The 57,671-nt window shown below is 74.9% G+C and carries 56 protein-coding genes (2 of these 56 running past the window's edge); 47 read left to right on the plus strand and 9 right to left on the minus strand.

Translation table 11 applies throughout. The features are described from left to right. From ASG41_RS20095 to nusB, 15 genes are all read left to right on the plus strand, one after another. Positions 1–832, plus strand: the 3' portion of a protein-coding gene (locus ASG41_RS20095; protein ID WP_056299560.1) for a replication-associated recombination protein A. 515 nt of this gene lie to the left of the window's left edge; 832 of the gene's 1,347 nt are visible here — the last part of the coding sequence; its start codon lies beyond the left edge, outside the window; its stop codon occupies positions 830–832. A gap of 95 nt (positions 833–927) precedes the next feature. Beyond that, entirely contained in the window at positions 928–1,353 is a 426-nt protein-coding gene (locus ASG41_RS20100; RefSeq protein ID WP_056299564.1) for a DUF948 domain-containing protein, read from the plus strand. Continuing rightward, positions 1,353–1,658, plus strand: coding sequence for a hypothetical protein (locus tag ASG41_RS20105; RefSeq protein WP_056299567.1), 306 nt, complete (start codon positions 1,353–1,355; stop codon positions 1,656–1,658). Before ASG41_RS20100 ends, ASG41_RS20105 begins: the two co-directional genes overlap by 1 nt. Positions 1,659–1,718: 60 nt before the next feature. Next, positions 1,719–4,388 carry an alanine--tRNA ligase gene (gene alaS, locus ASG41_RS20110; RefSeq protein WP_056299571.1) on the plus strand — a complete coding sequence of 890 codons (2,670 nt, stop codon included), beginning with the start codon at positions 1,719–1,721 and terminating at the stop codon, positions 4,386–4,388. A 7-nt stretch (positions 4,389–4,395) separates the two neighbouring features. Next, complete coding sequence (ruvX, locus tag ASG41_RS20115) at positions 4,396–4,860, plus strand: Holliday junction resolvase RuvX (RefSeq protein WP_200939146.1); 465 nt, start codon at positions 4,396–4,398, stop codon at positions 4,858–4,860. Continuing rightward, positions 4,857–6,818 carry an endolytic transglycosylase MltG gene (gene mltG / locus ASG41_RS20120; protein ID WP_056299576.1) on the plus strand — a complete coding sequence of 654 codons (1,962 nt, stop codon included), beginning with the start codon at positions 4,857–4,859 and terminating at the stop codon, positions 6,816–6,818. The genes ruvX and mltG overlap by 4 nt, the downstream gene beginning before the upstream one ends. After that, on the plus strand, positions 6,815–7,621 hold the full coding sequence (locus tag ASG41_RS20125; RefSeq protein ID WP_082557154.1) for a shikimate dehydrogenase: 807 nt from the start codon (positions 6,815–6,817) through the stop codon (positions 7,619–7,621). The genes mltG and ASG41_RS20125 overlap by 4 nt, the downstream gene beginning before the upstream one ends. 35 nt (positions 7,622–7,656) lie before the next feature. Beyond that, a complete protein-coding gene (locus ASG41_RS20130; RefSeq protein WP_235564942.1) occupies positions 7,657–8,310 on the plus strand; it encodes an A24 family peptidase in 654 nt (217 codons plus the stop codon). Between the two features lie 36 nt (positions 8,311–8,346). After that, complete coding sequence (aroC, locus tag ASG41_RS20135) at positions 8,347–9,528, plus strand: chorismate synthase (protein ID WP_056299582.1); 1,182 nt, start codon at positions 8,347–8,349, stop codon at positions 9,526–9,528. Continuing rightward, positions 9,525–10,076, plus strand: a complete 552-nt coding sequence (locus ASG41_RS20140) for a shikimate kinase (protein ID WP_056299585.1) — start codon at positions 9,525–9,527, stop codon at positions 10,074–10,076. The genes aroC and ASG41_RS20140 overlap by 4 nt, the downstream gene beginning before the upstream one ends. Further along, positions 10,073–11,149 (plus strand): 3-dehydroquinate synthase, encoded by a 1,077-nt coding sequence (gene aroB, locus ASG41_RS20145; RefSeq protein ID WP_056299588.1) that lies wholly within the window; start codon positions 10,073–10,075, stop codon positions 11,147–11,149. The genes ASG41_RS20140 and aroB overlap by 4 nt, the downstream gene beginning before the upstream one ends. Then, positions 11,146–11,580 carry a type II 3-dehydroquinate dehydratase gene (aroQ, locus tag ASG41_RS20150; protein ID WP_056299591.1) on the plus strand — a complete coding sequence of 145 codons (435 nt, stop codon included), beginning with the start codon at positions 11,146–11,148 and terminating at the stop codon, positions 11,578–11,580. Before aroB ends, aroQ begins: the two co-directional genes overlap by 4 nt. Further along, entirely contained in the window at positions 11,577–12,671 is a 1,095-nt protein-coding gene (locus tag ASG41_RS20155; RefSeq protein ID WP_235564943.1) for a Xaa-Pro peptidase family protein, read from the plus strand. Before aroQ ends, ASG41_RS20155 begins: the two co-directional genes overlap by 4 nt. After that, entirely contained in the window at positions 12,672–13,232 is a 561-nt protein-coding gene (gene efp, locus ASG41_RS20160) for an elongation factor P (RefSeq protein WP_056299594.1), read from the plus strand. It abuts the gene before it with no gap. A gap of 15 nt (positions 13,233–13,247) precedes the next feature. Further along, positions 13,248–13,655: a transcription antitermination factor NusB gene (gene nusB, locus ASG41_RS20165; RefSeq protein ID WP_056299596.1), complete on the plus strand. Its 408-nt coding sequence runs from the start codon at positions 13,248–13,250 to the stop codon at positions 13,653–13,655. A gap of 55 nt (positions 13,656–13,710) precedes the next feature. Here the strand turns inward: nusB and ASG41_RS20170 are convergent, their stop codons facing one another. After that, positions 13,711–14,253: a transcriptional regulator gene (locus ASG41_RS20170; protein WP_056299599.1), complete on the minus strand. Its 543-nt coding sequence runs from the start codon at positions 14,251–14,253 to the stop codon at positions 13,711–13,713. 202 nt (positions 14,254–14,455) lie between these two features. On the opposite strand from ASG41_RS20170, the gene pyrR reads away from it, so the two are divergent. From pyrR to pyrF, 8 genes are read left to right on the plus strand one after another with little or no spacing between them, the layout of a single operon-like run. Next, complete coding sequence (pyrR, locus tag ASG41_RS20175) at positions 14,456–15,091, plus strand: bifunctional pyr operon transcriptional regulator/uracil phosphoribosyltransferase PyrR (protein WP_056299602.1); 636 nt, start codon at positions 14,456–14,458, stop codon at positions 15,089–15,091. Further along, positions 15,084–16,001 carry an aspartate carbamoyltransferase catalytic subunit gene (locus ASG41_RS20180; protein WP_056299605.1) on the plus strand — a complete coding sequence of 306 codons (918 nt, stop codon included), beginning with the start codon at positions 15,084–15,086 and terminating at the stop codon, positions 15,999–16,001. The genes pyrR and ASG41_RS20180 overlap by 8 nt, the downstream gene beginning before the upstream one ends. After that, entirely contained in the window at positions 15,998–17,284 is a 1,287-nt protein-coding gene (locus tag ASG41_RS20185; RefSeq protein WP_056299608.1) for a dihydroorotase, read from the plus strand. Before ASG41_RS20180 ends, ASG41_RS20185 begins: the two co-directional genes overlap by 4 nt. After that, positions 17,281–18,396: a glutamine-hydrolyzing carbamoyl-phosphate synthase small subunit gene (gene carA / locus ASG41_RS20190; protein ID WP_056299613.1), complete on the plus strand. Its 1,116-nt coding sequence runs from the start codon at positions 17,281–17,283 to the stop codon at positions 18,394–18,396. Before ASG41_RS20185 ends, carA begins: the two co-directional genes overlap by 4 nt. Beyond that, positions 18,383–21,712, plus strand: a complete 3,330-nt coding sequence (gene carB / locus ASG41_RS20195) for a carbamoyl-phosphate synthase large subunit (protein ID WP_056299616.1) — start codon at positions 18,383–18,385, stop codon at positions 21,710–21,712. The genes carA and carB overlap by 14 nt, the downstream gene beginning before the upstream one ends. Beyond that, positions 21,709–22,719, plus strand: a complete 1,011-nt coding sequence (locus ASG41_RS20200; RefSeq protein WP_235564944.1) for a dihydroorotate dehydrogenase electron transfer subunit — start codon at positions 21,709–21,711, stop codon at positions 22,717–22,719. Before carB ends, ASG41_RS20200 begins: the two co-directional genes overlap by 4 nt. Then, positions 22,716–23,699, plus strand: a complete 984-nt coding sequence (locus ASG41_RS20205) for a dihydroorotate dehydrogenase (protein WP_235564945.1) — start codon at positions 22,716–22,718, stop codon at positions 23,697–23,699. The genes ASG41_RS20200 and ASG41_RS20205 overlap by 4 nt, the downstream gene beginning before the upstream one ends. After that, positions 23,696–24,538 carry an orotidine-5'-phosphate decarboxylase gene (gene pyrF / locus ASG41_RS20210; protein WP_235564946.1) on the plus strand — a complete coding sequence of 281 codons (843 nt, stop codon included), beginning with the start codon at positions 23,696–23,698 and terminating at the stop codon, positions 24,536–24,538. Before ASG41_RS20205 ends, pyrF begins: the two co-directional genes overlap by 4 nt. Positions 24,539–24,547: 9 nt before the next feature. Here pyrF and ASG41_RS23810 read toward each other — a convergent pair whose 3' ends face one another. Then, on the minus strand, positions 24,548–24,697 hold the full coding sequence (locus ASG41_RS23810; protein WP_157519563.1) for a hypothetical protein: 150 nt from the start codon (positions 24,695–24,697) through the stop codon (positions 24,548–24,550). A gap of 187 nt (positions 24,698–24,884) precedes the next feature. Here ASG41_RS23810 and mihF point away from each other — a divergent pair, with 187 nt between their 5' ends. The 11 genes from mihF (at position 24,885) to acs (ending at position 37,741) form a co-directional block, all read left to right on the plus strand. Then, positions 24,885–25,214, plus strand: coding sequence for an integration host factor, actinobacterial type (gene mihF / locus ASG41_RS20215; RefSeq protein WP_056299620.1), 330 nt, complete (start codon positions 24,885–24,887; stop codon positions 25,212–25,214). A gap of 42 nt (positions 25,215–25,256) precedes the next feature. After that, a complete protein-coding gene (gene gmk, locus ASG41_RS20220; protein ID WP_056299623.1) occupies positions 25,257–25,826 on the plus strand; it encodes a guanylate kinase in 570 nt (189 codons plus the stop codon). 153 nt (positions 25,827–25,979) lie between these two features. Continuing rightward, positions 25,980–26,243, plus strand: a complete 264-nt coding sequence (gene rpoZ / locus ASG41_RS20225) for a DNA-directed RNA polymerase subunit omega (protein ID WP_014741310.1) — start codon at positions 25,980–25,982, stop codon at positions 26,241–26,243. Positions 26,244–26,409: 166 nt separating this feature from the next. Further along, positions 26,410–27,624 carry a bifunctional phosphopantothenoylcysteine decarboxylase/phosphopantothenate--cysteine ligase CoaBC gene (gene coaBC / locus ASG41_RS20230; protein WP_056299626.1) on the plus strand — a complete coding sequence of 405 codons (1,215 nt, stop codon included), beginning with the start codon at positions 26,410–26,412 and terminating at the stop codon, positions 27,622–27,624. A 106-nt stretch (positions 27,625–27,730) separates the two neighbouring features. Next, the gene (metK, locus tag ASG41_RS20235; RefSeq protein ID WP_056299629.1) at positions 27,731–28,945 is read left to right on the plus strand and encodes a methionine adenosyltransferase; all 1,215 of its coding nucleotides are present in this window, start codon (positions 27,731–27,733) and stop codon (positions 28,943–28,945) included. Between the two features lie 41 nt (positions 28,946–28,986). Next, positions 28,987–30,939, plus strand: coding sequence for a primosomal protein N' (locus tag ASG41_RS25325; RefSeq protein ID WP_056299634.1), 1,953 nt, complete (start codon positions 28,987–28,989; stop codon positions 30,937–30,939). Between the two features lie 25 nt (positions 30,940–30,964). Further along, entirely contained in the window at positions 30,965–31,522 is a 558-nt protein-coding gene (gene def, locus ASG41_RS20245; protein WP_056299851.1) for a peptide deformylase, read from the plus strand. Beyond that, on the plus strand, positions 31,465–32,457 hold the full coding sequence (gene fmt, locus ASG41_RS20250; RefSeq protein WP_235564947.1) for a methionyl-tRNA formyltransferase: 993 nt from the start codon (positions 31,465–31,467) through the stop codon (positions 32,455–32,457). Before def ends, fmt begins: the two co-directional genes overlap by 58 nt. Beyond that, entirely contained in the window at positions 32,454–33,872 is a 1,419-nt protein-coding gene (locus ASG41_RS20255) for an RsmB/NOP family class I SAM-dependent RNA methyltransferase (protein ID WP_056299640.1), read from the plus strand. The genes fmt and ASG41_RS20255 overlap by 4 nt, the downstream gene beginning before the upstream one ends. 170 nt (positions 33,873–34,042) lie before the next feature. After that, complete coding sequence (locus ASG41_RS20260; protein ID WP_157519565.1) at positions 34,043–35,773, plus strand: alpha/beta-hydrolase family protein; 1,731 nt, start codon at positions 34,043–34,045, stop codon at positions 35,771–35,773. An 18-nt stretch (positions 35,774–35,791) separates the two neighbouring features. Continuing rightward, positions 35,792–37,741 (plus strand): acetate--CoA ligase, encoded by a 1,950-nt coding sequence (gene acs / locus ASG41_RS20265; RefSeq protein WP_056299643.1) that lies wholly within the window; start codon positions 35,792–35,794, stop codon positions 37,739–37,741. A gap of 15 nt (positions 37,742–37,756) precedes the next feature. Here the strand turns inward: acs and ASG41_RS20270 are convergent, their stop codons facing one another. The 3 genes from ASG41_RS20270 to ASG41_RS20280 all read right to left on the minus strand — a co-directional run bounded on the left by ASG41_RS20270 (position 37,757) and on the right by ASG41_RS20280 (position 39,281). Beyond that, positions 37,757–38,362 (minus strand): hypothetical protein, encoded by a 606-nt coding sequence (locus ASG41_RS20270; RefSeq protein WP_162245589.1) that lies wholly within the window; start codon positions 38,360–38,362, stop codon positions 37,757–37,759. Between the two features lie 41 nt (positions 38,363–38,403). After that, positions 38,404–38,970 carry a hypothetical protein gene (locus ASG41_RS20275; protein WP_056299649.1) on the minus strand — a complete coding sequence of 189 codons (567 nt, stop codon included), beginning with the start codon at positions 38,968–38,970 and terminating at the stop codon, positions 38,404–38,406. A gap of 104 nt (positions 38,971–39,074) precedes the next feature. Further along, the gene (locus tag ASG41_RS20280) at positions 39,075–39,281 is read right to left on the minus strand and encodes a hypothetical protein (protein ID WP_056299655.1); all 207 of its coding nucleotides are present in this window, start codon (positions 39,279–39,281) and stop codon (positions 39,075–39,077) included. A gap of 267 nt (positions 39,282–39,548) precedes the next feature. Between ASG41_RS20280 and rpe the strand changes: the two genes are divergently transcribed. From rpe to hisG, 7 genes are all read left to right on the plus strand, one after another. After that, the gene (gene rpe / locus ASG41_RS20285; RefSeq protein WP_235564948.1) at positions 39,549–40,226 is read left to right on the plus strand and encodes a ribulose-phosphate 3-epimerase; all 678 of its coding nucleotides are present in this window, start codon (positions 39,549–39,551) and stop codon (positions 40,224–40,226) included. A 35-nt stretch (positions 40,227–40,261) separates the two neighbouring features. Next, entirely contained in the window at positions 40,262–41,293 is a 1,032-nt protein-coding gene (gene ribD / locus ASG41_RS20290; RefSeq protein WP_056299657.1) for a bifunctional diaminohydroxyphosphoribosylaminopyrimidine deaminase/5-amino-6-(5-phosphoribosylamino)uracil reductase RibD, read from the plus strand. A 1-nt stretch (position 41,294) separates the two neighbouring features. Continuing rightward, on the plus strand, positions 41,295–41,903 hold the full coding sequence (locus ASG41_RS20295; RefSeq protein ID WP_056299661.1) for a riboflavin synthase: 609 nt from the start codon (positions 41,295–41,297) through the stop codon (positions 41,901–41,903). Continuing rightward, positions 41,900–43,189 carry a bifunctional 3,4-dihydroxy-2-butanone-4-phosphate synthase/GTP cyclohydrolase II gene (locus ASG41_RS20300; protein ID WP_056299664.1) on the plus strand — a complete coding sequence of 430 codons (1,290 nt, stop codon included), beginning with the start codon at positions 41,900–41,902 and terminating at the stop codon, positions 43,187–43,189. The genes ASG41_RS20295 and ASG41_RS20300 overlap by 4 nt, the downstream gene beginning before the upstream one ends. A gap of 43 nt (positions 43,190–43,232) precedes the next feature. Next, complete coding sequence (ribH, locus tag ASG41_RS20305; RefSeq protein ID WP_056299670.1) at positions 43,233–43,745, plus strand: 6,7-dimethyl-8-ribityllumazine synthase; 513 nt, start codon at positions 43,233–43,235, stop codon at positions 43,743–43,745. Continuing rightward, complete coding sequence (locus ASG41_RS20310; protein WP_056299673.1) at positions 43,742–44,026, plus strand: phosphoribosyl-ATP diphosphatase; 285 nt, start codon at positions 43,742–43,744, stop codon at positions 44,024–44,026. The genes ribH and ASG41_RS20310 overlap by 4 nt, the downstream gene beginning before the upstream one ends. Before the next feature lie 70 nt (positions 44,027–44,096). Next, positions 44,097–44,972, plus strand: a complete 876-nt coding sequence (gene hisG / locus ASG41_RS20315) for an ATP phosphoribosyltransferase (RefSeq protein WP_255353013.1) — start codon at positions 44,097–44,099, stop codon at positions 44,970–44,972. Positions 44,973–45,024: 52 nt separating this feature from the next. Here hisG and ASG41_RS20320 read toward each other — a convergent pair whose 3' ends face one another. Both ASG41_RS20320 and ASG41_RS20325 read right to left on the minus strand, forming a co-directional pair. Beyond that, complete coding sequence (locus ASG41_RS20320; protein WP_056299865.1) at positions 45,025–46,257, minus strand: MFS transporter; 1,233 nt, start codon at positions 46,255–46,257, stop codon at positions 45,025–45,027. Positions 46,258–46,395: 138 nt separating this feature from the next. Further along, positions 46,396–47,316, minus strand: a complete 921-nt coding sequence (locus tag ASG41_RS20325) for a LysR family transcriptional regulator (RefSeq protein ID WP_056299680.1) — start codon at positions 47,314–47,316, stop codon at positions 46,396–46,398. A gap of 123 nt (positions 47,317–47,439) precedes the next feature. Between ASG41_RS20325 and ASG41_RS20330 the strand changes: the two genes are divergently transcribed. From ASG41_RS20330 to ASG41_RS20350, 5 genes are read left to right on the plus strand one after another with little or no spacing between them, the layout of a single operon-like run. Beyond that, positions 47,440–48,450 carry a cyclase family protein gene (locus ASG41_RS20330; RefSeq protein WP_056299682.1) on the plus strand — a complete coding sequence of 337 codons (1,011 nt, stop codon included), beginning with the start codon at positions 47,440–47,442 and terminating at the stop codon, positions 48,448–48,450. A 10-nt stretch (positions 48,451–48,460) separates the two neighbouring features. Further along, the gene (locus ASG41_RS20335) at positions 48,461–49,591 is read left to right on the plus strand and encodes an FAD-dependent monooxygenase (RefSeq protein WP_056299686.1); all 1,131 of its coding nucleotides are present in this window, start codon (positions 48,461–48,463) and stop codon (positions 49,589–49,591) included. 14 nt (positions 49,592–49,605) lie between these two features. Then, positions 49,606–50,556 carry a VOC family protein gene (locus ASG41_RS20340; protein ID WP_056299689.1) on the plus strand — a complete coding sequence of 317 codons (951 nt, stop codon included), beginning with the start codon at positions 49,606–49,608 and terminating at the stop codon, positions 50,554–50,556. After that, complete coding sequence (locus ASG41_RS20345; RefSeq protein ID WP_056299694.1) at positions 50,556–51,518, plus strand: fumarylacetoacetate hydrolase family protein; 963 nt, start codon at positions 50,556–50,558, stop codon at positions 51,516–51,518. The genes ASG41_RS20340 and ASG41_RS20345 overlap by 1 nt, the downstream gene beginning before the upstream one ends. Positions 51,519–51,549: 31 nt before the next feature. Next, the gene (locus ASG41_RS20350; RefSeq protein WP_056299868.1) at positions 51,550–52,722 is read left to right on the plus strand and encodes a S9 family peptidase; all 1,173 of its coding nucleotides are present in this window, start codon (positions 51,550–51,552) and stop codon (positions 52,720–52,722) included. A 21-nt stretch (positions 52,723–52,743) separates the two neighbouring features. On the opposite strand, the gene ASG41_RS20355 is transcribed toward ASG41_RS20350, so the two are convergent. Continuing rightward, the gene (locus tag ASG41_RS20355) at positions 52,744–54,573 is read right to left on the minus strand and encodes a hypothetical protein (RefSeq protein ID WP_056299695.1); all 1,830 of its coding nucleotides are present in this window, start codon (positions 54,571–54,573) and stop codon (positions 52,744–52,746) included. Between the two features lie 61 nt (positions 54,574–54,634). After that, positions 54,635–55,645 (minus strand): DUF2877 domain-containing protein, encoded by a 1,011-nt coding sequence (locus ASG41_RS20360; protein WP_056299698.1) that lies wholly within the window; start codon positions 55,643–55,645, stop codon positions 54,635–54,637. Positions 55,646–55,951: 306 nt separating this feature from the next. Here ASG41_RS20360 and ASG41_RS20365 point away from each other — a divergent pair, with 306 nt between their 5' ends. Next, on the plus strand, positions 55,952–57,671 hold the 5' portion of the coding sequence (locus tag ASG41_RS20365; RefSeq protein ID WP_082557156.1) for a helix-turn-helix domain-containing protein. 188 nt of this gene lie beyond the right edge of the window; 1,720 of the gene's 1,908 nt are visible here — the first part of the coding sequence; its start codon is at positions 55,952–55,954; the stop codon falls past the right edge of the window.

A 57,671-nucleotide genomic window follows, 5' to 3' on the forward strand; every position in this document is an offset into this window, starting at 1 on the left:
GTCCGACGAGGACGTCCGCGAGGTGCTGCACCGGGCGATCGCCTCCGACCGGGGCCTGGACGGCGCCGTCACCCTCACCGACGAGGCCGAGGAGCACCTGCTCCGGGTCGCCGGGGGCGATGCCCGCAAGGCCCTCACCGCGTTGGAGTCCGGCGCCGGTGCCGCCATGGCCGTCTCGGGGCGAGCCGGGACGGCGACCCTGGACCTCGCGACCCTGGAGACCGCTGTCGCGCAGGCCGCGGTGCGCTACGACCGGCAGGGCGACCAGCACTACGACGTGGCCAGCGCGCTGATCAAGAGCGTCCGGGGTTCCGACGTCGACGCCGCGCTGCACTACCTGGCCCGGATGGTGGAGGCGGGGGAGGACCCCCGGTTCATCGCCCGTCGGCTGGTGATCAGCGCCAGCGAGGACATCGGCATGGCCGACCCCACCGCGCTGCAGGTCGCCGTGGCCGCCGCCGACGCGGTGGCCTTCATCGGGATGCCCGAGGGCCACTTCGCCCTCGCCCAGGCCACCGTCCACCTGGCGACGGCGCCGAAGTCCAACGCGCTCACCGTGGCCATCGGGGAGTCCGTGGGCGACGTCCGGGCGGGGCTGGCGGGGCCGGTGCCCCCGGGGCTGCGGGACGCGCACTACGCCGGGGCGAAGAAGCTCGGGCACGGCGCGACCTACAGCTACCCGCACGACCACCCCGACGGCGTGCTGGCCCAGCAGTACCCGCCGGACGCGCTGGTGGGGCGGGACTACTACCGCCCGACCGGCCGCGGGGCCGAGGCCGGCATCGGCGCGCGGCTGGCGCGGCTGCGCGCGATCGTCCGCCGTCCCCGCTGAACCGCGCACACTCTGTCGCACCCCGCGGTTAGGGTGACCCGAGCCTGGAGCAACCCGGGCGGCAGTCAGAGATCCACGACCAGGGGAGTCCACGCGTGTCCGCAGGAGAGATCGCCGGGCTCATCGCCGCCGGCGCGTTGGTGGTGTTGGTGCTGCTGCTCAGCGTGCCCGTGCTCAAGCTCGGGCGGACGCTCGACGAGACCACGCTGACCATCCGCCAGGTCCGTGAGCAGAGCCAGCCCATCCTGAGCCAGGCCTCGACGACGGTCACCCACGTCAACGCCAACCTCGAGCGCGTCGACGACATCACCGGCAACGCCGCGAACGTCTCCTCCAACGTGGCCGCGCTGACCAGCGTCTTCGCCGCCACCCTCGGCAGCCCGCTGATCAAGGCCGCCGCCTTCAGCTACGGCGTCCGCAGCGCGGTGACCAAGAAGCGCGAGGGCCAGGCCGCCGCCACCGCCCAGCGCAGCGCCAAGGACCAGCGCCGCGCCGCCCGCGCCAGCCGGCGGGCCGGCTGATGCGCCGGCTGTTCTGGCTGACCATGGGCATCACCATCGGGGTGCTCGTCGTCCGCAAGATGAGCCAGGCCGCGGAGAAGCTCACGCCGCAGTCGATCGCCGGTCAGCTGGCCGACGGCCTGCGCGACCTGGGCGACGCCATCGCCGACTTCGGCGCCGACGTGCGCGCGGCGGCCGCCTCGCGTGAGGACGAACTGCGCTCGGGCACCGGGCTGGACGCCCCGCTGCCCACCCGCGACGAGGCCAGCGCCGGCGGCCAGGCGGCCCTCGCCGCCCGCCGCGGCGCCCACTCCGCCGACTCCTGACCCGTCACACCCCGGTTCCCCGCGCACGTCCGGGGCGCCACCCCTCGAGAACGAGCTGAGATGCAGACCGCCGAGATCCGCCGCCGTTTCCTGGAGCACTTCGAGAAGCGCGGGCACACCGTGGTCCCCAGCGCCTCGCTGGTGTCCCCGGACCCCTCCCTGCTGTTCACCGTGGCCGGGATGGTGCCCTTCATCCCGTACCTGACCGGGCGGGAGCCGGCGCCGTACCCGCGCGCCACGAGCGTGCAGAAGTGCGTGCGGACCCTCGACATCGAGGAGGTCGGCAAGACCACCCGGCACGGCACGTTCTTCCAGATGAACGGCAACTTCTCCTTCGGCGACTACTTCAAGGACGGCGCCATCGAGGCGGCGTGGGCGCTGATCACCGGGTCCACCGACGACGGCGGTCTCGGCTTCGACCCCGAGCGCATCTGGGTGACCGTCTACCTCGACGACGACGAGGCAGCGCAGGCGTGGGCCCGGATCGCCGGGCTGCCCGCCGAGCGCATCCAGCGGCTGGGCAAGGACAGCAACTACTGGTCCACCGGTGCTGCGGGCCCGGCCGGCCCCTGCTCGGAGATCTTCTTCGACCGGGGCCCCGAGCACGGCCCGGACGGCGGTCCGCTGGTCGACGAGGGCGGGGACCGGTTCGTCGAGATCTGGAACCTGGTCTTCATGCAGTTCGAGCGGGGGGACGGCGAGGGCAAGGACTTCCCGATCCTCGGCGACCTGCCGAAGAAGGCCATCGACACCGGCATGGGCATGGAGCGCGTCGCGTTCCTGCTGCAGGGCGTCGAGAACATGTACGAGATCGACGAGGTCGCCCCGGTGCTGCACCGCGCCGCTGCGCTCGCCGGCGTCACCTACGGCGCCGACCACGACACCGACGTCCGCCTGCGCGTGGTCGCCGACCACGTCCGCTCCGGCCTGATGATCATCGGCGACGGCGTCACCCCCGCCAACGAGGGCCGCGGCTACGTGCTGCGCCGGCTGCTGCGCCGCGCCGTCCGCTCGATGCGCCTGCTCGGCGTCGAGGACGCCGTCCTGCCCACCCTGCTGCCGGTGAGCCGGGACGCGATGAGCCCCAGCTACCCCGGTCTGGCGAGCGACTTCGACCGGATCTCCTCGGTGGCCTACGCCGAGGAGGAGGCGTTCCGGCGCACCCTGGTCGCCGGCACCACCCTCCTGGAGACCGCGGTCGTGTCGGCCAAGCAGTCCGGGGCCACCCAGCTGTCGGGGCAGCAGGCGTTCAGCCTGCACGACACCTACGGCTTCCCGATCGACCTGACCCTGGAGATGGCCGCCGAGCAGGGCGTCACCGTCGACGAGGCCGGCTTCCGGGCGCTGATGACCGAGCAGCGCGACCGCGCGCGGGCCGATGCCCGGTCCAAGCGCAGCGGTGGCGCCGACGTCTCGGCCTACCAGGAGCTGCTCGGTGTCCACGGCCCCACCGACTGGCGGGCCTACGACACCCTGCGCACGGACTCCCGGGTGCTCGCGCTGGTCGGTGACACCCCCGTCGCCGGCCCCGGTGAGCTGACCCGCGTGGTGCTGGACACCACCCCCTTCTACGCCGAGTCCGGTGGCCAGGTCGCCGACGCCGGCCACCTGGTCTGGGACGGCGGTCGCGCCGAGGTCGTCGACGTGCAGCGCCCGGTCAAGGGGCTGGTGGCCCACCAGGTGCGGGTGCTGGAGGGCGAGCTGCGCGACGGCGTCGAGCTGACCGCCGAGGTCGACCTGGAGTGGCGCCGGTCGGCCTGCCAGGCGCACTCGGGCACCCACGTGGTGCACGCGGCGCTGCGCCGGGTGCTGGGCCCGCAGGCACTGCAGGCCGGGTCCTACAACCGGCCCGGGTACCTCCGGCTGGACTTCGCCTGGCAGGGCGCCCTGTCGGCGCAGCAGCGCACCGACATCGAGGAGGTCGCCAACGCGGCCGTCCGCGAGGACCAGGCCGTCCGGGCACTGTGGATGACGCTGCCCGAGGCCCGCGAGTTCGGTGCCCTGGCGCTGTTCGGGGAGACCTACGGCGAGCAGGTCCGCGTGGTGGAGATCGGCGGTGAGTGGTCGCGGGAGCTGTGCGGTGGCACCCACGTGCGCGGGAGCGCCCAGATCGGCCCGCTGGCGCTGACCGCGGAGAGCTCCGTGGGGTCCGGTTCGCGGCGCGTCGAGGCCGTCGTCGGTCTGGAGGCCTTCCGCTACCTGGCTCGCGAGCGGGACCTGGTCCGTCAGCTCGCCGACCTGCTCAAGGCCCCGCAGGACGGGCTCGTCGACCGGGTCACGGGCATGCTGGCCCGCCAGCGCGACGCCGAGAAGGAGCTGGCCGAGCTGCGTGGGCAGCAGACGCTGGCCGCCGCCGGTGACCTGGCGGGTTCGGCCCGCGACGTCTTCGGCGTCCGGGTGGTCACCGCCTCGCCCGCCGGCCTGTCCGGTGGGGACCTGCGCAACCTGGCCCTCGACGTGCGTGGCCGGTTGGGCAACGACACGCCGGCCGCGGTCGTGCTGGCCTCCGACGCCGGCGGCAAGGTCGCCCTCGTGGCCGCGGTGAACCCGGTGGCACAGGAGTGGGGCCTGTCGGCGAGTGACCTGCTCAAGGCCGCGGCGGCGCCGGTCGGCGGCCGCGGCGGCGGCAAGCCCGACGTCGCCCAGGGCGGCGGCACCGACCCGGCCGGCATCCCGGCGGCGCTGGCGGCCGTGGAGCACGCGGTCGGCGCGGCGGTCACCACTGCCTGAGGTGGGCGTGGAGACCGGGGCTCCGGGGGAGTTCGTGCCGGGCCGGCGGATCGGCGTCGACGTGGGCACGGTCCGGGTCGGCGTCGCGATGTCGGATGCGACCGGGTTCCTGGCCAGTCCGCTGGAGACGCTGCGGAGGGCGCGGGACCAGAGCGACCTGGACCGGCTGGCCGCCCTCGTGACGGAACACGAGGTGACGGAGGTGGTGGTGGGGGACCCGAGGCACCTCTCCGGTGCGTCAGGGGCCTCTGCCGCCGACGCACGCGCCTACGCTGGTTCACTGGCCGCGCGCATCGGGGACGTCCCGGTGCGCCTCGTCGACGAAAGGCTCTCCACCGTGACCGCAGCCAGCGACCTGCGCGCGCGCGGCATCGACGCCCGCCGTCAGCGCTCGGTGATCGACCAGGCCGCCGCCGTGGTGATCCTGCAGAGCCACCTGGATCGCGTCCGCTCCGGCGGTCGCCCCGCATGAGCGACCCCACGGACGGCTCCCGTCGCGGTGGCCGGCACTCCGGCGAGGGCGGTGGCCGGTCGGCCGCGGACTTCCTCGCCAGCTGGCCCACCGGCGAGTTCGCCGCGGTGACCGACGAGCCCACCGGCCCGGTCACCGACGGCCCACGCCGTGCCCGTCGCCGCGCCGAGGAGGAGGCGGCCGCCCCGGATGCGGGCACCTCCCAGGACCCCGCTCCCCGGGCGCGGCCCAGCACGCCGGTCCCGGCCCGGCCCACCAGCCGGCCGCTGGACCCCGCCGACGAGGAGGCGACCCGGCGCACCCCGCTGGTCGCGCCCGAGACCACCGAGATGCCGGCCCGACCGGGCCCGGTCCGCCCGGGGCCCGCACGGCCGCCGGCGTCCGCGCTGTCGGGGCTGATCCTGGGCAACACCGGCCGCAACCCCCGCGTGGAGCCCGCGACCGGCCCCGCCAGGAGCCACGCGGCACCCGTCCCGCCCCCGGCGGCGCCCGTGACCGGTGCCGACGGGGACGACGACGGGGACGACGAGCCCACCGACCGGCACGCCCGGGTGCGCGACGACGCGCCCGGACCGGACCTCTTCGACCAGGAGGATGTCGCCGACCCGCGCGAGACCGGCCGCCGACGAGCAGCCCCGCAGTCGGCACACGACGACCACCAGGACCACCAGGGCCACCGGGACCACCAGGGCCACCGGGATCACCAGGACCACGCAGACCGCGACGCCGGCCGCCTCCCCGACGACGACCGCCGCGACGACGACCGCCGCGACGACGACCACACCGGCACCACCGCACCCGTCTGGGACGAGACCGGGGGCCTGGAGGTCATCGGCGCCGAGGTCGAGGAGGACCGCGGGCGCCGCGGCCGCCGTGCCCGGGGCGCCCGGCCGGCCCGCAAGCGCAAGGCCCGCCGCCCGATCACGATCGTGCTCTCGCTGCTGGTCCTCGTCGGGCTGGTCGCCGGGATCGTCGTCGGCGGCCAGTGGCTGCTCGGCAAGGTCAACCCCACGGCCGAGGACTACACCGGCCAGGGTTCCGGTGACGTGCAGGTCCGGGTGCTGACCGGGGACTCGCTCACCGCGATCGGCCGCTCGCTGGTCGAGGCCGACGTCATCGCCTCCACCGGCCCGTTCGTGGACGCGGCGTCGGCGAACCCGGCCGCTACCGGCATCCAGCCCGGCGTCTACGGCATGCGGCTGCAGATGAGCGGGCAGGCCGCGCTGGACCGGCTGCTGGACCCCGCCGCCCGTCTGCTGTCCCGGGTGACGGTCCCGGAGGGGTACACGGTCACCCAGACGCTGCAGCGGCTCTCCGACGCCACCCAGGTGCCGTTGGCCGAGCTGCAGGCCGCCGCTGCGGACACCACCCAGCTGGGCCTGCCGGCCTGGTCGAACGGCCAGCTGGAGGGCTTCCTCTACCCGCTGACCTACGACTTCGAGCCCGAGACGACCGCGGTGCAGATGCTGCAGGCGATGGTCGCCCAGTTCGACCAGGTGGCCACCGACAGCCAGTTGGAGGCCCGGGCCGCTGCGGCCGGCCGGACGCCGTACGAGGTGCTGACCGTGGCCTCGATGGTGCAGTCGGAGACCCAGCAGGACGCCGAGCGGGTCGACGTGGCACAGGTGGTCTACAACCGGCTGGCCGCCGGCACCACCCTGGGGATCGACGCCACGCTCGCCTACGGGCTGGACAAGAGCGGCAACGACCTCACCGTCGCCGACCTCGCCTCGGACAACCCGTACAACACCCGCATCCTGCCCGGCCTGCCCCCGACGCCGATCAGCTCGCCGGGCGAGCTCAGCCTGGAGGCTGCGCTGGCCCCCAGCACCGGGGACCTCGAGTACTACGTGCTGGCCGACTCCGAGGGCAACCACTTCTTCACCTCCGACTACCAGGAGTTCCTGGCCGCACGGGACCGCTGCGCGGCCGCCGGCCTGGGCTGCGGCGCCGGGTGAGGCGGGCCGCCGTCCTCGGTCGGCCGGTCGGCCACTCCCTGTCCCCGGTGCTCCACCGGGCCGCCTACGCCGAGCTGGGCCTCACCGACTGGACCTACGAGGCCCTCGACATCGGGGCCGAGGACCTGCCGGTGCTGCTGGCCGGGCTCGACGAGGAGTGGCAGGGCTTCTCGGTGACCATGCCGTGCAAGCAGGCCGCCGTCGCCGTGGCCGACGACGTCGACGCCCTGCCCCGGTTGCTCGGTGCGGCCAACACCCTCGTCCGCACCCCCACCGGGTGGCGCGCGGAGAACACCGACGTCACCGGCGTGGGGATGGCGCTCCAGCTGGGCGGGGTCGAGTCGGTGGAGCACGCCGCGATCCTGGGCGCCGGCGGCACCGCCAGCGCCGCCGCGGTGGCCCTGGCCAGCCTGGGTGCCCGGACGGTGGACGTCGTCGTCCGGGACCCCGAGCGGGCCGCCGGCGTCGTCGCGGTGCTCGACGCCCTGGAGGTCACCGCCCGGGTCGCCACCTTCGCCGACACCCCCGAGGTCGCCGCCCCCGTGGTGGTGAGCACCGTCCCCGCCGACGGGCAGACGACGGTCGCCGGCCTGCACTGGCAGCCGGGCCAGACCGTCCTGGACGTGCTCTACGCCGGCTGGCCGACGCCACTGGCCCAGGCCGTCGAGGCCGCCGGGGGCCGGACGGTGCACGGCATCGAGGTGCTGTTCTGGCAGGCCACCGTGCAGGTCGAGCTGATCACCGGGCACCCGGCGCCGATCGCGGCCATGCGGGCCGCGCTCGACGCGAGTCTGCGGCCCTGACCGCACTGACGGCCGGCGCCGCCCTGCTGGGTGCGGTGCTGGGTCCGTGGCTGGCCGGCGTCACCGTCCGTCTGGTGGCCGGGTACCGGGTCGCCGGGCGCCCGGGCTCCGTCGCGGCCCCCGGGGTCCGCACGCGCCGGACCGCCTCTGCCCGGGCGTCCGTGTCCACGGCGCTCGTGACCGCGGGGCTCTTCGCGGGTGCGGCGCTGCTGACCGGATCCCGGCCGGTCCTGGTCGGCCTGGTGTGGGTCGCCGGGTCGGCCGTCGTGCTGGCCGGCGTCGACACCGCCGTGCACCGGTTGCCCGACGTGGTCGTGCTCCCGGCCCTGGGGGTGCTCGCGGCGGCCGTGGTCGTCGACGCGGTCGCCGTGGGCACGGCACAGCCGGCCCTGGACGGGCTGTGGTGCGCCCTGGTCGCGTTCGGCGTCGCCGCGCTGCTCCGGCTGCTCCGCCCGGACGCGCTGGGCTTCGGCGACGTCAAGCTGCTGGCGGTGCTCGGGCTCGCGCTGGGCTGGCGCGGTGGGGGCGCCCTGCTGGTGACCGGCGTCTTCCTCGGGATGCTGGCGGGGGCGCTCGGCGCGCTGGTGCTGGTGGCCCTGCGCCGCGCCGGGTGGCGCTCCGCGGTGCCCTTCGGGCCGCCGCTGCTGGTCGGCACGGCGGCGGCGTTCGCCCTGGCCGGACCTCTCTGAGCAGGTCCGTCGTACCCGGCTGGCACACTCACCCCCATGTTGCGCTGGCTGACCGCCGGTGAGTCGCACGGTCCTCAGCTCACCGCCATCCTCGAGGGACTCCCGGCCGGGGTGGAGATCACCTCCGCCGACCTGGACCACCAGCTCGCCCGCCGCCGACTGGGCCACGGCCGCGGCGCGCGCATGAGCTTCGAGACCGATGCGGTCTCGCTCACCGGGGGCGTCCGGCACGGGCGCACCCAGGGCGGCCCGATCGCCGTCCAGGTGGGCAACGTCGAGTGGCCCAAGTGGCAGACGGTCATGTCGGCCGACCCGGTGGACGCCGAGGTGCTGGCCGGTCAGGCCCGCAACGCCCCGCTCACCCGGCCCCGGCCGGGGCACGCCGACCTGGCCGGCATGCAGAAGTACGGCTTCGACGACGCCCGCCCCGTCCTGGAGCGGGCCAGTGCCCGGGAGACCGCGGCGCGGGTCGCCCTGGGCACCGCGGCGCGCGCGTTCCTGCAGCAGGTCCTCGACGTCCGCGTGGTCAGCCACGTGGTCGCCATCGGTGCGGTGTCGGTGCCCGACGGCGTGCTGCCCGGTCCCGACGACAACGACGCCCTGGACGCCGACCCGGTGCGCTGCGCGCACCCGGCGACCTCGGCGGAGATGACCGCCGAGATCGACGACGTCCGGAAGAACGGGGACACCGTCGGCGGCGTCATCGAGGTCGTCGTGCACGGCCTGCCGCCGGGCCTGGGCAGCCACGTGCACTGGGACCGCCGGCTGGACTCCCGGCTGGCCGGTGCCCTGATGGGCGTCCAGTCGGTCAAGGCCGTCGAGGTCGGGGACGGCCTGGAGACCGCGCGCCGCCGCGGCTCGGTCGCCCACGACGAGATCGAGGTGACCGGCGCCGGTGAGGTCCGCCGTCGCACCGACCGCGCCGGGGGCATCGAGGGCGGGATGACCAACGGCGAGGTGCTGCGGGTCCGGGCCGCCATGAAGCCGATCAGCACGGTGCCGCGCGCCCTGGACACCGTGGACACCGCCACCGGTGAGGCCGCGGTGGCGATCAACCAGCGCAGCGACGCCTGCGCGGTGCCCCGCGGCTCGGTCGTGATGGAGGCGATGGTCGCCCTGGTGCTGGCCGATGCGGTGCTGGAGAAGTTCGGTGGGGACTCGGTGCCCGAGACCCGCCGCAACGTGGCCGGCTACCTCGACGGGCTGGCCTGGCGGTGACGGCCCCCGAGGGGGCGGCCGCCCTGGTGGTCCTCGTCGGCCCGCCCGCCTCGGGCAAGACCACCGTCGGGACGGCGCTGGCCGCCGAGTTGGGGACGTCCTTCCGGGACACCGACCACGACGTGGAGGCCGAGGCCGGCACGTCGGTCGCCGACCTGTTCGTCACCGAGGGCGAGGCACACTTCCGGGCCCTGGAGGAGCGCGCCGTCGCCCGCGCGCTCGCCGAGCACAGCGGGGTCCTGGCCCTCGGCGGGGGTGCCGTCACCAGCGCGCACACCCGCGCCCTGCTGGTCGCCCACGGCGCGGCCGGGGGCACCGTCGTCTGGCTCGACGTCGACCTCGCCTCGGCCGCCAAGCGGGTCGGCCTCTCCCGGGACCGGCCGATCCTCGGGGTCAACCCGCGGCAGATGCTGCGGCAGATGCTGGAGACCCGGGCGCCGCTCTACGGCGAGGTGTCCACGCTGCACCTGCAGACCGGCAGCCGCCCGGTCCGCGACGTGCTGGCCGACGTGCTGGCCGCGCTGCCGGCCGTGGGCAGCTCCCGGTGACCGGCCTCCAGCGGGTCACCGTCGCCGGGGACGCGCCCTACGACGTGGTCATCGGCGCCGGGGCGGTCCGTGAGCTGCCGCTGCTCACCGGCACCGTGCTCGCCGGCGCCACCCGGGCGGCCGTGGTGCACACCGCGTCGCTGGCCGCACTCGCCGGTGCCGTGGTCGAGGTGCTGCAGACCGCCGGGCTCGCCGCGGAGGCGCTCGTCGTCCCCGACGGGGAGCAGGCCAAGACCGCCGAGGTCGCCGCCGGGCTCTGGGGCGAGCTGGGCCGCCTCGGGCTGACCCGCAGCGACGTCGTCGTCGGCGTCGGTGGGGGAGCGGTCACCGACCTGGCCGGGTTCGTCGCGGCCACCTGGCTGCGCGGTGTGCGCGTCGTCCAGGTGCCGACCAGCCTGCTGGGCATGGTCGATGCCGCGGTGGGCGGCAAGACCGGCATCAACACCGCCGCCGGCAAGAACCTGGTCGGTGCCTTCCACCCCCCGGTCGCCGTGCTCGTGGACACCGACTCCCTCGCCGGCCTGCCCGACGCGGAGTTCCGCTCCGGGCTGGCGGAGGTGGTCAAGTGCGGGTTCATCGCCGACGGCGCCGTGCTGGAGCTGCTCGGGGCCGATCCCACGGGCCGGGCCGCGACCACCGAGCTGATCACCCGGGCCGTGCAGGTCAAGGCCGACGCGGTCGGCGAGGACCTCTACGACACCGGCCGCCGGGAGTTCCTCAACTACGGCCACACCCTGGCCCACGCGATCGAGAAGACCGAGGACTTCGGCTGGCGGCACGGTGAGGCCGTCGCCGTCGGTCTGGTCTTCGCCGCCGAGCTGGGCGTCGCGGCCGGTCGGCTGTCCCGGGCCGAGGCCGACCGGCACCGCGAGCTGGTGGCCGCGATGGGTCTGCCCACCACGTACGCCGGGGACTTCGACCAGCTGCGCGGGGTCATGGCGATCGACAAGAAGTCCCGGGGCGCGAGCCTGCGGTTCGTCGTCCTCGACGGGCTGGGCCGCCCCGGCATCCTCACCGACCCCGACGAGGCCTGGCTGCGTGCGGCCTGGGCAGCAGTGGAGGAGTCCGCATGAGCATCGTCGTCCTCAACGGCGCGAACCTGGGCCGCCTGGGCAGCCGCGAGCCCGAGAAGTACGGCACCACCACCCACGCCGACCTGGTCGCCCGGATCGAGGCGGTGGCCGCCGAGCTGGGTCAGGACGTCACCGTCCGGCAGACCGACAGCGAGGCCGAGCTGCTGGGCTGGGTGCACGAGGCCGCCGACGCCGGCACCGCCGTGGTGGTCAACGCCGCCGGCTGGACGCACACCTCGGTGGTGCTGCGTGACGCCCTCGCCCAGGTGGACGCCCCCGTCGTCGAGGTGCACATCACCAACGTGCACGCCCGGGAGTCCTTCCGGCACCACTCCTACGTCTCCGCGGTCGCCGACGGCGTCGTCGCCGGGCTCGGCGTCTTCGGCTACGAGGCGGCGCTGCGCTACCTGGCCGACCGGGGTGTCCGGTGACGGCCGCGCGCATGGACCACGCCGGTCGGCGGGACCGCCTCCGGGCCGCCGCGGGTGAGCAGGGACTGGACGCCGTGCTGGTCACCAACCTGCTCAACGTGCGCTACCTGACCGGGTTCACCGGCTCGAACGGCGCGCTGCTCGTCCGCACCGGGGGCGCCGACCTCTTCGGCACCGACGGCCGGTACACCACCCAGGCCGGCACCCAGGTGCCCGACGTCGAGCTGCTGGTCGACCGCGGCACCGTCGGCGCGCTGACCGCCGCGGCCGCCGGGGTGGGCCGGTTGGGCTTCGAGTCCCACGACGTCACCGTGGACGGGCTGCGTGCGCTGGAGAGGGTGCTCGAGGGCAGCGCCACCGAGCTGGTCGGCGTCCGCCGGGCCGTCGAGGGGCTGCGCGCGGTCAAGGACGACGACGAGGTGGACGCACTGCGCCGGGCCTGCACCGTCGCCGACCAGGCGCTGGCCGAGCTCGCCGCCGAGGGTGCCCTGCGCCCGGGGCGCACGGAGCTCGCCGTCGGGCGGGAGCTCGACGCCCGGATGCTGTCGCTGGGTGCGGAGTCCCCGAGCTTCGAGACGATCGTGGCCACCGGTGCGAACTCGGCGATCCCGCACCACCGTCCCGACACCACCGAGCTGCGCGACGGCGACTTCCTCAAGCTGGACTTCGGCGCCACCGTCGACGGCTACCACTCCGACATGACCCGGACCCTGGTCCTGGGCCACGCCGCGGACTGGCAGCGCGAGGTGTACGCCCTGGTGCAGGCCTCCCAGGCCGCCGGGCGGGACGCGCTCGCGGTCGGTGCCGAGGTCACCGCGATCGACGCGGCGTCCCGCGACGTCATCGTCGCCGCCGGCCACGGGGAGCACTTCACGCACGGCCTCGGGCACGGCGTCGGCCTGGAGATCCACGAGGCTCCGGGCATCTCGGCCCTCGGCGCAGGTAGGCTGGCCGCCGGCATGGCCGTCACCGTGGAACCGGGGGTCTACCTCCCCGGCCACGGCGGTGTCCGGATCGAGGACACCCTGGTCGTCACGACCGACGAGCCCGAGTTGTTGACCCTCACGAGCAAGGAACTGCTGGTCCTCTAGATGGCTACCACCAACGACCTCAAGAACGGCATCGTCCTCAAGCTGGACGGTCAGCTGTGGACCGTGACCGACTTCCAGCACGTGAAGCCGGGCAAGGGCGGCGCCTTCGTGCGCACCACGCTGAAGAACGTCCTGTCCGGGAAGGTCGTCGACCGCACGTTCAACGCCGGCCTGAAGGTCGAGACGGCGACCGTCGACAAGCGGACGATGACCTACCTGTACCAGGACGGCGCCGACTACGTCTTCATGGACGGCGACACCTTCGAGCAGATCCCGGTCTCCGCGGCCACCCTGGGCAGCGCCTCGGACTACCTGCTGGAGAACACCGAGGCCATGGTCGCCGTGCACGAGGGCGTCCCGCTGTTCGTCGAGCTGCCGGTGACCATGGAGCTCGTGGTGCAGCACACCGACCCGGGCCTGCAGGGTGACCGCTCCACCGGTGGCACCAAGCCCGCCACCCTGGAGACCGGCGCCGAGATCCAGGTCCCGCTGTTCGTCACCACCGGCGAGAAGCTCAAGGTCGACACCCGCGACGGCCGGTACCTCGGCCGCGTCAGCTGATCGCGGCGACCTGACGTGGCTGCCCGTTCCAAGGCGCGCAAGCGCGCCGTCGACGTCCTCTACGAGGCCGACCTGCGCGGTGGCGACGTCCTCCCGCTGCTGCGCGAGCGGGTGGCCGACGCCAACCCGCCGGTGCCCGACCACGCCGTCAGGCTGGTGGAGGGCGCTGTCGAGCACGGCGCCGACATCGACCGGCTGATCGGTGAGCACGCCTCGGGCTGGACGCTGGACCGGCTGCCCGACGTCGACCGGGCCATCCTGCGGATGGCGGTCTTCGAGCTGCTGTGGGTGCCCGACGTCCCCGACGCCGTCGTCATCGACGAGGCGGTGGAGCTGGCCAAGGCGCTGTCCACCGACGACTCGGCGGCCTACGTCAACGGCGTCCTGGGCGGCATCGTCCGCGCGGAGATACCCACCTCCTGAGCACGCACGAAGGGCCCCTCCCGCACCGGGAGGGGCCCTTCGTCGTGCGGGTGGCTCAGCGGGGGGAGCGGCGGCGCTCCCAGTCGAGCTCCTCGTCCTCCTCGGACGTCGCGTAGCCGGTGCCGTCGGCGCCGGGGGAGAGCACGCCCCACTCGATGAGCCGGGTGGTCAGCTCGTCGGGGCTCATGTCGTAGATGATCGCCAGTGACTTGAGGTCCTCGGCGCGGATCGACAGCACCTTGCCGTTGTAGTCGTGGCGCTGCGCCTGGATCGTCGAGGCGTACCGGGCCAGCGGGCCGGCCTCGTCGGCGGGCAGCGAGCCGAGCGACTCCAGGTTGAGCACGATCTTGGTGGTCTTGGTGACCGCGGAGCTGGGGCGCGGGTCGGGCAGCAGCTCGGAGACCGGCACGCCGTAGAACACCGCGAGCTCCGACAGGCGCTGCACGGTCACGGCACGGTCCCCGCGCTCGTAGGAACCGACGACGACGGCCTTCCAGCGGCCGTGCGACTTGTCCTCGACACCCTGCAGCGAGAGACCCTGCTGGTTCCGGATCGCCCGGAGGCGAGCGCCCAGCGCCCGCGAGTAGTCGGTGCTCATCAAGTCCTGCTCACTGTGTGTCGTCGGATGCGGCTCCTGCTGGTCACTGAGAGTACTCGCTGCAGGTGGTGCGCAACACCGGACGTCACCCGAGAGGGTCAGCCGGACGGCGCAGGTCACACCTGGGGGTGCGCTAGCGTGCTCCCCGGACCCACGCACTCTCCTTTAACGACCCGTCCCGTGAGGCGGGGAAGGAGGCCTGATGGCCCCGCCATCGACCTTGCCCACCGGCGTGCCCGCAGAGGGCCCCGAGACCACCAGCTCCACCCCGACCGCCACCGCGGGGGGTGTGCAGCAGCTGCTCTCCGCCGACGACGTCACCCGCGTCGTGGACCGGATCGCCCACCAGCTCATCGAGCGGGCGGCCAGCTCCACCTCCTCCGGGGACGGCCTGTCCGACCTGGTGCTGGTCGGCATCCCGACCCGGGGTGCCCCGCTGGCCCGGCGGCTCGCCGCCCGGATCGAGGCGTTCACCGGCACCGCCGTCGACGTGGGCACCGTGGACATCACGCTCTACCGCGACGACCTGCGCACCCGCGGCGTCCGCGCGCTGGAGGACACCCGGCTGCCCGACGCCGGCATCGACGGCCGGCTCGTCGTGCTCGTCGACGACGTGCTGTTCTCCGGGCGCTCGGTGCGCGCCGCCCTGGACGGCCTGCGTGACGTCGGCCGCCCGCGCGCCGTCCAGCTGGCGGTGCTGGTCGACCGCGGGCACCGCGAGCTGCCGATCAAGGCCGACTTCGTCGGCAAGAACGTGCCGACGTCGCGCACCCAGCAGGTCCGGGTGCGGCTGGCCGAGGTCGACGGCGAGGACGGGGTGAGCGTCACCGATGCGTAGGCACCTGCTCGAGTCCGCCGACCTGGACCGCGCCGACGCCACCCTGGTCCTGGACACCGCCGCCCAGATCGAGTCCGCGCTGGCCGGCCGCGAGGTCAAGAAGCTGCCCACCCTGCGCGGGCGCACGGTGGTCAACCTGTTCTTCGAGGACTCCACCCGGACCCGGATCAGCTTCGAGCTGGCCGCCAAGCGGCTCAGCGCCGACGTCATCAACTTCTCCGCCAAGGGCTCCAGCGTCTCCAAGGGGGAGAGCCTCAAGGACACCGCACTGACCCTGGAGGCGATGGGCGCCGACGGCATCGTCGTGCGGCACGGGTCCTCCGGGGCTCCGCACCGGCTGGCCACCTGGGTGGCCGGCAGCGTGGTCAACGCCGGCGACGGCACGCACGAGCACCCCACCCAGGCCCTGCTGGACGCCTACACGATCCGGCAGCGCCTGGGCCGGCTCGAGGGCGTCCGGGTCGTCATCACCGGGGACGTCCTGCACAGCCGGGTGGCCCGCTCCAACGTCTGGCTGCTGCACACCCTGGGCGCCGAGGTCACCCTGGTGGCCCCGCCGACCCTGCTGCCCGTCGGCGTCGGCTCCTGGCCCGTGACGGTCAGCTACGACCTGGACGCCGTCCTGCCCCAGGCCGACGTGGTGATGATGCTGCGCGTGCAGGGCGAGCGGATGAACGCCTCGTTCTTCCCCTCCGCCCGGGAGTACAGCCGCCGCTACGGCCTGGACGCTACCCGGATGGCCAAGCTCGCCGACGACGCGATCGTCATGCACCCCGGCCCGATGAACCGCGGCATGGAGATCGCCGCGGACGTCGCGGACTCACCCCGCTCGACGATCGTCGAGCAGGTCGGCAACGGCGTCAGCGTGCGCATGGCCGTCCTCTACCTGCTGCTCGGAGGCCCCGCGTGACCCTCTTGATCAAGGGCGCCCAGCCCTACGGCGAGGACGCCGTCGACATCCTGGTGCGCGACGGGGTGATCGCCGCGATCGGCGAGGACCTGTCGGTCAGCACCGGTCGGACGATCGACGCCACCGGCCTGGTGGCCCTGCCGGGGCTGGTCGACCTGCACACCCACCTGCGCGAGCCCGGCCGGGAGGACACCGAGACCGTCCTCACCGGCTCCCGGGCCGCGGCACTGGGCGGCTACACCGCCGTCCACGCGATGGCCAACACCGACCCGGTTGCCGACACCGCGGGCGTCGTCGAGCAGGTGTGGCGGCTGGGCGGGGACGCCGGCCTGGTCGACGTCGTCCCGGTGGGCGCGGTGACCGTCGGGCTGGGCGGGACCCAGCTGGCCGAGCTCGGCGCGATGGCCGACAGCGCTGCCCGGGTGCGGGTGTTCTCCGACGACGGCAAGTGCGTCTCGGACCCGGCGTTGATGCGCCGGGCCCTGGAGTACGTCAAGGCGCTGGACGGCGTGGTCGCCCAGCACGCCGAGGAGCCCCGGCTCACCGTCGGCGCCCAGATGCACGAGGGCGACCGCTCGGCCCGGCTGGGCCTGACCGGCTGGCCCGCCGTCGCCGAGGAGGCGATCATCGCCCGCGACGTGCTGCTCGCCGAGCACGTGGGTGCCCGGCTGCACGTCTGCCACGTCTCGACGGCGGGGTCGGTGGAACTGGTCCGCTGGGCCAAGTCCCGCGGCGTCGAGGTCACCGCCGAGGTCACCCCGCACCACCTGCTGCTCACCGACGCCCAGGCCGAGGGCTACGACGCGACGTTCAAGGTGAACCCGCCGCTGCGCACCGCCGAGGACGTCGCGGCGCTGCGGGCCGGGCTGGCCGACGGCACCGTCGACGCCGTCGCCACCGACCACGCCCCGCACGCCGGTGAGGACAAGGAGTGCGAGTGGTCCGCGGCCCGGCCCGGGATGCTCGGGCTGGAGCAGGCGCTGAGCGTCGTCGTCGACACGATGGTGGACACCGGGCTGCTGACCTGGCGCGAGGTGGCCGACCGGATGTCGGTGCGGCCCGCGCGGATCGGCCGCCTCGCCCACCAGGGCCGGCCGATCGCGGTCGGCGAGCCGGCGAACCTGGTGCTCCTGGACCCCGCCGCCCGCGCGGTGGTCGACCCGGCCGCCCTGGCCAGCAAGAGCCGCAACAGCCCCTACGCCGGCCGGGAGCTCCCCGGCCGCGTGGTGCACACGCTGTTGCGCGGAGAACTGTCGGTCCTCGATGGGAAGGTCCAGAAGTGACAGAGGCGCTGCTCGTGCTCGAGGACGGCCGCGCGTTCCGCGGTGAGTCCTACGGGGCGACCGGGACGACGGTCGGTGAGGCGGTGTTCTCCACCGGGATGACCGGGTACCAGGAGACGCTGACCGACCCCAGCTACCACCGCCAGGTGGTGGTGATGACCGCCCCGCACATCGGCAACACCGGCGTGAACGGCGAGGACGACGAGTCCCGCCGCATCTGGGTCGCGGGCTTCGTGGTCCGCGACCCCGCCCGCTCGCCGTCGAACTGGCGCTCCAGCGGGACGCTGGACGACGAGCTGGCGGCCAACGGCGTCGTGGGGATCAGCGGGGTGGACACCCGGGCGCTGACCCGGCACCTGCGTGACCGCGGCGCCATGCGCGTGGGCATCTCCACCGAGGTCCTCGACGTCGACGAGCTGCTGACCCAGGTGCTCGCGGCGCCGTCGATGAGCGGGGCCGACCTGGCTCCGGAGGTCACCACCGAGGCGGCCTACGTCGTGGCCGCGGTGGGGGAGCGGAAGTACACGATCGCCGCCCTGGACCTGGGCATCAAGGCGGCCACCCCGCGGCACCTGGCCGAGCTCGGCGTGGAGACCCACGTGCTGCCGGCCACGGCCACCGCGCAGGAGCTGCTGGACGCCGGTCCCGACGGGGTTTTCCTGTCCAACGGCCCCGGCGACCCGGCCGCCTCGGACTACGCCGTCGACGCCGTCCGGGGCGTGCTGGACGCGGGCCGCCCGCTGTTCGGCATCTGCTTCGGCAACCAGATCCTGGGCCGGGCGCTGGGCCTGGGCACCTACAAGCTGCCCTTCGGTCACCGCGGGCTGAACCAGCCGGTGCTCGACCGGGTCACCGACTCGGTGCGCGTGACCAGCCAGAACCACGGCTTCGCCGTCGACGCCCCGCTCGACCGGGCCACGGACACCCCCTACGGGCGGGTCGAGGTCAGCCACGTCGGGCTCAACGACCAGGTGGTCGAGGGCCTGCGGTGCCTCGACGTGCCGGCGTTCAGCGTCCAGTTCCACCCCGAGGCCGCGGCCGGTCCGCACGACGCGGCCCCGCTCTTCCAGCGCTTCGTGGACCTGATGGAGGACAACCGTGCCCAAGCGTGACGACATCGCGCACGTGATGGTGATCGGCTCCGGGCCGATCGTCATCGGCCAGGCCTGCGAGTTCGACTACTCGGGCACCCAGGCCTGCCGGGTGCTCAAGGCCGAGGGCCTGCGGGTCAGCCTGGTCAACAGCAACCCGGCCACGATCATGACCGACCCCGAGGTCGCCGACGCCACCTACGTCGAGCCGCTGACCCCGGAGTTCGTGGAGAAGGTGATCGCCGCCGAGCGCCCCGACGCGCTGCTGGCGACCCTGGGCGGGCAGACCGCGCTCAACCTGGGGCTGGCGCTGCAGGAGAACGGGGTGCTGGAGAAGTACGGCGTCCGGTTGATCGGCGCCGACGCGGAGGCGATCAACCGCGGGGAGGACCGCCAGCTGTTCAAGGACATCGTCCGCAGCATCGGCGCCGACGCCCCGCGGTCGACCGTCTGCGGCACCGTCGAGGAGGCCCTGGCGACGGCGGCCGAGGTCGGTTACCCGGTCGTCATCCGGCCCAGCTTCACCATGGGCGGGCTGGGCTCGGGCTTCGCCACCGACGAGGCGATGCTGCGCCGGATGGCCGGGCACGGCCTGGCCGACTCCCCGGTCCACACCGTCCTGATCGAGGAGTCGGTGCTGGGCTGGAAGGAGTACGAGCTCGAGCTGATGCGCGACCACACCGACAACGTGGTCGTCGTCTGCTCGATCGAGAACATCGACGCGATGGGCGTGCACACCGGGGACTCGGTGACCGTCGCCCCGGCGATGACGCTCACCGACCGCGAGTACCAGCACATGCGCGACGTCGGCATCGCCGTGCTGCGCGAGGTGGGGGTGGACACCGGCGGCTGCAACATCCAGTTCGCGGTGAACCCGGAGAACGGCCGCCTGGTCGTCATCGAGATGAACCCACGGGTCTCGCGGTCCAGCGCCCTGGCCTCCAAGGCCACCGGCTTCCCGATCGCCAAGATCGCCGCGAAGCTGGCCATCGGGTACACCCTCGACGAGATCACCAACGACATCACGAAGGTGACCCCGGCGGCCTTCGAGCCGACGCTGGACTACGTCGTGGTGAAGATCCCGCGGTTCGCCTTCGAGAAGTTCCCCGGTGCTGACCCCCGGCTGACCACGACGATGAAGAGCGTCGGCGAGGTCATGAGCATGGGCCGCAACTTCACCGAGGCCCTGGGCAAGGCGATGCGGTCCACCGAGACCCCGCAGGTCGGCTTCTGGACCGGCCCCGCCCAGCCCGAGGCCACCGCCGAGGAGCTGGTCGAGCAGCTGCGCACCCCGCTGGACGGCCGGCTCTACGTCGCCGAGCGCGCCCTGGCCGCCGGCGCCACCGTCGCCCAGGTGGCCGAGGCCTCCGGCTTCGACCCGTGGTTCGTCGACCAGGTGCTGCTGGTGCACGAGATCGGCACCGCTGTGCGGGAGGCGCCCTCGCTCACCCCGGAGCTGCTGCGCCGGGCCAAGCGGCACGGCCTGTCCGACCGGCAGATCGCCTCGCTGCGCCCCGAGCTGGCCGGTGAGGACGGCGTCCGGACGCTGCGCTGGCGGCTGGGGATCCGGCCGGTCTACAAGACCGTGGACACCTGTGCCGCCGAGTTCGAGGCCACCACGCCCTACCACTACTCGACCTACGACGAGGAGACCGAGGTGGCGCCCCGGGAGAAGCCGGCGGTGCTGATCCTCGGCTCGGGACCCAACCGGATCGGGCAGGGCATCGAGTTCGACTACTCCTGCGTGCACGCGGTGCTGGCCCTGCAGGACGCCGGCTACGAGGCGGTGATGGTCAACTGCAACCCCGAGACCGTCTCCACCGACTACGACACCGCCGACCGGCTGTACTTCGAGCCGCTGACCTTCGAGGACGTGCTCGAGGTCGTCGAGGCCGAGCGGGCCGCGGGCCCGGTCGCCGGGGTCATCTGCACGCTGGGCGGGCAGACCCCGCTGGCGCTGGCGCAGCGGCTCAAGGACGCCGGCGTCCCGGTGCTCGGGACCGCCCCGGAGGCCATCGACGCCGCCGAGGACCGGGCCGAGTTCTCCCGGGTGCTGGCCGACACCGGCCTGCCCGCGCCCAAGCACGGCACCGCGTTCCGCTTCGACGAGGCCCGGGAGATCGCCGCCTCGATCGGCTACCCGGTGCTGGTCCGGCCCTCCTACGTGCTGGGCGGGCGCGGCATGGAGATCGTCTACGAGGACGCCACGCTGGAGGCCTACCTGGCCAAGGCGACCGATGTCAGCCCGGACCACCCGGTGCTGATCGACCGGTTCCTCGAGGACGCCGTGGAGATCGACGTCGACGCGCTCTACGACGGCACCGACCTGTACCTGGGTGGGGTCATGGAGCACATCGAGGAGGCCGGCATCCACTCCGGTGACTCGGCGTGCGCGCTGCCCCCGATCACCCTGGGGTCCACCGACCTGCGGGCGATCCGCGCGGCGACGGAGAAGCTGGCCGCCCGGATCGGCGTGCGCGGGCTGATGAACGTGCAGTACGCGCTCAAGGACGACGTCCTCTACGTGCTGGAGGCCAACCCGCGGGCCAGCCGGACGGTGCCCTTCGTGTCCAAGGCGACGGCCGTGCCGCTGGCCAAGGCGGCGGCCCGGATCGCGGTCGGGCAGACCATCGCCGAGCTGCGGGCCGCCGGCGTGCTGCCGGCCGTCGGGGACGGCACCGACGTGCCCGACGACGCCCCGATCGCGGTCAAGGAGGCGGTGCTGCCCTTCAACCGGTTCCGCACCGCCGACGGCATGGGCGTGGACACGGTGCTCTCCCCGGAGATGAAGTCCACCGGTGAGGTGATGGGACTGGACGCCGAGTTCGGCACCGCCTTCGCCAAGTCCCAGGCCGCCGCCTACGGCTCGCTGCCCACCGAGGGCACCGTGTTCGTGTCGCTGGCCAACCGGGACAAGCGCTCGGCCGTCTTCCCGGTCAAGCGGCTGGCCGACCTGGGCTTCACCGTGCTGGCCACCGCCGGCACGGCCCAGGTGCTGCGCCGCAACGGGGTCGACTGCACGGTGGTCGGCAAGTTCTCCGACGGTCCGGGGAACATCGTCGAGGAGATCCTGGCCGGCCGGGTCGACATGGTGGTCAACACCCCGTTCGGCGCCCCCGGCAACTCGGGGCCCCGGCTGGACGGCTACGAGATCCGCACCGCCGCGGTGACCGCCGGCATCCCGTGCATCACCACCGTGCAGGGCATGGCGGCCGCGGTGCAGGGCGTCGAGGCGCTGCGCCGCGGGGAGATCGGGGTGCGGAGCCTGCAGGACCTGCACGCCGCCCTCGCCGCGTCGCGCGCGGCCGCCCTGACGGGCGCGGGGGAGACCCGGTGACCGAGGACGGGACACCGGGGGGCGCGCTGCCGGAGGGGGCCCTGACCCAGGAGGTGCCGACCTCCACCGGGGAGCGGCTGCTCCCGCCGGTCCCCGGTGCGACGCGCGAGCTGCTCGGCGAGCCCGCCCCGCCGCCGCTGCACCCGCCGGTGCAGGGCATGGCCGTCGTGGTCGGCTCGCGGCCGGTCAGCGCCTACGTGGAGCTGACCCTCGAGGCGCCCGACATCGCCGACACCGCGCAGCCGGGTCAGTTCGTCGCCTTCGCCGTCGGCGGCCCGACGTCGGCCATGCTGCTGCGCCGCTCCATCGCCATCGCCGGTGTGGGCGAGGGCCGGTTCTCCGTCGTCGTCTCGGCCCGGGCCGCGGGGTCCACGTGGCTGGCGTCCCTGCGGCCGGGCGAGGAGGTCGACGTCGTCGGCCCGCTCGGCCGGCCGTTCCCGCTGCCCCCCGAGGGCACCCCGGCGCTGCTGGTCGGCGGCGGGTACGGCGCGGCCGCCCTGGTCGGCCTGGGTGGGCTGCTGCGCTCCCGGGGGCACGAGGTGGCTGCGGTCGTCGGCGCCGGCGACGAGGCGCGGTTGTGCTCCGTCGACGACCTGGCCGCCGTGGCGGCGCCGTTCGTGGTCACCACCGACGACGGCAGCAGCGGTCGCCGGGGCCGGGTCACCGGCCCGGTCGCCGAGCTGGTCGCCGGTGCCGGGGTCGTCTACGCCTGCGGGCCGATGCCGATGCTGCGCGCGGTCGCCGACCTCGCCACCGCCCGCCGGGTGCCCTCCTGGGTGGCCGTGGAGGAGTCGATGGCCTGCGGCATCGGCGTCTGCATGACCTGCGTGCTGCCGGTGGTGTCCGCCGACGGCCGGACCCGGTTCTCCCGGTCCTGCGTGGAGGGCCCGGTGTTCGCCGGGGACCGGGTGCGCTTCGACGACGTCGGCACCCTGCCGGCCGACGTCGTGGGCGCGGACGCGATGGGGCCGGCGCACACGCCGGCCGTGGAGGGGGAGACACCGTGACCGCGTTGCCCGAGCTCGACGTGCCCAGCGTGGACATGCAGGCCTCCATCGGCGGGGTGCCGGTGGTGAGCCCGGTGCTCACCGCCTCGGGCTGCTCGTCCTTCGGCCGCGAGCTGGACCCGTTCTTCGACCTGGAGGGCATCGGCGCCGTCGTCACCAAGTCGGTGCAGTTGCGGCCCCGCTCGGGCCGGGCGACGCCGCGGATGGCCGAGACGCCCAGCGGGATGATCAACTCGATCGGACTGCAGGGCCCCGGCATCGACGGGCTGCTGGCCGACGAGCTGCCCTGGCTGGCGCAGCGCGGCGCGAAGGCCTTCGTGTCCATCGCCGGGTCGCGCACCGAGGACTTCGCCGAGCTCGCGCAGCGGCTGCGCGGGGCGCCCGGCGTGCTGGGCATCGAGGTCAACATCTCCTGCCCGAACGTGGAGAGCCGTGGCGAGGTCTTCGCCTGCAACCCCGATGCCTCCGCCGAGGTGCTGGCCGCGGTCCGGGCGGTCGCCGACCCGGCGCACCCGGTGTACGCCAAGCTCACCCCCGACGTCACCGACATCGTCTCGGTGGCCCGAGCCTGCTCGGACGCCGGCGCCAACGGGCTGTCCATGATCAACACGCTGCTGGGCCTGGTCATCGACACCGACACGATGCGCCCGGTGCTGGGCGGGGTCACCGGGGGTCTGTCGGGCCCGGCGATCCGGCCGGTGGCGCTGCGGTGCGTGTGGCAGGTGCACCAGGCGCTGCCCAACGTGCCCATCCTGGGCATGGGCGGCATCCGCACCGGCCTGGACGCGCTGCAGTTCGTGCTGGCCGGTGCGGGTGCCGTGTCGGTGGGCACCGCGGTGTTCAACGACCCCTCCGCACCGGCCCGGATCCACGCGGAGCTGGCCGAGGCGCTGGGGGAGCGCGGCTTCGGCCGGCTCGCCGACGCCATCGGCTACGCCCACCGTCGTCCCGAGGAGAGCCCCGGGCGGCACGGCCGGTGACCGGGACCGTGACGCCGCCCTTCGGCGCCCGGCTGGCCACCGCGGCCGCCGCCCGCGGGCCGCTGTGCGTGGGCATCGACCCGCACCGCGAGCTGCTGCTGTCCTGGGGCCTCACCGACGACGTCGCCGGCCTGAGCGCGTTCACCGACACCGTGGTGACCGCGCTCGCCGACCGGGTGGCCGTGCTCAAGCCGCAGTCGGCGTTCTACGAGCGGCACGGGTCCCGGGGCCTCGCCGTCCTGGAGGCGGCCGTGGTGGCGGCCCGGGCAGCCGGCGCGCTGGTCCTGCTCGACGCCAAGCGCGGTGACATCGGCTCCACCATGGCCGGGTACGCGACCGTGCTGGACCCGGCCCACCCGCTGCACGTCGACGCGCTCACGGTCAGTCCCTACCTGGGGCCGGACTCGCTGCGCCCGGCCGTGGACGCGGCCCGGGAGCACGGCGGGGGCCTGTACGTGCTGGCGCGGACGTCGAACCCGGACGCCGGGACGTTCCAGCACGCCCTGGTCGGGGACCGCAGCGTCGCCCAGGCCGTGGTGGACACCGTGGGTGGGTGGAACGGGGACGCCGGTCGTGCGTTCGGGCCCGGCCTGGGCGCGTTCGGCGTCGTCGTGGGGGCGACGCTGGGCGAGCTGGACGTCGACCTGAGCGCCCTGGGGGGCTCGGTGCTGGCCCCGGGGCTGGGTGCCCAGGGCGGTACCCCGGCGGACCTGGTCCGGCTCTTCGGTGCCGGTCAGGCCGTCGTCCCGACGGTGTCCCGGGACGTGCTGGGTGCCGGTCCCGACGTCGCCGGGCTGCGTGCCGCGGCGGCCCGCTGGGCGGACGCGCTCGCCGGCTGACCGGCGCGGTCACGAGCGGGCGCGCACCATCGGCCCGATCCGGCCCGGTCCGTTCTGTTCCGCTTCGATGCCGGGTCGGTTGCGCCGCCCATCCAGCGGACCGGTCGACTGACACGATCTCGACGTGCGGGTATGACCCAGGGTGATCATGATGGTCACGAGGCGTTCCTGAGCCCAGCACACGACCTGGTGTGGGTCGACCCCGGGGGGCACGTGACCTGCGGGTTCACGGTGACTAGGTTGGCCGCCAGGCTCGAGCAAGCGGGCCACCGCCCCTCTGATCGACCTCCACACACCGAACCAGCCGACGGGGACCCCGTCGGCCACACGACGATTGGGTTGCCCCGTGCCCCTCCCCACACTGACCCCCGAACAGCGCGCAGCCGCCCTCGAGAAGGCCGCCGCCGCCCGCAAGGTCCGCGCCGAGCTCCGCGAGAAGCTCAAGAGCAAGGGCACCTCGGTCGGTGACGTCCTCAAGCAGGGCGAGTCCGACGAGATCATCGGCAAGATGCGCGTCTCCGCGGTCCTGGAGTCCCTGCCCGGCGTGGGCAAGGCGCGGGCTGCGAAGATCATGGAGCGACTGGAGATCTCCCCGACCCGCCGAGTGCGCGGTCTGGGTGCCAACCAGCGCAAGGCCCTGGAAGCCGAGTTCGCCGGCGACCAGCCCGCCGCCTGACACACCCCCCCCGTTCCCCACGCCCGAGGACGCCTGAGACACGTGGCTCGACCACCCGCACGTCTGACCGTGCTGTCCGGGCCCTCGGGCGTGGGGAAGGGCACCCTGGTGGCCGAGGTCCGGCGCCGGCACCCCGAGGTGTGGGTGTCGGTCTCGGTCACCACCCGGGCACCCCGGCCCGGTGAGGTCGAGGGCGAGCACTACCTGTTCGTCGACGCCGAGTCCTTCGACTGGCTGGTCGCCAACGACGGCCTGCTCGAGTGGGCCGAGTACGCCGGCAACCGCTACGGCACCCCCCGCGCCCCCGTCGAGGAGCAGCTGGCCTCCGGCAGCCCCGCGTTGCTGGAGATCGAGATGCAGGGCGCCCGGCAGGTCCGGCAGGCCGCCCCCGACGCGCAGCTGGTCTTCCTGGCCCCGCCGTCGTTCGAGGAGCTGGCCGCCAGGCTCGCCGGCCGTGGCTCCGAGCCCCTCGAGGTCCGTGAGCGCCGGTTGGCGATCGCCGCGACCGAGATGGAGGCCGTCGGCGACTACGACGTCGTCGTGGTCAACGACGACCTGGCCCGGGCCGCCGACGAGCTCGTGGCACTGCTCACCACACCCCCCGCCGTCTGACCCCCGGGTCGTCGACGGCACGGGCGGCGTCACAGACGCGGCCGGGACGCGGTAGTCTTGGTGGCTGCGGCCCTCCCGGCTCGACCGCGGCAGTCCGTCGCCGTCGCCCCGAGCCCCCCGCGCACACCGTCCTACCGAGGAGCACCCACGCCCGTGTCCGGAGTCGCACCTGCCCCCGAGGGCATCACCAACCCCCCGATCGACGAGCTGCTCGAGCGCACCAGCAGCAAGTACGGCCTGGTCATCTACGCGGCCAAGCGGGCCCGTCAGATCAACGCCTACTACAGCCAGCTCTCCGAGGGCCTGCTGGAGTACGTCGGCCCGCTGGTCGACACCGCGCCCCAGGAGAAGCCGCTCTCGATCGCGCTCCGCGAGATCAACGAGGGCCTGCTGACCCACACGGCCGGCGAGAACTAGGCCGACCCCGTCCCACCCCACGACACGCAGCGCGTGCCGCGGGACCCCGGGACCCCGGGACCCCGGGACCCCGGGACCCCGGGACGAGCCTGCTCCATCCCCCGGGATGGTGATCGAACCCCCGACCGACGTCGGGGGTTCTGTCGTTGGTGGAGAGGATGAGCGCATGAGCCGGATCGTGCTGGGCGTCGGGGGCGGCGTGGCCGCCTACAAGTCGGCGCTGCTGCTGCGGGCGCTGACCGAGCGCGGGCACGACGTGCGGGTGGTGCCGACGGCGTCGGCGCTCCGGTTCGTCGGCGCGGCGACGTTCGAGGCACTGAGCGGCAACCCGGTCAGCACCGAGGTCTGGGACGACGTCCCCGAGGTCGCGCACGTGCGGATCGGCCAGACCGCCGACCTGGTCGTGGTCAACCCCGCGACGGCCGACCTGCTGGCCCGGGCGGCGTCCGGGCGGGCCGACGACCTGCTCACCGCCACCCTGCTCACCGCGCACTGCCCGGTGGTCTTCGTGCCGGCGATGCACACCGAGATGTGGCTGCACCCGGCCACCCGGGACAACGTGGCCACGCTGCGCCGCCGCGGTGCGATCGTGCTCCCCCCGGCCGTGGGGCGGCTGACCGGACCGGACTCCGGTCCCGGCCGGCTGCCCGAGCCCGCCGACGTCGCCGCCCTGCTCCAGGTGGTCCTCGACGGCGGGACGCTGGCCCACGACCTGGCCGGCACCCGGGTCCTGGTCAGCGCCGGCGGCACCCGGGAGCCGCTGGACCCGGTCCGCTACCTGGGCAACCGGTCGTCGGGCCGGCAGGGCTGGGCCCTGGCCCGCGTCGCCGCCGCCCGCGGCGCCGACGTCACGCTGGTCGCCGCCAACGTCGAGGACACCGCCCCCTTCGGCTGCCGGGTGGTCCCGGTCGGGTCCGCCGGGGACCTGCGGTCCGCGATGGCCGAGCACGCGCCGGCCGCCGACGTCGTCGTCATGGCCGCCGCGGTCGCGGACTTCCGCCCGACCGCCGTCGCCGACACGAAGATGAAGAAGGGCAGCGGCAGCGAGCCCACCGCGGTCGCCCTCACCCGCAACGCCGACGTCCTCGCCGAGCTGGTCGCCGCCCGCCCGGAGGGGCAGCTGGTGGTGGGCTTCGCCGCCGAGACCGGGGACGCCGACGACGACGTGCTCGGGCACGCCCGGGCCAAGCTGGCCCGCAAGGGCTGCGACCTGCTGGTGGTCAACGACGTCTCCGCCGGGCAGGTCTTCGGCCGGCCGGACAACGCGGTGACGGTGCTCGCCGCCGACGGGACGGTCACCACCGTCCCCACCGGCCCCAAGGACCTCGTGGCCACCGGCATCTGGGACGCCGTCGTGCCACGGCTGCGCACCCGCCGGTAACCTCATCCGCCGGGCGCCCGGACGAGGAACACCGTCGGTCGCCGCCACCACAGCCTCAGGGAGCGCGCAGCCGCGCCGCCCACCTCACCGCACCAGGGAGTCCCGAGTGTCACGTCGTCTGTTCACGTCCGAGTCGGTCACCGAGGGTCACCCCGACAAGATCGCCGACCAGATCAGCGACTCGATCCTGGACGAGATGCTCCGCCAGGACCCGCGCAGCCGGGTGGCCGTCGAGACCATGATCACGACCGGCCAGGTGCACATCGCCGGTGAGGTCACCACCGCCGGCTACGTCGACATCGCCGCGATCGTCCGCGAGACGATCCTGCGGATCGGCTACGACTCCTCGCGCAAGGGCTTCGACGGCGCCTCCTGCGGCGTGAGCGTGTCCCTGGGCGCGCAGTCCCCGGACATCGCGCAGGGCGTCGACGTCGGCTACGAGACCCGGACCGGGGCCGCCGACCGCGCCCAGGCCGCCGAGGACCTCATCGCCAGCCAGGGCGCCGGCGACCAGGGCCTGATGTTCGGCTACGCCAGCGACGAGACCCCCGAGCTCATGCCGCTGCCGATCGCGCTGGCCCACCGGCTGTCCAAGCGGCTGTCCGCGGTGCGCAAGGACGGCTCGGTGCCCTACCTGCGCCCCGACGGCAAGACCCAGGTCACCGTGGTCTACGAGGACGACCGTCCCGTCGGCGTCGAGACCGTCGTGGTGTCCTCCCAGCACGCCGAGGACATCTCGATCGAGACGCTGCTGACCCCCGACATCGAGGAGCTCGTGGTCCAGCCCGAGCTCGCCGCGCTCGGGCTGCCCACCACCGGGCACCGGCTGCTGGTCAACCCGACCGGCAAGTTCGTCATCGGCGGCCCCATGGGCGACGCCGGTCTGACCGGCCGCAAGATCATCGTCGACACCTACGGCGGCATGGCCCGCCACGGCGGCGGTGCCTTCTCCGGCAAGGACCCGTCGAAGGTGGACCGCTCGGCCGCCTACGCGATGCGCTGGGTCGCCAAGAACGTCGTCGCCGCGGGCCTGGCCCGCCGCTGCGAGGTGCAGGTCGCCTACGCGATCGGCGCCGCCAGCCCGGTCGGCCTCTTCGTGGAGACCTTCGGCACCGGCACCGTCCCGGACGACGTCCTGGAGAAGGCGATCACCACCGTGTTCGACCTGCGCCCCGGCGCGATCGTCCGCGACCTGGACCTGCTCCGGCCGATCTACGCCCCGACCGCGGCCTACGGCCACTTCGGGCGCACCGACCTGGACCTGCCCTGGGAGAAGACCGACCGGGTCGAGGCCCTGAAGTCGGCCACCGGCGTCAGCTGAGCACCCTCCCGTCGACCGACCCGGGCCACCCGCCGTTGCGGGTGGCCCGGGTCGTCGTCGACGTGCCCCTGGCACACCTGGACCGGCCCTTCGACTACGCCGTCCCCGACGAGCTCGCCGAGGGCGTCGTCGCCGGGTGCCGGGTGCGGGTCCGGTTCGCCGGGCAGCTGGTCGACGGCGTCGTGCTCGACGTCGGGTCCACCACCACGCACACCGGCAAGCTCGCGCCGCTGGCCAAGCTGGTCTCGCCCGAGCCGGTGCTCACCCCCGAGGTCGCCGAGCTGGCCCGCTCGGTCGCCGACCGGTACGCCGGGGCGATGACCGACGTGCTCCGGCTGGCCCTGCCGCCTCGGCGCGGCGCCCCGGAGAAGCGCCCGGTCGCCGACCCGCCGCCGGCACCGGAGCCACCGGACCCGGCCGGCTTCTCCCGGTACCCCACCGGCGAGGCCTTCCTGGAGGCACTCGCGCTGGGCCGCCCGGTCCGCGCCGTGTGGACGGCGCTGCCCGGCGAGGACTGGCCGGCCCGTCTGGTCGAGCTGTGCCGGGCCAGCCTGTCCGGCGGCCGCGGGGCGCTGGTCGTGGTCCCCGACGGCAAGGACCTGGACCGGCTCGCCGCTGCCGCGCAGGCGCTGCTGCCCAAGGGGTCGGTCGCCGTGCTGCGGTCGGACTCGACACCGGACACCCGCTACGGCCGGTTCCTCACCGTGTCCCGCGGGACCGCGCAGGTCGTGCTGGGCACCCGCGGCGCCGTGTTCGCCCCGGTCCGCGACCTGGGTCTCGTCGTCGTCTGGGACGACGGCGACGACCTGCACGCCGAGCCCCGCGCGCCGTACCCGCACACCCGCGACGTGCTGGTGCACCGGGCGCACCTGGCCGGCTGCTCCGCCGTCGTCGCCGGGTACGCCCGGACGGCGGAGGCGGCGCTGCTGGTGGAGTCCGGCTGGGCGCACGAGCTGGTCGCCGAGCGGGCCACCCTGCGGGCTGCCGCGCCCCGGGTGCAGGCGTTGGGGGAGGACTCCGAGCTGGCCCGGGACGCCGCCGCCCGCAGCGCCCGGCTGCCGTCGCTGGCCTTCCGGGTGGCCCGGGAGGCGCTGGCCGCCGGCGCCCCGGTGCTGGTCCAGGTGCCCCGGGCCGGGTACGCGCCCGGGCTGGTGTGCGACCGCTGCCGGGCACCCGCGCGCTGCCGGCACTGCGCCGGGCCGCTGGGGGTCGCGGCACGTGCGGGAGCGGCCGGCGCCCGGGTCGCGGCCTGCCGCTGGTGTGCCCGACCGGCCGCCACCTTCGACTGCCCGCACTGCCACGGGACGAAGCTGCGGGCCTCGGTCGTCGGCGCCTCCCGGACGGCGGAGGAGCTGGGCCGGGCGTTCGCCGGTGCCACCGTGCGGGTCAGCGGCCGCGGGCAGGTGCTGGCCACCGTCGAGCCGGGGCCGGCGATCGTCGTCGCCACCCCGGGGGCCGAGCCGACCGTCGAGGGCGGGTACGGGGCCGCGCTGCTGCTGGACTCCTGGGCGCTGCTGGGCCGGGCGGACCTGCGCGCGGCGGAGGAGACGATGCGGCGCTGGCTCAACGCCGCGGCGATGGTGCGGTCGGCGTCGGCCGGCGGCCAGGTCGTGGTGACCGCGGACGCCGGGCACCCCGTCGTCCAGGCGCTGGTGCGGTGGGACCCGGCCGGGCTGGCCGGGCGCGAACTGGCCGACCGGCGCGAGCTGGGGTTCCCGCCGGTGAGCCGGATGGCGTCGCTGTCGGCGTCCCCGGCGGCGCTGGCCGAGTTCCTGGCGGCCCTGCGGCTGCCGGAGGGGGCCGACGTCCTGGGCCCGGTGCCCGAGGCGCCCCGGCCTGGGCAGGAGGGCGAGCGGGAGCGGTTCCTGGTCCGCGCCCGGCGCAGTGACGGCGTGGCCCTGGCCCGGGCGCTGCACGACGTGCAGGGCGTGCGGTCGGCGCGGAAGACCCCCGAGCACGTCCGGGTGCAGCTGGACCCGCTGGACCTGGCCTGAGCTCCCGGAGCCCTAGACTCACCGGGTGAGCGTCACCCCGATCAGGATCATGGGCGACCCGGTGCTGCGCGCCGTGGCCGCCCCGGTCGTCGACTTCGACGCCGAACTCCGCCAGCTGGTCACCGACCTGACCGAGACCATGCACGCCGCGGGCGGGGCCGGCCTGGCCGCCCCGCAGATCGGCGTGGGCCTGCGGGTCTTCACCTGGTACGTCGACGGCGAGGTCGGCCACATCGTCAACCCCGACGTCACGCCGGTGGGGGAGGAGACCGAGGAGGACGCCGAGGGCTGCTTGTCGATCCCCGGCTACCGGTTCGACTGCCGCCGGCACCTCTACGTCGCAGCCACCGGCTGGACGGTGCACGGTGAGCCGATCCGGGTGGAGGGCTCCCACAAGCTGGCCCGGGCGATCCAGCACGAGACCGACCACCTCGACGGCGTGCTGTTCGTCGACCGGCTCGACGCCCAGGCCCGGGAGGCGGCACTGTCGGTGCTCACCGAGGCCGAGTGGCAGGGCCACCAGGCGTGGCTGCCCTCGGGCGAGCCCGCCCCCGCACCGGTCGTGAAGGTGAGCCCGCACTGAAGCTGCTCTTCGCCGGGACCCCGGCCCCGGCCGTCCCGTCGCTCGACGCCCTGCTCGCCAGCGACCACGAGGTGGTCGCGGTGCTGACCCGGCCCGACGCCCGGGCCGGCCGCGGCCGCCGGGAGGTCCGGTCCCCGGTCGCCCAGCGCGCCGACGAGGCCGGCATCCCCGTGCTGCAGCCCCGGTCCCCGCGGGAGCCGGGGTTCCTCGACCAGCTCGCCGCCCTGGCCGTGGACTGCGCACCGGTGGTGGCCTACGGCGCCCTGGTGCCCCCGGCCGCGCTGGACGTGCCGGTGCACGGCTGGGTCAACCTGCACTTCTCGCTGCTGCCGGCCTGGCGCGGTGCCGCCCCCGTGCAGCACGCGGTGATGGCCGGTGACGAGGTCACCGGTGCCGCCACCTTCGCGCTGGAGCAGGGCCTGGACACCGGGCCGGTGTTCGGCGTCGTCACCGAGGGCATCGGCCCCCGGGACACCGCGGGGGACCTGCTGGACCGGCTCGCCGTCACCGGTGCGCGGCTGCTGGTCGCCACGATGGACGGCATCGCCGACGGGTCGCTGGTGCCCCAGCCGCAGCCCACCGACGGTGTCTCGCTGGCACCCAAGATCGAGACCGCCGACGCCCGGGTCGACTGGACGCTGCCGGCGCACGTCGTCGACCGGCGGGTGCGCGGGGTCACGCCGGCGCCCGGCGCGTGGACGACGTGGCGCGGGGACCGGCTGCGGCTGGGCCCGGTGGAGCCGGTGCGGCCGGTGACCGAGGCTCCCGAGCTGGCGCCGGGTCAGGTGACGGTGACCCCCGCGGGCGTGCTGGTCGGCACCGGCCGCGGTGTGGTCCGGCTGGGCGCCGTGCAGCCCGCCGGCAAGAAGATGGTCCCCGCCGCGGACTGGGCGCGCGGCGCCCGCCCGGCCGAGCACGAGGAGCTGGGCGCATGACCGCACCACGACGCCGCGGTCCCGCCGGGCCGCGCACCAAGCAGAACCGGCCGGAGAGCCGCCGGGTCCGCCCGACCCTGGACGGCGCCCGGCTCACCGCCTACGACGTCCTGGACGGGGTGTCCTCGCGCGCCGCCTACGCGAACCTGCTGCTGCCCCAGCTGCTGCGCGAGCGGCAGCTGGACCCCCGGGACGCCGGCTTCGCCACCCAACTGGCCTACGGCACGCTGCGGGCCACCGGCACCCTGGACGCCGTGCTGACGGGGCTGGTCAGCCGCCCGTTGGCCGAGCTGGACCCCCGGGTGCTGGACCTGCTGCGGCTGGGCGCCCACCAGCTCATCGACCTGCGGGTGCCTGCGCACGCGGCCGTGGACACCACGGTCGCGCTCACCCGGGCGATCGTGGGCACGGGTGCCTCCGGCCTGGTCAACGCGGTGCTCCGCAAGGTCGGCGCCGGCGGGGACCGGGAGGCCTGGGTCGCAGCACTCGGGGCCACCGGGGACGAGCGGCTCGCGCTGCTCACCGACCACCCGCTGTGGGTCGTAAAGGCCTGGCGGGAGGCACTGGGGGAGACCTCCGACGACGCGTCGGCCGACGCCGAGCTCGAGGCAGCCCTGCTGGCCGACGACGAGGCGCCCGAGGTGCACCTGGTCGCCCGGCGGGTGGACCGGGACGAGCTGGTCGACGCCGTCGACGGCGACCCCGGCCCGTGGTCGCCGTACGCGGTCCGGCTGCACGGCGGGGACCCCGGCCGCATCGCCGCGGTCGCCTCCGGTGACGCCGCCGTCCAGGACGAGGGCTCCCAGCTGGCCGCGCTGGCCCTGCTGCGGGCGCCGCTGGAGGGCACCGACGCACGCTGGCTGGACGTCTGCGCGGGCCCCGGGGGCAAGGCGGCGCTGCTGGCCGCCACCCGCCCGGCCGGGGTGCACCTCACCGCCGCGGACCGCTCCGAGCACCGGGCCGAGCTGGTCCGCAGCTCGCTGGCCGGTGCCGAGGACGTCGACGTGCTGGTCGCCGACGGCCGATCCGGGCCGTGGCAGCCGGGGTCCTTCGACCGCGTGCTGTTGGACGCGCCGTGCACCGGACTGGGCGCGCTGCGCCGTCGTCCCGAGGTGCGCTGGCGGCGGACCGCCGAGGACGTCGCCCCGCTCGCCGAGCTGCAGCGCGCGCTGCTCACCGCCGCGCTGGACGCCGTCCGGCCGGGCGGGGTGGTCGCGTACGTGACGTGCTCGCCGCACACCGCCGAGACCGTCGAGGTGGTCGCGGCCGCCGTCGCCCGGGACGACGTGGAGCAGCTGCCGGTGGCGCCGCTGTTCCCGGACGTGCCCGACGCCGCCCGTGGTGACGCGGTGCAGCTGTGGCCGCACCGGCACGGCACGGACGCGATGTTCATCGCGCTGCTGCGCCGGGTCTAGTCGCGCTGCTGCGCCGGGTGTGGTCGCGCTGCTGCGCCGGGTGTGGTCGCGCTGCTGCGCCGGGTGTGGTCGCGCTGCTGCGCCGCGTCTGGTCGCGCTGCCGCGCCGGGCCGGGTGTGATCTCGCCGGCCCGCCGCGCGGACCTGCGGGTTCTCCCCGACCATCGTCCGGTGACCTCCTCGCCGGCCGTCGGGACCACGGCGGGACCCGGGGAGCCGCGGCCCCGCCTGATGGACCGGCGGGGCTGGCGGACGCTGCGCGCGGACCCGGCGGGGCTGGTGGTCGGCACCGTGTTCGCGCTGCTGGCGATGACCCCCTCGCTGCTGCCCCGGACCTGGTTCTTCCAGGCGGTGGTCAGCGGGATCTCCGCGGCCATCGGCTACGGGGTCGCGGTCGGGCTGGTGTGGTTGCTGCGGCGGTGGTCGCGGTGGCAGCAGGTGGAGGCGTGGGCCCGGGCGCGCCTGCCGGGCTGGGTGCGGACGACGGCGTGGCTGGTGCTGCTGGTCGCCGTCCCGGTGTCGCTGCTGGTGGTGCTGACCATCGCCTCGGACTGGCAGCGGGAGGTCCGGGCGCTGATCGGCCTGCCGGGGGAGACCGCGGCCGGCTGGCTGCGCGCGGCCCCGGCGATCGTCGTGGTGGCGGTGCTGCTGGTCGCGCTGGCCCGCGGGGTGCGCTGGATCGGCCGGCTGGTCACCCGGGTGCTGCGCCGGGTGCGGTTGCCCCAGCGGCCGGCGCAGGTGATCGGTGGACTGGTGGCGCTGGCGGTCGTGGTCGGGCTGGTGGAGGGCGTGGTGCTGCGCTGGGCTCTGTCGGCGGCGGACACCAGCTTCAGCGTCACCAACGACGAGACCAAGGACGGGGTCGAGCAGCCCACGCTGGCTGAGCGCTCCGGGTCGCCGGGGTCGCTCGCGGCGTGGGACACGCTGGGTTCGGAGGGGCAGGCCTTCGTCGCCGGCGGGCCGTCCCGCGCGCGGATCGCGGGAGCTGCCGGTGTCGACGAGGACGCCGTCACCGTGCCGATCCGGGCCTACGTCGGCCTGGAGTCCGCCGACGCCCCCGAGGACCGGGCCGCGCTCGCCGTCGCCGAGCTGGAGCGCACCGGCGCGTTCGACCGCGAGGTGCTGGCCGTGGTCACGACGACCGGGACCGGCTGGGTGAACAGCGCGGCGCCCCAGGCCCTGGAGCTGGTCTACGGCGGGGACACCGCGACGGTGGCCACCCAGTACTCCTACCTGCCGAGCTGGCTGTCCTTCATCGTCGACCGTTCCCGCGCGGCCGCCGCCGGTCGGACGCTGTTCGACGCCGTGTACGAGCGGGTGCAGCAGCTGCCCGAGGCCGGCCGCCCGCGGCTGCTGGTCTACGGCGAGAGCCTGGGCTCGGCCGGTTCGGAGGCGGCCTTCTCCGGTCTGGCCGACATCCGGGAGCGCGCCGACGGCGTGCTGTGGGTCGGCCCGCCCAACAGCAACGAGCTGTGGTCGGCGTTCGTGGAGCGCCGGGACCCGGGCGAACCCGAGGTGGAGCCGGTGTACGCGGGTGGGATCGCCGTCCGCTTCGGGTCCGGGATCGAGGACCTCGAGGAGCCGGCCACCGAGTGGCTGGACCCCCGGGTGGTCTACCTGCAGCACCCCACCGACCCGATCGTCTGGTGGTCCCCGGACCTGCTCCTCACCCGGCCGGACTGGCTGGTGGAGCCCCGCGGGGAGGGGGTCTCGCCGGCCATGAGCTGGTACCCCGTCGTCACCTTCTGGCAGGTGACGGTGGACATGACCAACGCCCAGTCCCCACCCGACGGGTACGGCCACAACTACGGTGACCTGCTGCTGGACGCCTGGCTGCTGATCGCCCCGCCCGACGGCTGGACCGCCGCCGACACCGACCGGGCTCGTGCCGTCGTCGGCTGACGCCCCCCTGGAGGACCTGTGACCGACCCCCTCGTCATCCCCCCGCCGCCGGCGTTCGCCGCGCAGGCCAACGTCGGTGCCGAGGTGTACGCCCGGGCCGAGGCCGACCCGCTGGCCTTCTGGGCCGAGCAGGCCGGCCGGCTGCAGTGGGACACCCCCTGGCACACCGTCTTCGACGACGCCGACCTGCCCACGGCCCGCTGGTTCGACGGCGGCCGGCTCAACGTGGCGGTGAACTGCGTCGACCGGCACGTCGCGGCCGGACGGGGCGAGAAGGTCGCGCTGCACTGGGCGGGCGAGCCCGGCGACGGCCGCACCGTCACCTACGCCCAGCTGCAGGACGAGGTGTGCCGACTCGCCAACGCCCTGGAGGAGCTCGGCGTCGTCGCGGGGGACCGGGTGGTGCTGTACCTGCCGGTGCTGGTGGAGACCGTCGTCGCCACGATGGCGTGTGCGCGCATCGGCGCGGTCGTGTCGCTGGTCTTCGGCGGGTTCTCCGCGCAGGCGCTGCGGTTCCGGGTCGCCGACACCGGCGCGAAGCTGCTCATCGCCTCCGACGGGCAGTTCCGCCGCGGGCAGGCGGTGGGGGTCAAGGCCGCCGCGGACGAGGCGGTCGAGGGCCTCGACCACGTCGAGCACGTGCTCGTCGTCCGGCGCACGGGGGAGGCCGACGTGCCCTGGACCGAGGGCCGCGACGTGTGGTGGCACGACGTCGTCGACCGGCAGTCCACCGAGCACACCGCGCCGTCCTTCGACGCCGAGCACCCCCTGTTCATCGTCTACACCTCGGGGACGACGGGGCGGCCCAAGGGCCTGGTGCACACCACCGGCGGCTACCTGACGCACGCCAGCTGGACGCACTGGGCGCTGTTCGACCTGCAGGACGACGACGTCTACTGGTGCCAGGCCGACCTGGCCTGGGTCACCGCGCACACCTACGTGCTCTACGGCCCGCTCTCCAACGGCGCGACCCAGGTCGTCTACGAGGGGAGCCCGCTCACCCCGCACCCGGGCCGGCACTTCGAGCTCATCCAGCAGCACCGGGTGACGACGTACTACACGGCGCCGACGCTGGTCCGGACGTTCATGAAGCACGGCCCGCAGCTGCCCGCCGGGTACGACCTGTCCTCGTTGCGGCTGCTCGGCTCGGTGGGGGAGGCGATCAACCCCGAGGCGTGGCGCTGGCTGCACGGGCACGTCGGTGGCGGCCGGTGCCCGGTGGTGGACACCTGGTGGCAGTCCGAGACCGGTGCGGCCGTGATCGCTCCGCTGCCCGGGGTCACCCCGCTCAAGCCCGGCTCGGCGACCGTGCCGCTGCCCGGCCTGGCCGCCACCGTCGTCGACGACGCCGGCGTGGAGACCCCGCCCGGTGTCGAGGGCAACCTGGTGATCACCCGGCCGTGGCCCGGCATGGCGCGCACCGTGTGGCGCGACCACGACCGCTTCGTGCGCTCCTACTGGGCGCCGTACGCGGAGCGGGGCTGGTACCTGGCGGGGGACTCGGCGTCCAAGGACGAGGACGGCTACATCTGGATCGGCGGCCGGATCGACGACGTGCTCAACGTGTCCGGGCACCGGCTGTCCTCCATCGAGCTGGAGTCGGCGTTGGTGTCGCACCCGCGGGTCGCCGAGGCCGCCGTCGTGGGGGCGCCGGACGACGTCACCGGCCAGCGGATCGTCGCCTTCGTCATCACCCGTGACACCCCCGGTGCCGACGACGCCGGTCTCACCGAGGAGCTCCGCGCCCATGTCGCGACCCGGGTCGGGGCGGTCGCCAAGCCCCGTGAGGTGGTCGTGGTGACCGACCTGCCCAAGACGCGCTCGGGCAAGATCATGCGGCGGCTGATGGCGGACATGACGGCCGGGCGCGGTGGCGGCGACGTGACGTCGTTGACCGACGCCGGGTCGTTGACCGTGGTGGAGGACGCGTGGGCGGCGCACGTCGCCGGGCGTGGTGATGCCGGCTGACCCGGCGTCGCCCGGTCAGCTGACCAGCAGTGCTGTCCCCGCGCCGAGGGCGATGACGACCAGCACGACCACCAGCACGACCACCGCGACGAGTGCGCCGCCACGCCGACCGCTCGCCCAGCGGAACCCCCACCCGGCCACGGGTGCCGCACGGGGCGGTCCCGGCGGGTCGGCCAGCCAGCGACGCGCGTCCGCCGCACGACCCCGCAGCCACCGCGTGGCCACGACGGTGCTCGCGGTCATCAGCAGCCCGCCGACGACGACCGCTGGCCAGGGACGCTGCAGCACTCCGGCGGCGAGGAAGCACACCAGGGCGACCGGGAAGAGCCAGGCACCCCAGCCGAAGGCGGCAGCGTGGTGGGCCTGCCGATCGGCCCGCTCCCGGAGGCCGGGCCCGGGGTCCTCGTGGCGGCGCAGGGCGCGTTCCACCGCGTGTCCGCTGGCGCCGCGCCTGCGGGCCGCGGGCACCGACGTGAGGACGACGACCGTCAGCACGACCAGTGCCGAGTACCCGGCGACGGCGATCGCCCCGGCCCGCCCGGACAGGCCCAGTGCCTGGCCGGTCAGCAGGTACTGCCCGAGGAACCACGTCGAGACGACGGGTGCGAACGCCCACTCCACGGGGGTCACCCGGTCGTCCGGAGGGGCAGGGGCGTGCCCGCTCACCGTGGCCCCTCCGGGGTACCGGTCCGCCTGGGCGACGGAGGACCCGCTCCAGGAGTCGTGAGTCCGGTCGCGTCCGGTCCCGCCGACTCCACCTCGACGGGCGGGTCCCGCAACCAACGGCGCGCCCACCGGGCCCGCACGGCCGCGGACGTGACCATGACGACGCCGATCACGAGCCAGCCTGCGCCCAGGAGGAGGTCCGTCCTGTCGCCCTCCTGGTTCAGCCAGTAGGCGCCCACCGCGAACTGCAGCACGGACACCGGGACCGCGTACCGGACCTCCCGCTGGGCCCGCTCCGCGATGTCGCGGATGCGCGGGCGGGCGGCGAGTCCCACGGGCACGTGGTGTCTGAGCCCGTAGGCGGCTCGTGCTTCGTCCAGGTCCCGCTGCCACCCCGGGTCCTCGCCGCTGGCGCGGCGCCACAGTCGCCACGGGTCGTTGCCCGCGGAGCGCTCGACCGCCCACCAGCCGAGCAGCACGATGACCGCGAGCGAGCCGATCGCGAACAGCCCCGGACCGGTGACGGGGTGGCCGGCGGTCACCACCACCACCACCGCGGCCACGGGTACGAGCCCGAGGAACGCGCGGCGGGCGCGCCGACGCCGTCGGGCAGCCGGCGTCCACGGGGGTGCAGGTGCCTCCTGGTCGGCAGACGTGCGGGCCTCGCTCACACGCTGGCCGGCGTCTCGCGCAGCCGCCAGGCCAGCGGCGCCCCACCCAGCAGCAGCACCGCCGGCCCCGCGGCCAGCGCGTCGCCCCGCACGACAGCGGCGACCACACAGGCGGCGGCGAGCAGGCACGCCGGCGTGAGGACCGGCCACACCCCCCACCGTGGCGGCGGCGAGCTGGGCAGCAGGTCGCCCGCCAGGAGCACGGCGACCAGGGTCCCGGTCAGGACGAGGACGGCAGTCCCGCCCCCCCGGCATCAGCACCCCGACCGCCCACACCGAGCCGGCGGCCCACGGCCCAACCAGCAGCAGTCGACGCACGAACTCCCTGGTCGTCACGGGGATGAGCATGATCCACTCCGCGCAACACCGCACTTCGAAGCCCGATCGGTCTCGTACGATCGAGCCCAGGTGGGCCACCCGGTCCGCAGCACCCGGCAGGCGTCGTCGCCGCCCGCACCTACGATCACCCGGTGTCCCGCACCCCGATGATCGCGCCCAGCCTGCTGTCCGCGGACTTCGCCCGGCTCGCCGAGGAGACCGCCCGGATCGCCGACGCCGACTGGGTGCACGTCGACGTCATGGACGCCCACTTCGTGCCGAACCTGACCCTCGGGCGGCCCGTGGTGGAGGCGATCGCGCGGGTCAGCCCGGTGCCGCTGGACTGCCACCTGATGATCGAGGACCCGGAGCGCTGGGCCCCCGGCTACGCCGAGCTCGGCGCCCGCAACGTCACGGTGCACGCCGAGGCCTGCACCGGTGACCCCCGCGACCTGGCCCGTGACCTGCGCGCCGCCGGCTCGCTGGCCGGCCTGGCGATCAAGCCGGGCACCCCGCTGGAGCGCTACACCGAGGTGCTCAAGGACTTCGACACCCTGCTGGTGATGAGCGTCGAGCCCGGCTTCGGCGGCCAGTCCTTCATCGCCGACGTGCTGAGCAAGGTCCGGGAGGCCCGTCGGCTCGTCGACACCGGCCACCTGGAGCTGCTCGTCGAGATCGACGGCGGCATCAACGCCGACACCATCGAGCTCGCCGCCGAGGCCGGTGTCGACGTCTTCGTCGCGGGCTCCGCCGTCTACGGCGCCGACGACCCGGCCGCGGCCATCGCCGCGCTCCGGGCGCAGGCAGCCCGCGCGTCCGCACCCCGGTGACTCCGGGGGAGCCGCCCGCCCACGAGCTCGCGGCCATGGCCCGGGCCCGGGAGCTGGGCTGGTCCGCGCTGGGCCGCACCAGCCCCAACCCCGCCGTCGGCGCCGTGGTCCTCGACGCGGCCGGGCAGGTCGTGGGGGAGGGGGCGACCCAGCCCCCGGGCGGGCCGCACGCCGAGGTCGGCGCTCTGACGCAGGCCGGCGAGCGGGCGCGTGGCGGCACCGCCGTCGTCACGCTCGAGCCGTGCAACCACACCGGCCGCACCGGGCCCTGCGCGCAGGCCCTGCTGGCCGCCGGTGTCGCCCGCGTCGTCGTCGCCGTCCCCGAGCCCACCGACCTCGCCCAGGGCGGCGCCCGGCGGCTGCGGGACGCCGGCGTCGACGTCGTCACCGGGGTGGAGCAGGCGGCCGCCGAGGACGGCGCGCTCGCCCCGTGGCTGACCGGCGTCCGGGAGCACCGGCCGCAGGTGGTCTGGAAGGTCGCCAGCACCCTGGACGGCCGGGTCGCCGCAGCCGACGGCACCAGCCGCTGGATCACCGGCCCGGTCGCCCGCGCGGCCGTCCACCGGCTGCGCGCGACCTGCGACGCCGTCCTCGTCGGCTCCGGGACCGTGCTCACCGACGACCCCCAGCTCACCGTCCGCGACGACGACGGCCACGACGTCGCCCACCAGCCGCTGCGGGTCGTGCTCGACCGGCGCGGCCGCGTCCCGGCCACCGCCCGGGTCCGGGACGACGCCGCCCGCACCCACCTCAGCGCCGCCGCCGACCCCGCGGCGCTGCTCGCCGAGCTGTGGGCCCTCGACGTCCGACGGGTGCTGCTGGAGGGCGGCCCCACGCTGGCCGCCGCGTTCCTGACCGCCGGCCTCGTCGACGAGGTCGTGCTGCACCTGGCCCCCCAGCTGCTGGGCGCCGGAGCGACCCTGGTGGGGGACCTGGGAATCACCACGATGTCCCAGGCGCTGCAGCTCGAGACCCTGGACGTCACCCCCCTGGGGAGGGACGTGCAGGTCCGGCTCCGACCCACCCGTCACACTGGTGGCCACACCCGCACGGAAAGAGGCAGCTGACGTGTTCACCGGCATCGTCGAGGAGGTCGGCACCCTCGTCGTCCGCGACGACCAGAGCGACTCCGCGCGCCTGCAGGTCCGTGGCGCCAGGACCCTGGAGGGCGTCGCGCTCGGCGACTCCATCGCGGTCAACGGCGTCTGCCTCACCGTCACCGGCATGAGCGACGGCGTCTGGTCCACCGACGTCATGGCCGAGACGCTCAGGCGCAGCAGCCTGGGTGCGCTCACCGACGGCGACCCGGTCAACCTGGAGCGCGCGGTCACCGCCGGCACCCGGCTGGGCGGGCACATCGTGCAGGGCCACGTCGACGGCGTCGGCACCGTCGCCGCGGTGACCCCGAGCGAGAACTGGACCGTCGTCCGCATCGCGCTGCCCGCCGGCATCGCCCGCTACGTGGTCGAGAAGGGCTCCATCACCCTGGACGGCGTCTCCCTCACGGTGAGCGCGCTGTCCTCGGCCACCGACCCCGAGCCCTGGCTCGAGGTCTCCCTCATCCCCACCACCCTGCGCGAGACCACCCTCGGCACGCGCACCCCGGGTGACCCGGTCAACCTGGAGGTGGACGTCATCGCCAAGTACGTCGAGCGACTGCTGGAGGCACGCGCATGAGCGGCCAGCGCCTGGACTCCATCGAGGACGCGATCGCCGCGATCAAGAGCGGCCGGCCCGTCGTCGTCATCGACGACGAGGACCGCGAGAACGAGGGCGACCTGATCTTCGCCTCGGAGCTGGCCACCCCCGAGCTGGTGGCCTTCATGGTCCGGTACACCTCGGGCTACATCTGCGTCGCGGTCACCGAGGAGGACGCCGACCGGCTCGACCTCCCGCCGATGTTCCGGGTCAACCAGGACCGCCGCGGCACCGCGTACACGGTCACCGTCGACGCCCGCGAGGGCATCAACACCGGCATCTCGGCCACCGACCGGGCGCACACCATCGCGCTGCTGGCCAGCGCGGAGACCACCAGTGCCGACCTGTCGCGCCCCGGGCACATCGTGCCGCTGCGGGCCCGCGACGGCGGTGTGCTGCGGCGCCCCGGGCACACCGAGGCCGCCGTCGACCTGGCCGTGCTGGCCGGGCTGCGCCCCTCGGGGACGCTGTGCGAGGTCGTCAGCGAGAAGGACCCGATCGGCATGGCCCAGGGCGACGAGCTGCGGGTCTTCGCCGACGAGCACGACCTGGTGATGTGCTCCATCGCGGACCTGATCGCCTACCGCAAGCGCTTCGACAAGCTGGTCGAGCGGGTCGCCGAGGCCAAGGTGCCGCTGGCGCCGGGCCTGTTCACCGCGGTCGGCTACTCCAGCTCCTACGACGACCGTGAGCACGTCGCCTTCGTCTACGGCGACATCAGCGACGGCGAGGACGTGCTGGTCCGGGTGCACTCGGAGTGCCTCACCGGGGACGTCTTCGGCTCCCTGCGCTGTGACTGCGGCCCCCAGCTGCAGGCCGCGCTGGCCGCCGTCGCCGAGGAGGGCCGCGGGATCGTGCTCTACATCCGCGGCCACGAGGGCCGGGGGATCGGCCTGCTGCACAAGCTGCAGGCCTACCAGCTGCAGGACGCCGGTGTGGACACCGTGGACGCCAACCTGGACCTGGGCCTGCCCGCCGACGCCCGCGACTACGGCACCGGCGCGCAGATCCTGGTGGACCTGGGCGTGCACTCCATGCGGCTGCTGACCAACAACCCGGCCAAGCGCGCCGGGCTCGAGGGCTACGGCCTGCGGATCACCGGCCGGGTCGGGCTGCCCAGCCACGTGACCCCGGAGAACGTCGGCTACCTGCGCACCAAGCGCGACCGGATGGGCCACCTGCTGGAGATCGTGGAGCCCGACGAGGACATCCCGGTCCCGGTCGGCACGCACACCCCGATCCGCCGGCCCGAGCAGCCGCAGTGACCCCGCAGGCCACCCCCACCACCCAGCACGAGGAGACACGGCGATGAGCGGTTCCGGCGCCCCCGGCGAGCAGCAGATCGACGCGACCGGCCTGAAGCTGGCCATCGTCGCGGCCCGCTGGCACACCGAGATCTGCGAGGCGCTGCTGAGCCGGGCCGTGGAGTGCGCGCAGGCCCACGGCGTGCCCGAGCCCACCGTCGTCCGGGTCACCGGCGCCCTGGAGCTGCCCGTCGTCGCGCAGGCGCTGGCCGCCGACCACGACGCCGTCGTCGCGCTCGGTGTCGTCGTCCGTGGCGGCACCCCGCACTTCGAGTACGTGTGCGACGCCTTCACCGCCGGGCTGACCCGGGTCGCCCTGGACACCGGGGTGCCGGTCGGCAACGGCGTGCTCACCACCGACGGCGAGGCCCAGGCCCGCGACCGGGCCGGGCTGCCCGACTCCGCCGAGGACAAGGGCTGGGAGGCCACCGTGGCTGCGCTGGACACCGCGCTGACCCTGCGCTCGCTGCGCGCCCCCCAGCGCGACACCGGCTTCGGCATCGGCCGCTCCCAGTGACCCGGGGCGTCCCCGCGGGCACCACCTTCGACGACCTCTTCGCCGCGCTGTCGGCCAAGGTCGCCGCCGCCGACCCCGCCTCGGGGACCGTGCAGGCGGTCCAGGCCGGCGTCCACACGGTGGGCAAGAAGCTGGTCGAGGAGGCCGCCGAGTCCTGGATGGCCGCCGAGCACGAGAGCCCCGAGCGCGCCGCCGAGGAGCTCAGCCAGCTGCTGTACTGGGTCCAGGTGATGATGCTGGCCCGGGGCCTGACCTTGGACGACGTCTACTCTCACCTCTGAAGAAGGACCCTCCTGCCCACGGCGACGATCTCCGCGGGTCCCTGCAGGAGGGCCGTTGCACCCCGTCACCTTGGAGTCAGCAGTGCTGCGCGTCGCCGTCCCGAACAAGGGCGTCCTGTCCGAACCCGCAGCGGAGATGCTCTCCGAGAGCGGCTACCGGCAGCGGCGCAGCACCAAGGACCTCGCGGTCTACGACCCCGACAGCGACACCGAGTTCTTCTACCTTCGCCCCCGCGACATCGCCGTCTACGTCGCCGCCGGCACGCTGGACGTCGGCATCACCGGCCGGGACATGCTGCTGGAGACCACGCCGCCGGACACCGAGTCCCCGGCCGTGGAGGTCATGCCGCTGGGCTTCGGTCGCTCGTCCTTCCGGTTCGCCAGCCCGCTGGACGCCGGCATCGAGGACGTCCGGTCCCTGGCCGGCAAGCGCATCGCCACCGCCTACCCGGTGCTGCTGGAGCGCTTCCTCACCGAGCAGGGCATCGACGCCTCCGTGGTCAAGCTCGACGGTGCCGTCGAGACGGCCTGCCGGCTCGGCGTGGCCGACGCGGTCTGCGACGTCGTGGAGACCGGGACGACGCTGCGTCAGGCCGGCCTGCACGTCATCGGTGAGCCGGTGCTGACCAGCGAGGCGATCCTGGTGCAGCGCACCGGCGCCGAGGAGAACCCGGCCGTGGCCCAGCTGCAGCGCCGGCTGCGCGGGGTCCTGGTGGCCCGGCAGTACGTGATGCTCGACTACGACTGCCCCGACGACCTGCTGGCCCGGGCCACCGCGATCACCCCGGGCCTGGAGGGCCCCACGGTGAGCCGGCTGCAGACGGAGGGCTGGTCCGCCGTCCGGGCGATGGTGCCCCAGGGCGACACCAACCGGCTGATGGACGAGCTCTGGGACCTCGGTGCGCGGGCCATCCTGGTGACCTCCATCCACGCCTGCCGGATCTGAGCAGGCCGCCGCGCCGGCCCCCGAGGGGCACCGGCGCGGCGGGAGTTCCCGGTCAGGCCAGCCGCAGCTGCCGGACGACGACCGCGAGCAGCACCGCCAGCGCCCCGACGACGGCGACTGCGACGCCGATGCCCGACAGTGCCCCGGACAGCGCGATCACCAGCAGCGGGCACAGGAACTCACCCAGGAACAGTGCTGCGGTCCACCGCCCGGTGCCCCGGCCGCGCTCGGCGAAGGACAGCTGGGACACCACCCAGGTCAGCAGGCTGGGCAGCATCAGGCCGGTGCCGGCACTGGCGATCACGGCACCCAGCACGGCGATCGGGACGACGGGGGCCAGGCCCATGACGAGCAGGCCCAGGCCGGCCAGGCCGAACGCCGCCGGCAGCAGGAACCGGGGGCCGCGGGCGACGAACCGGGGGAACGAGGCGGCTCCGGCCGCGGTGGCCAGCGAGGCCAGCGCGGCGAACCCGCCGATGGCGGCGGTCTCGGTCACGCCGAGGCCGTCCAGGACGAAGGACAGCTCGACGATCGGGGTGTAGAAGACCACGCCGCCGACCAGCGTCACGCCCAGTGGCAGCAGCATCGGCCGCCAGGGCAGCGGCGGGAGCGCGGAGTCGGTCCCCGTGCGCACCGGGGCGGTCGGCGTCCACAGGAGCCGGGCCGCCAGCGCGGCCAGCGGCAGTCCGACCAGGTACAGCCAGAACGGCGTCCGCCAGTCCGAGCTGCCCAGCGCGCCGCCGAGGCCGAAGAAGACCGTGGCGGCGAGTGTGGTGACGATGGTCTGCAGGCCGAACAGCTTGGCCCGCCGGGCACCGGCGGAGTAGTCGGCCAGCAGCGTGGTGCAGCAGGTCATGATCGCTGCCTCGGTGATGCCGACGCCGATCCGGGTGGCCAGGATCGCCGGCAGCGAGTCCAGGAACACCGGTGCCGTCCCGACCACGGCGTATACGGCGAGGGCACCCACCAGCAGCCGCTTGCGCCCGACCGCGTCGACGACCCGGCCGGCGAAGGGGGCCAGCAGCGCGATCATCAGCGCCGGGGCGGTGAGCACCAGCGGGGCCAGCGCGTCGACGCCGGGGGTGCCGGCGAAGGCCCGCTGCAGGGTGGGCAGCACCGGGGAGAGCAGCACCGCGCCCAGGATCGGCATGGTGCTGGCCGCCATGAGGACGGCGATCTCGGCGCGGCCGGCGGGACGGCCGGTCGCGGGGTGCCGGGCACCGTCGTCGACCGGGGCCGCGATGGCCGCGGCTGCCGGGAGGGGACCGTCGAGGGTCTCGGACACGGGCGGGCTCCTGGGGGTCGGGTGCCGGACCTCGGTGACCGGCATCACTGCGACCAGGAGTGTGCTGACGGCGGGACCCGCTGACCAATAGATCCGCCGGCCTCCGGCATCACCGCCGTCGATGGGGGCCCGGCAGGGTCAGTCCAGCGACGCGGTGGCCTGCCGGGCGGCCTGGACGGTGAGCCGGCGCAGGAAGGCGTGCTCCGGGTCGCGGTCGTACACCGGGTGCCAGTACATCGCCTCGACCAGACCGCCGACGTCCACCGGGCACGGGAGGGTCCGCACCCCGGTGTCGCGGGGCAGCAGTGCGGCCAGCCGCCGCTGCAGCAGCGAGATCCGGGGAGAGCCGGCGACCAGGGTGGGCACGGTCAGGAAGCTCTCGGTGACCACCTGCACCCGGGGTTCGATGCCCTGCACCCGCAGGGCCCGCGCGGCCGGGGTGGACGCCGTCTGACCGTGGTAGACGACCACCCAGGGCAGCTCCCGGAGCTGCTCGACGGTGACGGCGTCATCGATCTCGGTGTTGTCGGTGGAGACCACCAGCACCCACTCGTCGGTGTAGAGGTCCTGGTGCGGCAGGTCGTCGACGAAGCCGCGGGGGAGCAGCATGAGGTCGCTGGCCAGCAGCGCCTGGTCGGCCCGGGCCACCAGCTCGGGGCTGTGCGGGGCCAGCCGCAGCCGGGCGTGCGGGGCGACCTCGGTCAGCAGGGCGCAGAGGGTGTCCCCGAGGACGGTGACGGCGTAGTCGCTGAGCAGCAGGGTGAACTCCCGGCTCGACGTCCCCGGGTCGAAGCCGGGCTGGGCGGAGAACACCCGTTGCACGCCCTCCAGGGCCAGCCGGGCCTGCAGCTGGAGCTGCACCGCCAGTGGTGTGAGCCGGTACTCGTTGCCCACCCGGGCCAGCAGCTCGTCGTCGAAGTGCCGCCGCAGCCTGCCCAGTGACGCGGACAACGCCGGCTGGCTGAGCCCCAGCTGCCGGGCCGCCCGGGTGACGCTGCGCTGCTGGAGCAGGGCGTCGAGGGAGACCAGCAGGTTCAGGTCCAGGTTGGCGACGTTCACGGCCGCGGACTGTAGTGCGTCCGGGCATCCACCGGAGTGATCCCGAGCATCACCGATCCCGTCTTCCCTGATGACCGTGCTGCCGCCGAGAGTGGCCCGAGTCACCGACGACCGGAAGGCACCATGACCCAGCCCAGCACCGCTCCCGCCGAGACCACCGACTGGTCCGACCCCGAGGCCGCCATCGCGGCCGCGGCCGCCCGGGTCTCCAACTGGGACCGCTGGGGTGCCGAGGACGTGCTCGGGACGCTGAACCTGCTGACCCCGGCCAAGCGGGTGCAGGGCGCCGGCCTGGTCCGCCGCGGGGACGCCTTCGACCTCACCCAGCACTTCAACGCCGAGGGCCCGCAGAGCGGCTGGCGCCGCCGGACCAACCCGGTGCACACGATGCTGGACACCGGGACCGACGCCGAGCGCGGCGTGCAGGGCTTCCCGCACGGCATCGGCGGTGCCGACGACGTGGTCGCGATGCCGCTGCAGTCCTCCACCCAGTGGGACGGGCTGGGGCACATCTTCGACCACGGCCGGGCCTGGAACGGCCGGCGGGCCGGCGACGTCGTCACCTCCATGGGCGACGCCCGCACCGGCATCGAGACCACCGCCGGCCGGTTCGTCGGCCGCGGCGTGCTGCTCGACGTCGCCCGGCACCTGGAGCCGGCCACCGCCGAGCTGCCCGACGGCTTCGCGATCACCCCGGCGCACCTGGACGCCACCGCGGCCGCCGCCGGCGTCGAGGTCGGCAGCGGGGACCTGCTGCTGGTCCGCACCGGACGGCTGGCCCGCGCCCGGCGCACGGTCGCGGCCGGGGAGGGCTGGGCCGGTTACGCCGGCGGGGACTCCCCGGGGCTGTCGTTCACCGCCCTGGACTGGCTGCGCGCGCACGACGTCGCCGCCGTCGCCACCGACACGTGGGGCGTCGAGGTGCGGCCGAGTGAGTTCTCGGCACCCACCTTCCAGCCCTTCCACCAGGTCGCCATCCCACACCTGGGCCTGTTCCTGGGCGAGATGTGGGACCTGGAGGCGCTGGCCGCGGACTGCGCGGCCGACGGCGTCCACGAGTTCCTGCTCACCGCCCCGCCCCTGCCCGTGACCGGCGCCGTCGGCGCCCCGGTCGCCCCGATCGCCGTCAAGTAGGGAATCCCCGATGAGTGCAGTGCAGAACGTGCTCGTGGTCGGCGGCGGCCTCGCCGGTGCCGCGACCGCCGTCCACCTGGCCGCCGCCGGCGTGGCCGTCGACCTCGTCGAGGTCAAGCCCGACGTCCACGCCCTGGGCTCGGGCATCACGCTGCAGGGCAACGCCCTGCGCGAGCTGGACCGGCTCGGGGTCTGGGAGGCCGCCCGGGAGCGGGGCTACGCCTTCGACGTCACCGGCATCCGGGCGCCCGACCCGGCCGGGTCGGTGGTCGTCGAGGTGCCCGATGCCCGCACCGGCGGCCCGGCCTACCCGGCCGCCATGGGCATGACCAGGCCCGACCTGGCCGGCATCCTGCACGACCGGGCCACCGAGGTCGGCGCGAAGATCCGCTACGCGACGACGTCGACCGACCTGCGCCAGGACGCCGACGGCGTGGACGTCACCTTCTCCGACGGCTCGGCCGGCCGCTACGACCTGGTCGTCGGCGCCGACGGCGTCCGCTCCTGGACCCGGCGGATGCTGGGCATCCAGCTGGAGACCAGGCAGACCGGCATGGGCATCTGGCGGGCGTTCGGCCCCCGGCCGGCCGGGGTCACCCGCACCGACCTGTTCTATGGCGGGCCCTCCTACATCGCCGGCTACTGCCCGACCGGGGAGGACTCGGTCTACGCCTACATCGTCGAGGACGCGCAGGACCGCTCCACGCTGACCCCCGACGAGCAGCTGGCCACCATGCGGCAGCTGTCGGAGGCCTACCACGGCCCGTGGGACGAGATCCGGTCCACGCTCACCGACCCGAGCCGGGTCAACTACACCTGGTTCGAGAGCCACGTGCTGCCTTCCCCGTGGAACCGCGGCCGGGTCGTCCTCATCGGCGACGCCGCGCACACCTGCCCGCCGACCGTCGCCCAGGGCGGTGCGCAGGCCCTGGAGGACGCCGCCGTCCTCGGCGAGCTGCTCACCGGCCGGGACGCCCTGGACGAGGAGCTGTGGGACGCCTTCCACGGCCGCCGGTTCGACCGGGCCCGCACCGTCGTCGAGGCCTCCGACCAGCTCGCCCAGTGGCAGCTCGACCACGTCCAGGGCGACGTTCCCGCCCTGATGCGCTCCGTCGCGCAGCTCGTCAGCCAGCCCGCCTGAGAGGGAGAGACACCATGACCGCGCCCGAGAAGACCCGCCTGATCACCCACCTGCGCCACGTCGACCTGGCCGTGCCCGACCTGCGCCGACAGACCGACTTCTTCACCCACACCTGGGGCCTCAAGCAGGAGACCACCGACAGCGGCCTGTCCTTCCTGGCCGCCGAGGGCAGCCCGGAGCACTACGTCGTCCGGCTGCGCGAGGCCACCGACAAGCGGATCGACCTGATCTCCTTCGGTGCCGCCGACCGGGCCGACGTCGACACCCTGGCCGCCCGGATGGCCTCGGCCGGTGTGCAGCTGGTGCACGAGCCCACCGACCTGCAGACCCCCGGCGGCGGGTACGGCTTCCGGTTCTTCGACAACGAGGGCCGCACCGTGGAGGTGTCCTCCGACGTCGCCGTCCGCGAGCACCGCAAGATCGAGGAGGGCGAGTCCGTCCCGGTCCGCCTCTCGCACGTGGTGCTGAACTCGACCGAGCCGGAGAAGACGGTCGCCTTCTACGAGCAGCACTTCGGGTTCGCGCTGTCGGACACCCTGATGCACCCGCGGATGGGCAACATGATGTATTTCCTGCGCACCAACGCCTGGCACCACTCGCTGGCGATCGCCCGTGGCCCGCACGCCTCGCTGCACCACGCCTCCTTCGAGCTGCGCGGCATCGACGAGTACATGCGCGGCACGGGGCGGGCCCTGCGCGCGGGTGTGGAGAAGATCTGGGGCCCGGGCCGGCACATGGCCGGGAACAACACGTTCTCCTACTTCCTGGACCCGCACGGCAACACGGTGGAGTACACGACCGAGCTGGACCTGGTCGACGAGGACACCTGGCACCCCACGCTCTACGACTTCTCCAACCCGGAGGTGTCCGACCAGTGGGGCACGGCCAACGCGATGAACGAGTTCGTCGCCAAGCAGTCGTTCAACGACCCGGACAAGGGCCTCTTCGTGGCCCCGCCCGTCTGATGCGGTTCGCCACCTACGCCCACGACGGGGTCGTGTCCGCGGGGGTCGTCTCCGACGCCGGCGTGCACGCCCTGCCCGGCACCACGGTGCTGGACCTGGTCCGCTCCGGCCTGCCGACCGCGCTGGCCGCGGGCGAGCAGGCCCTCGAGGGCCCGGCTCTGCCGCTGGACACCGTCCGCCTGCTGCCGCCGCTGCAGCCCCCGTCGGTGCGTGACTTCGTCACCTTCGAGGAGCACGTCGAGGGCGTTCGCAGGAGCATCGACGGGGTCGGGGGAGTGCCCGAGCGCTGGTACGCCGCCCCGACGTTCTACTTCACGCACCCCTTCGCCCTGGTCGGTGCGCACGACGACGTCGCCGTCCCGCCGGGGTCCCAGCGCTTCGACTTCGAGCTCGAGGTGGCCGCGGTCCTGGGCGCGGACCTGTCCTCCCCGACGCCGGAGCAGGCCCGCGAGGCCCTGTTCGGCTACACCGTCCTCAACGACTGGTCCGCGCGGGACCTGCAGGCCGCCGAGATGCAGGTGAGCCTCGGCCCGGCCAAGGGCAAGGACTCGGCGACGACGTTGGGCCCGTGGCTGGTCACTGCCGACGAGCTCGAGCCGTACCGGGACGACGAGGGCTTCCTCGCCCTGGACATGCGCGTCACGGTCAACGGCGAGCTGGTCGGGCAGGACCTGCTGTCCAACATGGGCTGGCCGTTCGAGGAGCTGGTCGTCTACGCCGGCCGCGGCACCCGGCTGCTGGCCGGCGACGTCCTGGGCTCGGGCACCTGCGGCAACGGCGGGTGTCTGGCCGAGCTGTGGGGCCGGGACGGCGACGCCGCACCACCCCCGCTGCAGGTCGGCGATGTCGTCGAGATGACCGTCGAGGGCATCGGCACCATCCGCAACCGGGTGGTTGCGGGACTCGACCTGCCCCCCACACCGCGTGCCCGGCAGCGCCCGCGCGCCCGCACCCGTCCCTGACCCGCACACCCCCGTACCGAGAGGCACCCCCGTGTTCGAGTACTTCCCCGGCAACTACGTGTGGAACCTGGGCGTCGTCGCGACGCTCAACTCCGGCGGCCTGATCGACGAGGTCGACCGCGCCTGCCGGCCGATCAAGGAGGCCGCGCAGCAGGGCGAGGACGCCGGCACCGCGGACTTCCTGCGCGCCTGGACCGCGCTGACCGACCAGCTGGTCGGCCAGGCCGAGGAGGCCGAGAAGGCCGGCCACACCCGCACCGCGGGGCAGCTGTACTCCCGCGCCACCAACTACCTGTGTCAGGCCGAGCGGATGCTCGCCCACACCAACCCCGACCGGGTGCCCACCTACCGCCGGGTGCTGGAGCTGGCGGAGAAGGCGTTCGCGCTGCACAGCCCGCGGGTCAGCCGGGTCGAGATCCCCTACGAGGGCCAGACCCTGCCGGCGTACTTCAGCGCCGCCCCGGCCACCGACGACGGCCCGGCGCCGGTCGTCGTGCTGGTCAACGGCCTGGACTCGACCAAGGAGCACATGTACTCGTCGGGCCACTGGCTGGAGCTGGCAGAGCGCGGCATCTCCTGCCTGATGCTGGACCAGCCCGGCACGGGTGAGTCGCTGCGCCTGCAGGGCATCACCGCCCGCATCGACGCCGAGGTCTGGGCCGGCGCGGCCGTGGACTGGCTGGAGACCCGCGCCGACGTCGACCCGGCGCGCATCGGCGTCGTCGGCTGGTCGCTGGGCGGCTACTACTCCCCGCGCGCCGCGGCGTTCGAGAAGCGGTTCGCCCTCTGCGTGGCCTGGGGCGCCAACCACGACTGGGGCGCCGTGCAGCGTCGCCGGGCCGAGCGCGAGGGCGAGCGGCCGGTGCCGCACTACTGGTCGCACGTGCTGTGGGTGTGGGGCATCGAGGGCGACGAGCACCACCTGGACGCGTTCCTGGACTTCGCCGACGACGTCAACCTGGAGGGCGTCGTCGAGCAGATCACCGTGCCGTTCCTCATCGCGCACGGCGAGGACGACCGGCAGATCCCGCTGGCCTACGCGCACCGCTCCTACGACCAGGCGGTCAACTCCCCCAAGCGCGAGCTGCGGGTCTTCACCCCCGAGGAGGGCGCCACCGAGCACATCGGGCTGGACCACCTGCCGCACGTCAGCGTCTTCGTCGCCGACTGGGTGGCCGACACCTTCGCCGAGCTCGCCCGCTGAGGCCCGTCGGGACCGGCGGCCTCAGACGTCCCAGAGGTCGCCGGCTCCCGCGGCGCTGACCCGTCCCGGCGTCGGGGCGGTCACCGTGGTGAGCCCGGCGTCGGGCTCCCGGGCGACGGCCCAGCCGCGCGACAGCCGGATCGGGACGTCGGGGCCCCCGTCGCCGGCGCCGAGGGTGACCGTGCCGGTGCCGGCGGGGGCGGTGACGACCAGCGAGCTCAGGGGCTGGTCGCCGTCGGCCCACACATCGCACCGGGCGACGACGGTCAGCGTCGCGGGATCCGTGCCGGCGGGATGCCCGGTGCTGCCGCACCCGCCGGTCGAGCCGTACCCGCCGGTGGTGACCGACCAGGCCGTCGTGGTCACCACGGCGCCGTTGGGCAGCACGACCGCCAGCACCACGACGTCCGCCGGCTGGCCCGAGCTGCTCGGGACCTCCCCGGACCACAGGACGCTGACCCGGAGCTGGTCCGCGGAGATCCCGGTGGGCAGCAGGACCTCGTGCAGGGCCGCGGTGAACACCTGTGCCTGGACCGGGTCGCGACCGGGGCCGGCGCGCAGCGCCGGCGGGGCGGGACCGGTGACCGGGTCGCCGGACCAGCCGAAGGCCCCCCAGGCCTCACCGACCTCGGCCTGGCTGCCGTCCGGTCGGACCACCCGGTAGGACGCCGTGGTGCCGCCCTTCCCGGCGGGGCCGACCAGCACGCCGTCCGCGGACTCCACCGTGCGCCACTCCCGGACGGCGGTGCCCGTGGCGTCCAGCGCGACCCCGGGGGAGTACTCCACGGTGTCCCCCGGGACGACCAGGGCGATGAACAGCCCGGGGTCACCGACGACGCCGGCCACCGAGTGGAGGAGTGGGCCCTGGGCCCCGCCGTCCTGCTGCAGCTGGTCCACCGGGGCGCCGATCGGTCCGGCGTACCAGGTCTGCAGGACGCCCAGGCCGTTCTCCCCGACGACCAGCGCCACCCGCTGGTCACCGACGTCCCCGGCGAAGAGGACGCGGCGCGTGGCGACGGGTGTGCCGAGGAGCACCGGTCCGGCTGCCTCCAGCAAGGCGTCCAGGTACGCCTGGTCCCCGGCCAGCGACCCGCGGGTCCCCAGTGTCAGCAGCGGGGACGCAGGCGCGGCGCTGGGCTCCAACGGGAAGAAGGTGACGCTGCCGTCGGACACCGAGGTCTCCTCGGCCGGGGTGGCTGTCGCCGTCGACGGGGCGGCAGCGGGAGACTCGGCGGGACCGCCGTCCCCGGGCACCAGCACGCTGCCGACCACCAGCGCCGCGGCGACCGCGGAGGCCGTGGCCCACCGCAGGCGCCGGCTGCGTCGGGCGGCCCGCACCCGCAGCGGCAGCAGCAGGCCGGCGCCGTCCGGGCTCCCGTCCAGGGCCAGGACGCCGTCCAGCCGGGCGGGCAGGTCCGCGGGGTCGGGCACCTCGGCGGCGACCTGGGCCTCGGCCGACCGCAGCAGCCCGGCGGCGCCGGGGACCAGGCGTCCCACGGCCCCGGGGTCCAGCTGCTCGGCGTGGGTCAGCACGAGCACGGTGCGCTGGTCGAGGGTCAGCCGGTCCAGGGCCGCCTCGGTGGCCCGGGCCGCGGAGACGTCGGCGGGGGAGACCCACCAGGCGTCGGTGGGCACCTCGGCGTCGATCGAACCGGCATTCCGGCCCAGCCCCGAGTGGCGGCCGCGGTGGGCACGGACCAGGCGGGCCAGCGCCGCCTCCCGGGTGGCCGGCCGCCGGGCGAGCACCCGCACCAGCAGGTCGGCGCCGGCGCCGGGGGACCCGGTCAGCAGCCGGGCGGTGCCCAGCAGCGAGTGCCCGTCCAGCTCCGGTGTCCCGCCGCGCCCCCGCACGGGTCCAGTGAACCGGCTCGGTGCCGTCTCGACCAGGGCCCGCGGCGGACGGATCGGTCTCTCAGCGCGGCCGGGTGGTCCGCTCGGCCAGGTCGATCGCGGTGCACAGGCCCAGTGCCATGGCCCGGCCGCTGGTCGCGCCGGTGGCTAGCAGGGTGGCCAGTGCGCCGGTCAGGTCGCCCTGACCGACGAGCCCGCGGACGACGGCGGCGAACTCGCCGCTGACCCGGCCGGCTGCGGCGTGCCGCAGCAGGGCGCGGGAGAGCTCCGTGGTCCGGCCCGCGGCGAGGGCGTGCACGCCGGCCCCGAAGCGCTCGGCGTCGGGGTGGCCCAGCAGGACGAGCCCGGCGACGGTGCCGGCCAGCACGTCGTCCCCTGCGGGGGTGAGGCCCGGGCCCAGGCCGACGAGCCGGGTGGCCGTACGCAGCGCGGCGTCGAGGTCGGCGCGGCGGACGGCGCCGCGCAGGGCGGCGAGCGGGCCGCTGGGGCCGCCGGGCAGGCCGGGGAGGGTGAAGGCGCTGTGCGGGCTGTCGCCGTAGAGCGTGGTGCGCAGCGTCCGCACGCCCTCGGGCAGCAGCGAGGGCTGGGCGCCGGGCAGCTTGGGGCGCGGCTCCCACCAGGCGGCGGCCGAGACGGTGAGGTCGCCGACGGTGAGCCGGCCGGCGCCGACGGTGGCCGGGGCGCCGGAGGGCACGGAGACCAGCGGGCGGCCGTTGGCCGGCCGGGAGAGCACCAGGCCCAGCGGCAGCCGGGCGGCGTCGGAGGTGAGCACGCCGACGACGTCGGTGCCCTGCGGGGTCTGCACGGCCAGGTAGACGGCGGCGGGCACGGACAGCAACACCCGGGCCTGGCGCACCGGGCCGCGCAGCAGCTCGGCGACACCGGTGCTGGCCGCGGCGGGCACGCTGGCGCCGGGGGCGCGCACCGGTCGGGCGGTGCGGGCGGCGGCCTGCGCGGACTCGCGGGGCAGCGGGATGGTCGGCACGCCGACCCGGGCGGCCCGGCCGGGTCCGCCGGTGGCCGCGGTCCGCCGGTGGCCGGCGGTCGTCGGGCTGGAGTCTGCGGTGCGCATGGGGGTGGCCCTCTCCCGTGGAGTCCGACGACCGGGGTCGGCAGTCGTCGTCGGCACGGTTGGCGGCCGGGTGGCACGGGCGGGCGCCCACGCGCCGTCACCGACGCTTACCATCCCGGCACGGCCACACCGTGCAGGTCTCGAACCTAAGCGGCGCGTCGACGAGGTCCGTATGGCGAGACTCGCCAAGAATGGCTCCCGCGGGACGGGGAGCTCTGACAGGATCTCCGGCAACGGGTGAGACGAGTGGGCGACATGGGGGGACGAACGGTGACCGAACGTGAGTCTTCGATGACAGTGACTGCGATGGGTCATCGCACGGCTCCACTGCGTGAGATCAACCTGCGGCCGGAGCCGGTGCTCTCCCGCGTCGCGCCGGCCGAGCGGACCGCGCTGGAGGACAGCATGGGCCTGTCGGTCACCCAGCTGCTGGCCCTCACCGACGGCACCCTGGTGGCCGGCTCCGCCGGGGCCGGCCGGGTGGTGCGCCAGGTCGTCGTCGACGACCCCGCCGACCCGCTCGCCGGCGCCGGCCCCGACGTCCTGGTCGTGCTGGGCGCGCGGCTCCCGCCGGCCGACCCGGCCCAGTGCCGGGCGCTGATCGAGCGGCTGTCCGCCCTGGGCACGGCCGCGCTGGCCTACCGCGACGCCGACGGGCCGCCCGCCGTCCCCACCGAGGTGCGGCTGGAGGCCGACCGGCGGGGCTTCCCGATCGTCGCGCTGCCGCGCGGGTCCCGGCTGGACACCGTGGTCGCCGAGGTGTTCGGCGCGATCGTGTCCAAGCAGACCCAGGCGCTCAGCCTCGCCGACCGGATGCACAACCAGTTCATCGACGTCGCCCTGACCGGCGGCGGGCTGGCCGAGGTGACCTCCCAGGCGGCCAGCTTCCTGGACGGCGCCGCGGTCCTCGGGCTGGGCCCGGACCGCGAGATCGCGACCACCGCCGGCCCCTCCGAGGACGTCGCCGAGGTCCGCGACTGGCTCTGGCTGCTCGACGCCGCCGCCGACGACGCCTTCGCCGACCTCGCGCCGTCCCGGCGGCTGTCGGAGAACCGCGCCGACCAGGCCATCGTCACCCCGGCCGACGTGCTGGCCGACGCCGACCTCTCCCCGGCCGACGGCATCCTGCTGGTGCCCGGCCACCACGAGCTGCCCGGCGGGGTGGGGGAGTACGCCGTCGCCCCGATCATGGCCGGCGACCAGCGCCACGGGTGGTTGGTCGCGGTCAACCGGCACGGGCCGATGCTGGTGGGTGCCGGTGCGGTGCTCGAGCGCGGCGCGGTCATCGCCGCGCTGTCCGAGATCCGCCACCAGGCCGTGCACTCGGTCGAGCTGCGCTTCCAGGGCGACCTGGTCCGCCGGCTGGTCGGCGGGACGGTCGGGCACACCGAGCGGGCGCTGGCGCACACCCGCACCTTCGGCTGGCGGCTCGACGGGCCGGTCGTGGTCATGGTGACCGCCACCGAGACCGTCGCCGACGCCTCCGCCGACCCCACCCGCGCCCTGGACGTCCTGGACCGGCTCGCCGACGGCTGGCGGGCCGCGATCGAGTCCGAGGTGTCCGGTGCGGCCGTCGCCGGGCTGGCCACCGACATCGTCACGGTGCTGCCGCTGGACGGACGCTCCCCCGAGGAGGTCACCGCGCTCGTCTCGGCGGTCACCGGCCGGGTCAACGCCCGGCTGCGCCGCATCGGCCGGGTGCTGGCCACCGGGATCGGCCGCCCCGCGGGGTCGCTGCCGGCGCTGGGCGACGCGCACCAGCAGGCCACCCGGGCGCTGCAGGTGGGCCAGGAGATCTACGGCGAGGCCACCGTCACGCACTTCGACCAGCTGGGCGTGTTCCGGCTGCTGTCGCTCATCCCCGACGGCAACGAGCTGCGCTCCTACGTCGACGAGACCCTCGGCCCGCTGGCCGACGCCAGCGACCCGGACTCGGCGGACCTGCGCGACACCCTGCGGGTGCTGCTGGAGACCAACCTCAACGTCGCGGAGTCCGCGCGCCGGCTGCACTTCCACTACAACACGA

It is taken from the genome of Modestobacter sp. Leaf380 (genome assembly GCF_001424485.1).
Classification (GTDB): domain Bacteria; phylum Actinomycetota; class Actinomycetes; order Mycobacteriales; family Geodermatophilaceae; genus Klenkia.

Bases quoted from the DNA above. Each gene is read 5' to 3' on its own strand.
- ASG41_RS20335 (WP_056299686.1), top strand. From the start codon at position 48,461: ATGAGTGCAGTGCAGAACGTGCTCGTGGTCGGCGGCGGCCTCGCCGGT.
- ASG41_RS20360 (WP_056299698.1), bottom strand. From the start codon at position 55,645: ATGCGCACCGCAGACTCCAGCCCGACGACCGCCGGCCACCGGCGGACC.
- ASG41_RS20345 (WP_056299694.1), top strand. From the start codon at position 50,556: ATGCGGTTCGCCACCTACGCCCACGACGGGGTCGTGTCCGCGGGGGTC.
- ASG41_RS20300 (WP_056299664.1), top strand. From the start codon at position 41,900: ATGAGCGGCCAGCGCCTGGACTCCATCGAGGACGCGATCGCCGCGATC.
- pyrR (WP_056299602.1), top strand. From the start codon at position 14,456: ATGGCCCCGCCATCGACCTTGCCCACCGGCGTGCCCGCAGAGGGCCCC.
- ASG41_RS20255 (WP_056299640.1), top strand. From the start codon at position 32,454: ATGACCGCACCACGACGCCGCGGTCCCGCCGGGCCGCGCACCAAGCAG.
- coaBC (WP_056299626.1), top strand. From the start codon at position 26,410: ATGAGCCGGATCGTGCTGGGCGTCGGGGGCGGCGTGGCCGCCTACAAG.
- efp (WP_056299594.1), top strand. From the start codon at position 12,672: ATGGCTACCACCAACGACCTCAAGAACGGCATCGTCCTCAAGCTGGAC.
- ribD (WP_056299657.1), top strand. From the start codon at position 40,262: ATGGCCCGGGCCCGGGAGCTGGGCTGGTCCGCGCTGGGCCGCACCAGC.
- aroQ (WP_056299591.1), top strand. From the start codon at position 11,146: ATGAGCATCGTCGTCCTCAACGGCGCGAACCTGGGCCGCCTGGGCAGC.
- ASG41_RS20105 (WP_056299567.1), top strand. From the start codon at position 1,353: ATGCGCCGGCTGTTCTGGCTGACCATGGGCATCACCATCGGGGTGCTC.
- alaS (WP_056299571.1), top strand. From the start codon at position 1,719: ATGCAGACCGCCGAGATCCGCCGCCGTTTCCTGGAGCACTTCGAGAAG.
- ASG41_RS20330 (WP_056299682.1), top strand. From the start codon at position 47,440: ATGACCCAGCCCAGCACCGCTCCCGCCGAGACCACCGACTGGTCCGAC.
- mltG (WP_056299576.1), top strand. From the start codon at position 4,857: ATGAGCGACCCCACGGACGGCTCCCGTCGCGGTGGCCGGCACTCCGGC.
- ASG41_RS20170 (WP_056299599.1), bottom strand. From the start codon at position 14,253: ATGAGCACCGACTACTCGCGGGCGCTGGGCGCTCGCCTCCGGGCGATC.
- ASG41_RS20340 (WP_056299689.1), top strand. From the start codon at position 49,606: ATGACCGCGCCCGAGAAGACCCGCCTGATCACCCACCTGCGCCACGTC.
- ribH (WP_056299670.1), top strand. From the start codon at position 43,233: ATGAGCGGTTCCGGCGCCCCCGGCGAGCAGCAGATCGACGCGACCGGC.
- aroC (WP_056299582.1), top strand. From the start codon at position 8,347: ATGTTGCGCTGGCTGACCGCCGGTGAGTCGCACGGTCCTCAGCTCACC.
- ASG41_RS20180 (WP_056299605.1), top strand. From the start codon at position 15,084: ATGCGTAGGCACCTGCTCGAGTCCGCCGACCTGGACCGCGCCGACGCC.